We start from the raw sequence: 57,671 nt of genomic DNA on the forward strand, positions 1-57,671 counted from the left end.
TAATGGTCCGAGAACATAACCGGCACTTACCTTGGAAAGCAGGACTTCCTTGTCGTCGATTAGACGCGGGAAGGTCACCTCTTTGGTATAATCCTCAAGATTATAGACTGTCGGGTCCAGTGCAAGGGCAAGATCAGCATATCTGCCAGATTCTTCAAAATTGCGCATCGTCAGGTATACTCTTGACAACAGCGCATAAGCCGCAATCTTGGAGGGATGGTAATTGAAAGTTGGATAATTGGATAAATTCTCCGTTGCCGTGCTCAGGTCTGTAATGATCTGCTCATAAATGCGAGCTAATGACACGCGGCTTAAATTCTGAAAGAGATCAGCAGTCAGCAGCAAAGGCAGTCCTTGCTGACCTTCGGCTTTTGTGGGATCATATATCGGGGCGTACTGATTGGCCAGCGCATAATAAGCAAATGCGCGGTGGACACGAGCTTCAGCTGCCACAGCCAGCTTTTGCGCGGTAGTTCCATTTTGGCTTTCCATGACTCCGCCGAGAATCTCATTGGCAATATAAATCTGTTTATACAGATTGTTCCAAGCGACGTCCTGCTGATTGTCGACGTAGAAATATGCATTCCAGATATAGGCCCGTTGGTAATTTTCTCCCCAGGCTGATGAAGCTGATAAAGCGACCTCCGGAGCGATATTATCACTTGTGATAAGCGGAAGCACATAAGAACTTTCAAAGTTACTTTTATTGTTGAGTAAGTACAGGTAATCGTCCGTTGTCTTTAGCGTACGTTTATCATATTGATCTACTTCCACAAATTTCCGGCAAGAAGATACGAAAAGCGTACCGGAAGCAATTAAGCTATAGAGGATAATATGTTTGATTTTCATAATTTCACAGATTAAAAGGACAGGTTTAGACTCATAAAATACGTTGGCGAAGGCGGAAGGTTTGAATAATTATTCAATGTCCGGTAGCTCGGATCTATACCGTCTTTATTTTTGCGCCAAATTAAGCCGAGATTACGCACGCTGGCATTTACATTGACCGATTTAAACGGCGTACGTTCCAGCATTTTAAATGGAAAATTATAGCCTAGATCAATCTGCTGTAACCGAATATTACTACCACTGATCACTAAAACATCCGAATTGGCGTAACGGGATAAGCTATTATACTGGTAGCCCGCTTTGCTTAATCCAGGTACATTCGTAAAAGCTTCATCCCCCGGTTGACGCCACCTTTTTGCTAGATCAGACTGGAGTCCAATAGCCCCTGAATAGGGAGCATAGTCCGGATAGTTTTGTACCGAAAGACGTCTGAATACGTGCCCCATTTCATAGGTGATGCGAACCCCCAAAGTAAAGTTGCGATAAGAAAATGTATTGAATAGTCCCCCGAAATAAGGAGGCGTGGTACGGCCCACTTTCACCAGGTCTTCGGGCGTGAGGGCTGTTGCCGGTGCATCGGCACTCACAATTTCGCCGTTTTGTTTATATATCTGCGAACGTCCCTGGTTATCCAGACCCGCCCAACGATAAGCATACATATAGTCAGTAGCATTTCCTACGATCGGAATAGTTCCGGTGATATAATCAAGCACACGGGTAGGGCTTTTAAAACGGGAATCCGTCACCTCATTGGTATTGTAGCCAAAATTGAATAATGTTTTCCATTCCACCTTCGACCGCAACCAGATGGCACTCATTCCCAAATCAATTCCATGCCCCTCCATAGTGGAGCTATTGAATTTCAGGCTTGTCCAGCCATAGGTCGGATTATATGGGAAATCGTAGATAATGTCGGAAGATTTCTTCGTGTAATAATCCAGGTTAAACTGTAGTCTATTATTCCAGATTCCGTAGTCTATCCCTACATTAAATGTTTTCACCTTTTCCCAGCTGATCTGACTGTTGGCAGGTGATGCGATTGTTGCCGTTACTTCATTTGTGATCAGATCGTTGCTTGTGTTGATTACGACAACTCTATTTGCTCCTGTCGGAAGCGTACCATTCACGCCATAGGTCATCCGGATACCTAATGCATCCGCCCATTTTGACTCCTTTAAAAAGTTCTCTTTTTTAGCGTCCCATTTTCCCCCTATTGACCAAAGCGGTTTGCCGCGCTTGCTGCGCGAGGCACCGACTAAGGTAAAATCATCAAACCTTATGCTTCCGGAAAGAACATATTTACCGTTAAATGCCGAAAATGCTCCATTGGAATAATATGAAAGTGCACGATTTCTATTTTTTGCAATGGAAGTATTAGAGCTGAAATAACTGTCCCACCCGTAAATTGTCTTGTAGCTTCCTCTGGGATTGATCACAGCAGAAGAATAGGTATCGGCATTAAAGCCCAAATAGGCATCTGTAGAGGAACGATAGCTATTCTGTTTCCATTCTGCCCCTGCCAGAAAATTCAGATTGTGCTCGCTGGCGGCACCCAGCGGCTTGTTGATATTCAGTTGTGTCCTAAATAAATACTGGGATCCATTGTAATTGCGGATGCCTAATCTCCCCCCCATGGGGTATCCATATACATAATTACCTTTATCGTTGAATGTAGTACCGATGTTGATCATATTCCGCTGACCATAGCTATTGACACCATCGATATTTTCCTGATTTTCCAGTTCGCGCTGCCATTGCCCCATGACCGAAAAGTCCGCCCAGCTCGTCAACTTGGTATTGATATCCATATGCATCCGTAGACGGTGGGACTGGTCATTATAACTCGCCGCATCAAGCTCTTCGATGGGGTTATAAGCCCAATCGAGATAGCCCTTTTTCTCAAAATCTTGCATTATTTCGGGTCTGAATTGAATATAACGACGGATATTATTTCCATTATCATCTTTCAACTGTTCGTAAGGAAGCAGACCACCGGAGCTAATATTTGACGATAACGCATTAATTGCTGCCGAATTACCAATGGAGTTTCCATAGTTATAAGTAATGCCGGTGGCGAGTTTTACCCGGTCGTTGAACAGCATATTGGTCAAATTGGCTGTTGTATTAAAGCTCTCTGCTTTATTGGCCCGGAATACAGGAACATCTTTATTATAATTGGCCGAGACAAAATAGGTATTCTTGTTGGCTCCGCCTGACACGGATAGATTATACTGCTGTGAAGTGGCCTTTTGTAAGAGATAGTCCTTGAGCTGACTCCGATTATCGGCGGCGGCAAGCCTTTCCAGAGCGGCATCACGCTCCTGTTCTGTTGCTGTACCCCGTTTTACACGAAAGATCCATTCGAGTGATTCGGAGTGCGGCTTACTGATATTAAATGGATCCCAGCTATTTTTTACGATATTGTCGGCTATAAAACCTTCTTCTACCAATTGCTTTTCGAGGTCAATATATTGCGCAGAAGACATGCGGTCCATTTTATTAAGGTCAGCCGGAGAAGCTATGCTCAGTGAGGTTCCAAAATTGACCGACGGTGCCGTATTTCTACCTTTTTTTGTTTCAATGACGATGACTCCATTCGCAGCTTTTGCTCCCCAGATGGAGGAGGCCGCGGCATCTTTCAATACCGTAATACTTTCAATATCGTTGGGATTGATGCGGCTTAAAATCGCACCGCCCGAGCTCTGTGTATTTCCTTTATCGGTCAAAGAAAAACGTGCATCCACTGTTTCCGCCATCGGGAATCCGTCAATAACAATCAAAGGATCTTTTGGTGTATCACTACCAAAGGTATTAACACCGCGGATCTTAATGGCATTGGTACGCGGATCTACGTATACGCCGGGGACCAGCCCCTGTATACGTTCCAGTATGTTGATGGACGGTGTTTCCTGAAGCTGTTTGGCAGTGACCCGACCAAAAGCCCCGGTTGCACGCTCTTTGGGCAAACTGGTATAACCCATCGAAACAACCTCCACATCATCCAATACATTGACCACCTGTTCCATCGTCACGTTGATCTGGTCGCTGCTACCGATTACGCGACGTTGTGGCTCCATGCCCATGTAGGAGAAAATAAGGGCATCGGCCGGATTTGTCAGTCGCAGGGTATAGCTACCATCACTACTTGTTGTTACCCCCGTACGCACAGCGTATCCGTCAGACATAACTGTAACACCAACTAATGGCGCTCCTTTACTGTCTTTCACCCTGCCGGAGATAATTTTCCAAAAACGTTCATCACCGTCGTTATCCTTCTTACCACGGCTATCACGAATAATGGTAAAATAATTGTTTTGCACGTACAGAAAGAGATAATTGTTTGGATACAATAATTCTTTCAATACGGATTCAACGGGTAGTCTTTTGTTTTTCGGGATATGTTCACTGTTGACAAAAGCGTCGCGAATAAGCCCTTCTTCATAAGAAAATTTGGTTCCATAGATGCGTGTTACCTCGCTAAGAGCCTGGCTGAGACTAGCCCTTTTTTGTGCAAAGCTACCTGTGGTACTCATCAGGCAGACGATAGGCACAAGAAGTTTAGTTTTCATAGATTTTGATTGATTAATACTTGTTTCTAGTTAGGTTTTATCACGATTTGTTTGTTTTTCACTTCAATGTTCACATTCATGGTATGTTTGATGACAAAGAGAATGTCATCAATTCCTTTTACTGGTATAACACCGGTAAATCTTTTGTGGAGCAGTGCCGAATCCTGAACAATAACCTGATAACCGTAATTATCTTCCAGTACACTGATAATATTGGCCAGGTCACTGTGTTCGATGCTAAGTTCGCCCCGAGTCCAAGATAGTGCCCGATTCACATCACTGTGGACGATTTGGTTTGCTTTTTCATTTTCATCATAGATGAACATCTCCCCAGGTGCCAGCAAACGATCCATCCCGTCCTTTCCCTGAACCCGTAGGCTACCTTCGAACAATGCCACTTCGATACGCCCACGACGGTCTTTTACATTAAACTTAGTCCCCAGCACAGTCAGCGAGAGGTCTCCCACATGCACCACAAAGAAATCATTCTCGCGCAGGCGATTTTTAATTGCGGTATGTTTTACCTCAAACATACCCTCGCCTTCAAACCATACTTCCCGGGGTTTGTCCGTTTTCCAGCCACGTACATAGGACAGGCTGGAATTACTGTTCAGTTTGATAATGGAAGCATCCGGAAGGGCAACTTCGCGTTGCTGGCCAAAGGCGGTGTTTGTCGCTTTAGGACCATACTGACTGATCTCATAGGTCAACATTGCAAAAAGTAACAGCGCAGCGGCTGAAGCAGTCCATCGCAGTATTTTCCGGATAACGCGTGTTTGCCTTTGTTTCTTTTCATATACCGGAATTTGTGCCATGATACCTGCCCAACGCTGATGACTACTCAAACCACTAGGGGCAAGTTCCTGCCCCTTGATCAGCAGTATCCACATCGTTGCGCGTTCCATCTCTGCAATCAAATCAGGAAAATGATCCCCCAGCTCAGACCAAAAATCGTTTTGAGGATCTCCATTTTGGAACGTCGTCTGCACAAAGTCTTCATCCGCAAAAAAGTCTGCTGCCTTAAAATCTTTATATTTAGCTAACCGAGAGTTCATACTGTTTTATATAGGTTACACCTCTCGACAAAATTTTACCCCAATAAATTTTATTTTTTTTAAAAAAATAGGCAATACCAGCTTGATCATCATAAAAACAGCGAAAGCACCATTTATGATCGTCTTATACTGGTTATTATTTATCAGAGAAAACTTGCCTGCAAGTGCGAGATTTAATTGTAACGTAACTGATTGAGTAAATGGAGCAACAGCAATAAACCAAACCTGCCAAAATGCTTCTTCAGGCTATCTAGCGCTCGGTAGTACAGTTTATAGGTATCCTTGGTGGACAACCCCATAATTTCTGCGATCTCCGGATAGGGCAATTCTTCAAAAAAACGGAGGTGGATAATCTCGCGCTGACGGGCAGTCATCTGCTGCAACGCTTGGTCAAGCCTGTCCCGGACCTCCAGGGCACGTTCTTGACGGATCATGCTGAGATCATGAGGAAGCTCAATGGTAAATGGCAAGTAATCGACAGAAGAACTGGTCATATCCGCCCGTCTGAGTGACTGTTCAATTTTCTTCACCAGTGTACGACGGAAGGCTTTATATAGGTAGTTTTTAACGGCGACATCCGAACTTAAATTGTCTTTGTTGCACCACAACTTGACAAATAGTTCCTGAATACTGTCTTCAATGATATCTTCATCCTGCGTAAACTTAAATCCATAATTGAACAACAGGCGATTATACCGTTCAAAAAGTATTTTGAACGAAGGTTCATGCCCTACTTGAAACATTTGCCAAATCTGTTGATCGGAGTTCATTTAGTAATGCGCGGTTTTTTGTTTTTCAGTTTAAGTAGATAAAATATTCATTCAAATCTACTAAAAAAAATTTTTCGACCTACACCACATAAGCGATTCTCCAGAAAACATGTAGCAGCTTACTGTTTCAGCATGCTGTTCATCTTTTTAGGACAAGTTCTATTGTACATTTTTCAGGAGGGGTAGCATCATCGAAACCTTGACCGTAAAATCTTCCTCCTGCGGGTTTTTGTCAATTTCGAGCCAAGCGGAGTTCGGCAATTTTTCGCTATTGATCATCCGCAGCCTATCCTCAACCCCCATTATACCGAAAGAGGCACTTTTAAAAGGATTTAAATTAGGTTTAGGAGCGAAATCAAAACCGACACCGTTGTCCATAATTTCAATACACAAATTATTATCCTTTTTAATGGCTTTTATACTGATCTTGCCCCTACGTCCACTCAGATGTCTGACACCATGATGCACCGCATTTTCGACCAGCGGCTGTATCAGCATCGAGGGGATCCTATAGCTGCTTTTGATCAGATCCTCATCGACATGTATCACATAGTCAAAAGTCTGCCCAAAACGTTCCTGCTCCAGTTCCAGATAGAGCTTCACCAATTGCAGTTCGGAAGCTATGCTAGCCATGGAAAACTGAGAGTTCTCCAATACGAGACGGCTTAACGTCGCAAATTTATGGATCAATTTGCTGGCATGGCGGGCATCATTTTCCACGACATAGGCCTCAATCGAGTTTAATATATTAAAGATAAAATGGGGATTCATCTGTGACCGAATTGCTTTCAGCTCACTTTCATATAGTTTTTGCCTAAACTCAGAAGCCAGTTTCTTTTCCTTTTCCACCTCCAGTACCTCTGCCTGTTCCCGGATCTTGATCTCATTTTGCTTCAACTCCTGTTGTAAGGTCAGACTGAACTCATGCTGCAGCCGATTTATTTTCTTCTGATGCGCAATTCCATAAAGCAGTATCAGGATTACGGCAAGGAAAATACAGGCGATCAAACCTATTTTAAACCAGAGCCCCTGATACCAGAGCAGCTTCACCGAAAGCGGAATAACCAGCTGATGCGTGGACCATTTTCCGTTCTGATCCTCCACCCGGAGAAAAAAGCGGTAATTGCCTCCGGGGACATTACTGTATACGGCCTCATGCCTGTCCTCGGCATCAATCCAGTCCCGATCAATCCCTTCGAGTTTATAGCTGAAGCGCAAATTTTTACCATTCATGATCTCCGCTGCGGAAAAAAGAAAAGAGAATGTATTTTCACGAGGCTGAAGCAAGATTCGCCCTGTCCTTAACCGATATGAATTATCGCGGTTAAGGATCTTGAATGCACTTATTATCGGTTTTATTTCCCGCCGGTTATCATTTAACGCTTTGATCGATCCCTTGATCAGCCCTTTATCCGTAGTCCATACTAAGTTATCGGAATCCAGGTAAAAGTCGTAAATATGGAAACGGTCAGGCGGTACAACCCCCTGCCCCGGATCAAGCTGGTCAAATGTTGAATACCCCGGATCGAAGATCGTCATTCCGTCCGGAGTCCGCATCCAGATCCGTCCTTTGAAATCATCTTTTAAAGCATAAGCATAAATACGGGGAAAACGGTTCCGGTCATTGACCTGTCGAAAACGCACATTGGCGGCCGATCCAGTGATCTGCCCGATCCCCTGCTGACTGCTGCTATACCAAAAATTGCGATCAGCATCCAGCAGAAATGAAAACACGGTATTTACGGCCAGGCTCGTAGGTGATTTTCCATGTTTAAAATGAATAAACTTCATACCGAGCTTGTCTTCAACCTTGACCGCACCAAAGCCGTCCATACCCATCCAGAGGGCGCCCGCGGCATCCTTTGCCAAAGTAATTATTTTATGGTCAATCAAGCCATTTGTTTTGTCATACCGTACGACGCTATTTGCCTGCATATCGTACCGATACAATCCATCGCTCCATGAGCCTATCCACAGTACCGGTCTTCCGCCCACCGTATCGGCGACGATACGATTACAGTCGGCATGTTCCAATCCGAAAGAGCTGCCGACGACCTTTAAAGGCCCGAGCGTCTTTTTTGTTGTATCGAACACGAATATACCTCGATCCAATGTGGAGATATAGATCCTGCCATCCAATGCCATCAGCTGGCTGACGCTCAGTTTAGCCAGGGGAAATACCGATATCCGGGTTCGGAAATCAGCCGAAAGCTGGCCGATCCCCCCCGCTGTCAGGTACCAGATGCTGTCATTGACCTTGATCAATCTATGGATGGGCTGCTGTCCACCGGAAATGAAATCCGTTATCTGATTTATTTCTTTTGAATAATAATAAAGGCCATTGTCGGAGCATATAAAATACCCCCGTCTGACCGGTACTATGCGATTGATCCTGTTCGGCTTTCCTGATCCATCAGGTACGTTTAAGTTCCAGTCCACTTCCTCGATATGCTTATCCTGTAGTCCATAGCGGTATAGTTTTCCATTTCTATGCGCTGCCAGTACGATATTCTCTTCCGGAAAAAAGGCGGCCTCATCGATATTGTTATCATAAAGTGATACATTGGGCCCCAGGCCGAGTACATCTTTTTGTTTAATTTCCCGGAGAGCAGGATCTACATGGATCAGGTTATAGTTATAATAGGATGCAAATATCTTGCCGCCGACATCACATACAGCCGTGACAGCATTTTCACCCAGATTGGCCAAGCCATAATGAACGATCTTCTTCGATCCGGGATCATAAGAAAACAGCCCGTGATAGCGCGTGCCGATCCACAGTAGCCCCTGTCGGTCTTTATGGATACGGAATATGGTCATACAAGCCTTTCTATCCAGTTTTATAACTGTGATATGCCCCGATGCCAAATCCAGCATCTGGAGATCTGTCTCCTGTCCGCCAAAGTAAACTTTGCCCGCTGATTCATGAACGGCATAGAGTTCATGTTTTACGAGTGCCCCCTGATTGACGCTGGCAGCATATTTCGTCCAGGCCAGATCCGATGGTTTGCTTCTGTCGTAGCACAGCAGTCCCCTGTTGTAGCTCGTGACCCATATTTTGTTGCCTTCACCGATACTGATGCTACTCAGGTCATAAGAAAAATCTCCTTTTTGGTCAAAACTGACCGGGTGGAATGTTTTCCCGTCAAAATAACAGAGGCCCCGCGCGGTGGCCATCCAGAGCAGGCCGTCCGGATCCGTTGCCGCATCCCTGATCTTATCGCTGGGCAGGCCTTCCCGGCTTGTGAAATGGCTGAAATTATAGATCCGCTGTGGCAATCGTTCTTGGGCAAATGCGATGAAAGCAGTTAGCAGCAAGTAAATAAAGACCACAATTCTAGCCATAACACAAGATTAAATACCAAACAACCTTCCCATGAGATTGATCATCACATTAAATTTTCATCAACAGGTTGTAAGCGATGACAGCTCCTTATAAATTTACGCTATTTTTTTGATTGCCATACCATTATCACTGTTCCTCTTTCAGGGCTGACTCTATGGCCTGGTTGTTATTTAAGTCAACACCCTTTCTTTTAAGGCTAGCCATAACTCCACCGGGAATTAATACATAGCGATAGTTCAAAAATGGGTTCAGAGTGCTCAAATTGGTTCCATCATGTGTAAAACGATAGATGATGATCTGATTGATCTTTGACACGAATGAAATGGTATTGGGTCTTCCTCCGACGGTAGAAGTGTAAGGCAGGGCAAATACTCCCCCTCCATAATCCATATAAACTAATATAGCACTACTCTTGAGGTAAATTTTTGTCAATCCATTTGCAGGGAGGTGGCCTAACCTGCAGGATGTAGCATCAATTACAGAATCCTTATTAACATCCTTGGCATATTGCCAGCCACTATAGATGACATTTGCCGCACCCGTAGCTCCCTTTAGATTAATCCCCGCTCCCCAGCCGGAAGCTGTTTTGGGTCCAAAAAGCTGATAGGTATCGGTTTTAAAATAGAAATCACCCACGGCACCGAGTGATACCGCAGGTATTGCGGTTCCGCTTAATATTTTCGTTCCTGCGGCACCGTTGGTTCCATTGGTACCATTTGTACCTGCGGCACCTCGAAACGAGGTAGCTGCCCCCCAGCCGGCATCAGTTTTGGGACCGTACATCTCAGAAGTATTTTTTCGGATATAATAGTCACCATTTTTCCAGTGTAGCGCCGGGAACAGTAGTCCCGCTAAAAATTGTTGCTCCGTCGGCACCTTTTTCCCCTTGCATACCGGTAGTGCCCTGATCACCTTTAGGCCCTTGCTGTCCCGGTTGACCGGTATCCCCTTTTTTACAGGAAAATAACATGATCAATCCCAGATTGACCATCGCTAATGTCTTTACTACGTTCATTGGTCTTATTTGTTTATAATTACTGTTCAAATATATTTCCTGTAGGACAAGGAAAAATCAACAATGTGTGAAACAGGTCAACCAATGCGTAGACGGGGCTTTTCATTTAGCCAAGCATCCGATCCGCCTCTTCGGGCACATCCATTCCTCACACTTCTTCCCACTATTTTTGTTGCAAAGAGTGCGATATATCAAGGCGATATATATTGCGTTATGAAAACCGCAACATCCCGATTGTCCCTGAGAAGCGCGGTAACCTATCGGGTCGTAGCCCCGGGCCGATTTCCAACTGTCTCCCGCCCTACAGCACGATTGCCACCGATTACATTCATTAATAATTTATGCATGAAGAATTTTAAGAATTTCAAGGCGAACAATTTCTCCCTTAAATTCCTCATTCAACGCAATCTTCGGTTCAAATGGCACTGGAAGGTCTATCCTACTGCAAGCTCTATTCAGGTAGCGGCCGGAGCTTTCTTTCTAGGTCTTCCAAAAATAGTCAATCGTCGACATATTCAGGAAAACGAAATCCGTTTCTCTATGAATATGATTTCAAAACAAACCGAGTATTTTACGCCCTTAATAGTTGAAGTCACCTCTCCACAAATTGAGAAGTGTACTAAAATAGAAAATTCCGCTGTTTGAAAAGACCGCCCGTAGCTGAACACCTACATTATAAATTTTATTGCCGTTCTGTCGATATTTTCAGCCAAAACTCCACATATTCTTTTGTAACATTGCTAAATATTATTGATTACAAACCGCTTTATAACTAAAATAATCTATTGTCTATTAAACAAATAACAAAACTAAAAACTCGTTTATAGTTCTACATCATAATGTACGACAGCTGAAATGCTAAAGTAATTTTAATATTATTTCTTTTTGTCAAACTTCATCTATCCGTTCAAAAAGAGTACAATATTTTTTAGGTACGATAGCCATATTTCAGTTAATAAGAACGCGATATATTGACTAATTATTTAAATGAAATAGAAATTAACATACAGCAGTAAATTTAGGTTATCACGAAAAGTACTAACAAATAAAATCTATGCTCAAAAAAAACATTTATCAACAGAATACAACGGATTTAATCCATGATTAAACAGGGTATCATGTTTCAGTAAATGTCGAATATAAACCAAATAATAAAAATACACATGAAAAAGAAAACTGAAAAAGAGATCTACGTGACACCCGTAATCGAGCGGTTACAGGTGATGATGGAAGAAGGTGTGGCTGCAGGCTCGGCAGGGTCAGCCCAACCCGGAGGAGGCTCCGGCGTTAGCGAAACAGACTGGAATAACGGCGGATCAGAAACCCAAGATCCGAGTAGCGGTGAATGGTGGAACTAATCAAAAATTATTTAAAACAATTATGAAAAAAATGCATCAGATTATAAAGACAAAACTGGCTTTAATTGTCTTTCTAGCAATTGCCGTTTCCTGTAGCAAGGAGAAAGGTGAGAATACTATTGAAGTGAATAAAGGGATAAAACTGGCTTTAACTGAAGCCCAATTCGGCGGAGATAATATATCCGTGGCGAAAGCTTCGGCAAAGGCCGGCGCAACCGAACCTTTAACGATAACAAAAGAAATTCAGTCGGGACCGTTTAGCATTACCGCAGAACTGACCGAGAATACCCCAAGTAACAGCGGGCTTAAAGCTTCTACCGGTAAAAAGGCCGCAACGAAATTGCTGTCTTTGAGAGGTCCGGTAACCTATCGGGTAGTGGCCTATGAAACAGACGGTACTTATATTGACCAGGCCGTTGGCGATGCTTCGGATTCAACCCAGGTATTCTTTGGGGATAAATTGATCGCGGGTCATAAATATACCTTTGTGATCTATTCATTGGGGTCTACGACTACTGCCCCTCCTGCAGCTCCAACAACAAACCTATATACGGCAGGTCAGGTGAATTTCGCTTTTGCAAACTATACTGAAAATGGAGCGGACTTCATGTATGCCATCGAAAAAGATGTCACCATACTCGGCAACAATACTCCGACTCCGTTGACGACACCATTGCAGCACATGTTTACCCGTGTGACCCTGCTTGTCGACAACAGCGATGCAACAGGTACATTTGGTACTGCAAACTATGTAAAAGGAGGTTACCTTTCGGAGGTTCCGGTACAAGCGGAATGGACTTCACCTTTCGCTAACCCAACTGTTGACCTGAGTACCGGTGAAACCCTATCCGCTACCAATGCGATAAATGTACCCCCTGTTTCAAATCTAAATGCAACAGCACGGACTTTTATCGTCAACCAGAGTCAGTCAACCAATTTTTCAATTGCATTGACGATTCCAAGCGGTCAGATCAAAATCGGTCATGATGTCAATGCGCAAGCGGTAAACTTTAACTTTTCAAATGCGGGTCTAGGCTTAAAACCGGGCTTTTCCTACACCATGAAATTACGTTTCAACAGCGACCGCTTTGTCAATGCGTCCAATGTCACCAGAACCCCTGCTGCTGCTGATGCACGCTATGCTGTCATCGCCGGTTATCGTTGGGACCGCTATAACCTTGGTGTGGTCGATGTAAACCCTGCAACCAATAATCCTGATGCCGTTCCTTCTGTACAGGCACTATATGGTAATTACTACCAATGGGGCCGTCAGGCTGCAGTAGCAAATGCTTACAGTGGCGATGGCGCTATCGCAGGATGGAATACAACATCTGCTCCGGACGGTTCATGGAATAATGGTACCGCAGCTGCTCCTGTGAAAGCAGCATTGGATCCATGTGGTACAGGAGATAGAGTACCTAGTCAAGCTGAATATACCCGTCTAGGAACTTATACCCGCCATACCTCGATTGGAAACTGGACTACTTTTACTGGTAACATTACAGTTGGATTATCTGACTTTACAGCCGCGCATATTATGACCAGTAAAAAAAGCAGTGATATTAAATTAAGCTTTCCTGCAAATGGTCACAGAAACCCGACAACAGGGGCCCAGCTTATCCGCCAAAGCTCCGCAATTTATTGGCTAAACACTGCAGTCGGCGGCAATAATTATGCGTTACAGGGACGTGGATTCCAAAGTTCTTGGGATACATCGAATTATCTTAAAACTGCTGGTTATCCGGTACGTTGTATCCAAGATAAATAAGAGGCTTAAAAATTCTCTTAAGTAGTCATTATATAATCCCTATTTGACTAGAAATTTCCTATTGAAAACAACAGGAATCAAAGCCCGGCTGGTTTATCCAAGCCGGGCTTTCTTTATATTGTAAACAGATTGTCAACGTGCAAAAACCATTGATGTCTCAATTATCTTTTTGTATATTGGTATGATAATTAAAGAACGGAAAGTGCGATTTAGCATGAGAGCAGTGGAATACAACGGTCTTACATAAATCGGTTTTTTCGATACAGATTTTTAACTTTGTCAACTCCCCAATAATGCTAGGAAAATTAAAATTGTTCTATGAAACGGATAATCATATTGACTTGTATTTTAGCGCTCATAATTGGGTGCACCTCAACTGGTGATAAGAACGAATCTATTAATAGATACTGGAAGGAGCTGACAACTGCGCAATCTAATCAAAAGGAATTAAAGATTCTTGAAGAATTTCGCGTATATCTTAGTAATGAGCATATTTCTTACGAAGTATTTGGTGAGCATGGCAAAGATAGCCTCCTAAATTTAATTACCGTTCCCAACAGTTATACCCCCGAAAGCATTACCATGAAATTTTATTACGAAGATAAAATCGATACAAAACATGGGTGGAAACCCAAAGATCCGAATAATGCATTCTATTTATTTAACGAGTAATTTAGCATTTTCCAAATTAATGACGAGACGAATTATCCCGGGTCACGGAACCATTGATTTAATGTACATTTGAACCAAATGGAACTCATACCTTATCTACTTACGCAAACAAAATTAAATAGGGCTGAATGTGAAGCCATCGACAACGCTTTTACTAGGAAAACTTTTGCGAAAGGTACCATATTGACACAGCCCGATAATCATCACCAAAATGTTTATTTCATTGAAAAAGGACTATTACGTGCTTTTTATAACTTAGATGGAAAAGATATCACCCATTATTTTTTCAATGAGAGTAATTTCTTGGTATCTTTTGAAAGTGTTTTTTTTAACCGCCCCCATCCCTATGGCAAACAGGCTTTGGAAAAAACCGATTTGCGTATCATCCCTTACAGCAAACTCGATGAGCTCTGTAACTGTATCCCTGCTTTTAGAGACTACCGGCTGCAGGTATCGCTGCAAGTAGTCAGTATGTTATCAGATAAGATTCTTGCTTTGCAATTTCAATCTACCGAACAACGCTATAAAAACCTGCTCGACAAATTTCCCGGCATATTGCAAAGAGCTCCCCTGGGACATATTGCATCCTATCTGGGCATTACGCAGCAAACACTAAGCGTCATACGGGCAGGCAAATAAGTGATTCCATTTTTTAAGAAATATTAAAAATACTACTGATTATTTTAATTTGCTTTGCAGTATCACATCATTAAATAATAAAATATGAAGAAAATACTGTCATCCCTTGCCATCATGTTCATGACAATGATCAGCATTGCCCAGTCCGCAAACGATAATTTTGTAGGTAAATGGAAAACTGAGGAAGGATTCATTATCAGCATCTCCAATAAAAACGGAAAATTCGTCGGTACCGATCCCAAAGGTCGTCCTACACTCTATAATGTGCGTTTTGAAAAAAATGAATGGAAAGGGACAGTGGAAAATCACGATACGGGCCAAAAGGGCAACTGTGAAATGTACCTGATGGGAAAAAAGCTAAAAATTGTAGCCCATAAAGGCATTTTTTCAAAAACTTTTTATTGGGTTAAACAATAGACAAGGGAAGTAACATTCCAATAAGAATAATATGTTCGAAAATATGAGTTTTTAAGCGTAAAAGGTTGAAAACAGGTTACCCCATAGCTGGAGAACATATGAATAAATATTAAGCAGTATATGTTGACATAATTTAATTTATGTATTTTGCATTGTAAATTTTAAGATTGCCAAATGGAACAGTTATTAACAGCCGGTGCTGAAGCACTAAGGAAGGCTGCATTGAATGAAGATGCCAAAGCTTATGTTTTGAATAATGAAGCACTCTATAAGCTGATGAAGAAAGCCGCAGATCGCTATATCGGAGGAGAAAACCTTACGGAAACGCTAAAAAAAGTACAGACTTCAAATGATGAAGGCTTTAAATGTTCGATCGAGTACATGGGAGAAAGCACACGATCCGTTCAGGAAGCGATTAAAGCGACAGATGAGTTTTTAAGTATTTGTAACGCAATAAATCAAAAAAAACTCAATTCAACGATTTCACTCGACCTCTCGCACATTGGACTGGAAATCTCTGAAAACCTCTGTTATGAAAACCTTTCCAAAATATGCGAAATAGCGAATGACAAGGAAGTGATCATCAGTGCTGAGGGGACTGAAAGAACTGACCGGATATTAAAACTCTATCAGAAGGGCTCTAAAGAATTCTCAAATCTTTCCATTACGCTGCAGGCTTACCTCCATCGTACCGCAGATGATTTTGAGGCCATGTGCAAGGAAAGGGGACGTATCCGGATCGTTAAAGGGGCTTTTGAAACAGCCAAAGGTTTATCCCTGCCGAGAGGACAGGAACTCAATGAACGGTATCTCTATTATGTCGAACAGTTGTTTTCAAGAGGTCACCTATGTTCCATCGCAACGCATCATCACGAAATTCAGCAGGAAGTTAAAAAACTTATAGACCGACTAGGTCCTAAAAAGGAATCGTATGAATTTGAAAGTTTATTTGGTATCCAAACAGAACAGTTGGCCCAATTGAGAAATGAGGGTTATCCCACAAAACTGTATTTCGTGTATGGTCAGGAATGGTACCTATACCTCTGCAACAGATTGGCCGAATATCCGTTAAATTTATTCAGAGCACTACAGGATATTGTTGAAGCAAATTGACGTTTGGCGATAATAATCTAAATCTATAAAACTAAATATTACATATGGTCAGATCTATGAATCCGGGACATTGGATTTTAATCCTATTTATTTTTATCAGTAGTCAATCCAGCTGTTTTGCCCGCGCAGCAACTACTTATTTTCAATTGAAAGTTTATCACTTCCAGACCACAGACCAAGAAGAGGTCATCGATCGTTTTCTTGAAAAAGCCTACCTGCCGGCGATGCACAAATTAGGCTTTAAAGAAATTGGTGTTTTCAAACCGATTGACAATAAGGACAAAGCAGATAAATTGGTTTATGTATTCAGTTCATCGCCAAATCTTGAAAAATATGCAAGTCTTGATGTAGATATCTTAAAAGATAAACGGTATTTAGAGTCGGGAAAGGAGTACTTGGATGCCGCACATAACCACCCGCCATATGCTAGGATTGAAACGATTTTGATGAAAGCCTTTGACGGGATGCCATTGCTTTCTCTTCCAAAATTAAGCACCGATAAAAGTGAACGTGTTTACGAATTGAGGAGCTATGAAGGTCCAACGGAAAAGTTAGCTGCAAATAAAATTTCCATGTTTAATAATGGTGAGATCGATATCTTCAAAAAACTAAATTTTAATGCCGTTTTTTATGGTCAAGTTATTGCAGGGAGTACAATGCCTAATTTAATTTATCTGACGACTTTCGAAAACATGACAGAACGTGAAGCACATTGGAAAGCTTTTGGACCTTTGTATAAACCAATGGCTGAGCTGCCGCAATACCAGAATAATGTTTCTAAAAACGTAACTATCCTTTGTAGGCCAACAGATTATTCAGATATATAACGAAACGAAGGGACTGTCCTTTGAAAAATTGGCCAGTCCTTTCGAACGAATGCTAAGCATAAATAATGACTTAGGCATGGACAAAGGCAACCTAACAAGTGAAGCGGAACTCAGCTGACTCGCTATATCCCAGTAAAGTAGCTTTACTTTTTTAATGGACTTTTTCTTTTAACTGTATGTGCTTCAAAAACTGGTCGATCATGTCGACACAGCGATCTACCCAAGGGTGAAAAAGCCAAAAGGGATGTACATTTACATCAATGCAATGCACTTCATGGGGCGTTCCCCAGCGCTTCAGCATGCCGACGAGTTCATCCTGGCCTGCATGAAACCTCGGAAATCCGCTATTGATAAAAAGCATGGGAACCGGCCGGTCCTCTCTGGCCCAGAATATGGGTGATGCTTCCTTCCAGACAAGCGGCTTTTCGGCGAAGGTTCCACCCAACCAAAAGGCATCCGGGGAGTCGGCCTTTCGTTCCAGATTGAGCGAAAGGGGGGCCAAGAAGTCTACCACACCATCCAGATCCACAATAGCCTGTACATGCGTACTCGCTTTAGATTCGACCCGGGGTTCAAAACGGTCCACTCCTCCTGTCAATCCGACCAAACTTGCCAATTGCCCTCCTGCTGAACTCCCTGCGACAACGATTCTCCTGCTGTCTATACCATATCGTTCAGCATGTTCTTTGACCCATATAATCGCCGATTTGATGTTGAGTACTGCTTGAGGGTACTTTGCTTCCAAAGACAATTGATGCTCCACCGGAATACAAACATAGCCTTTTCTGGCCAACAGTTGAGCTATGGGCATATCCATTTCCTTGTGGCCCGAACGCCAGCCACCACCATGGATCCACAGCACTGCGGCACGCTTTAATTTATCATCGGGTCGAATAATATCCAGGTGCAAATCACGTGGCCCAAAATCTGTGTGGGGTAGATGCGCATATACGACGTTGCGGATCACCCTGAGCTCCGCTCCTGCACTGTCCACCGCAGGTCTCGCTTGTGGGTAGTTTTTCTTAATCTGCCGCCATACACGCATGGTATTATACGTCGTATCCCGTGGAATAGCCTTATGCTGTGCCCACACTGTACCACCGTAAAAAAGAAGTATAAAAATAGAACTAAGCCGCCAGTAATGCCCTCTATTATTTTTCCATTTCATTGAGCATCAATTTAACGTTCCAATCGTCCATAACTTTATCAAGACTATACATACTGCGTTTATTAGCAGACAGCTGATGGGACCAGGTCACCCGCCGGGCGAGATCCGCCGCACCTGCTCCTTTTGACCCCAGTTCAGCATAGAACACGGTCTTATCCTTATCAGGAAACATCTTGTCGCCCTTCCATTCATTCCAGCCCTCAGGCACAATATGGCCCCCCAAATGGCAATCGACAAGTACCGTCTTGGCATAAGGTCGCCATGGTCGCCCCAAAAACACCTTATTGACAGATTCGTCAGCGGCCACAAAATCACAGCGATCAAATACATAACCATAACGTTGTCCCTGTGCTGTGGAAGCTGCGGTGACATACGAATTTCGCAATGAGATCAGCTTACATACAGCAAAAAAACCGGTCCCGGGACCAAAAATAAAATCTGTTGTCCCGCTGATGTTACAATTGGAAAAATAACTCCTACCACTGCTCTTTCCAAGGTACAAAGTGTCCTGAAAGCCCATTAGATGACAGTTTACTAAGGCGATCTGGTCACCTTCCAAGTGCAGGGCCACAGCCTGGCCTACAGGTCCGGCAGCATTTTCAATGGTCAAATCCTTAATGAGTACCCTGTTGGCACGCACCAGCAGGGTATAACTGCTGAACGTTCCAAGCTTCGTCTGCCCTGTCTCATCTGGACAGCTGGCGACCTTACCAGCATAATCATCAAAGACAATCTTCGTACTGACAGCATCCTCACCCACCAGCTGAATATTTTCCAGGTAAGCGGGAATGACCACTTTCTCATGGTAGGTCCCTTTACGGATCCAAATCCGGACAGCATAATGCCCCCGAAAAGCTCGAACGGCATTAACTGCAGCCTGTATGCTTGTAAAGTCTCCTTTCCCTTGTTGGTCTACAGTAATCACTTCCGGACTGGCCGCCCGTAATTCCGAACCCAATAACAGCAGGCTGACAAGTAGGTAGGCTGCCAAGACTTTTATCATATCTATTCTTTTCATAAGCAGTAAATAATTATATTATTTAACTCGTTTAGTTACATAAAAAACGTAGTTCATAAATCAACGTTACAGTAATTTCATGACTTTTTAATCGTAACAGCATGGTCCAAACTGTTTTATTTCTCTATGCGAAACCAATCCACTTCTGCATAGCCACTATCATTGATATGCTTCTCGCGGCTGGCATAAAGTCCTAATGTGGCGCCGATCCATTTGCCCGGTTTTGCCTGGAAGCCATTTTCCACGACTGTATATTTTTTACCATCCAAGCTATAAGCCCAACTGCAGGTCTTTCCATTTTTGACTTGTACACGAAGGTAGACAAAATCTTCCGGCAGCGTACCTATGAGCCTGACCTGCTCTTCGGTCCCAGAATAGGCCCCTGTACAGCTGCCATAATAAAGTTGGAAACTGCCCTTTTCCTTGCGGATAAACAATTGGCTATAAGCTTCTCCCACCACCACAAGACCGGCTTTTTCACCTAGATCCTTTTCATTGGGGCATAGCCGTATTTTTGTTGTCGCAGTGAAATCATCGCCCGGAAATTTCTGCGTGAGTATATTGGGGGCTGCCATCAGATTCTTACTTCCTTCAGGGAGCTGTTGGCTATAAAGCCGAAGCTTTCCGTCTTGGGAGGGCATAAGCCAAGTACCGTCCGGATTGGCCTGCCATTGCCACTGTAATCCCAGGTGTGGTGTATCAAACTCGTCTGACTCCTGCGGGTTGGTCGGGGGATGTACCGAGGTTCCCACATTCGGTTTTTCATAACTCATCACGGGTGTTCCTATTCCATCCCCATCTTTGTCCTCTCCGATGACAGGCCAGTCAGCGTTCCAAACCATAGGTTGTAAATGGACGACACGTCCCATGGCTTCCTTATCCTGAAAGTGGAAGAACCAATCCTCACCAGTAGGTGTATCCACCCAGGCCCCCTGATGGGGTCCATTGACGGTAGACTTATTCTGGGCCATGGCGACCTTGCGTTCATATGGGCCATAGATATTTTTCGAGCGTAGAATCAATTGCCAGCCTGTTGCGACACCACCTGCCGGAGCAAACAAATAATAATACCCATTTCGCTTATATACCTTGGGCCCTTCAATCGTAGGATCCAGTTCATGCCCGTCATAGACAATGGTTCCCCGGTCCAATACACTGTTGCCCTCGGCATTCATCCTGGCTATACCAATCACGCTCTTTAGCCCTGCGCGGCTACCAGCATAGGCATAGGCCAGATATGCACGCCCATCCTCATCCCAAAAAGGACAGGGATCGATCAGGCCTTTTCCCTCGAATACCAACGTAGGTGCAGACCATGATCCACGGATATCCTTCGTTCTGATCTGATAGATCCCATAATCCGGATCTGGATAATAAATGTAGAACTCATTGTTATGATACCGTATCGAAGGTGCCCATACCCCACCACCGTGCTGCACTTTGCTAAACACGGATTCAGGGATCTGCCTCGGCAATGCATGACCAATAATCGTCCAGTTGATCATATCTTTCGAATGTAAAATCGGTAATCCCGGACTGTGGTTAAAGCTCGATGCGGTCATATAATAATCTTCACCAACACGGATCGCATCCGGGTCAGAATAATCGGCATTGATGATCGGGTTTTTGAATTTTCCATTTCCCAGGTCAGGATTCCACACCTGAGAATGATAATTTTGTCCAAATGTCGATGATGATTCGCCGCAGGCGAGATAAACCACCAATGCGGAATATTTCCAGACATTTCTCCATGTATTTGACATAAATTTTATATATAGAGTTTACTTCAATTGGTTATTCTATTGCAAAAGGAAGTGAAGCAACCGCTTGCATTAACACTGAAATTAGCATATTTTATTTCTATTGTAAACAATTTTTCACGCAATCGTTCCCGACACAAAAATTCTAGCAAGTGTATTCTTACAAAGTTGATTCCCCATCACATTGTCCATCAATGATTTTCTGTGTGAATTTCATGAAACATCGCGCGGTTAACATACCTCGTTATTGCACGGCAAATTCATAGGCCCCACCTTTGCTAGTCGAGATATCATACAGCACCGTCCGAGGAATCTCTAACATCCCTTTTTTTGTTTTTATCAATGGCTTTTTGATTTCATCGACTGCAAAAAAGGCATTTGTATTTTCTCCATTGGCTTTTTGCAGCGGTTTTCCCTGCCAAGAAAGTTGGGTGTTATGACTAACACGGATCCGGCAATTCCCACCTAGGGTTGAGAGCACCTTTAATGCGGTCAACTTTCCCTCTTTCCAACTCATATCGATGATAAATCCACCCCGGGCCGCCAAGCCTTTTACCTCCCCACTCGGTAATTCATCAGGCCATGCGGGCAACAAAAATATACTTCCATCATAGGATTGCAACAACATTTCGGCAATGCCTGATGTACAGCCAAAATTGCCATCAATCTGAAAAGGAGGATGAGCATCCAAGAGATTGGGGTATGTTCCCCCGTTTTGTCCCTGCTGTTCTTCAGGAGCTGGACTTAATTGATCTTTGATCAATTTATATGACTGATTACCGTCCAATAATCGAGCCCACCAATTCACTTTCCAGCCCATTGACCAACCTGTTGACTTGTCGCCACGATAGATCAATGAATTTTTGGCTGCCTGGGCGAGATCAGGATTACGAAAAGGTGATATTTGCCCTGACGGAAACAGTCCATACAAATGGGATATATGACGGTGATGATCATTTGTTCTATCCAGATCTTTGAGCCACTCCTGCAGCTGGCCATGCTGCCCTATTTGCATTGGCGGCAACTGCTCCAAGCACCGTCTCACCGAGTCACGTAAAACGGCATCGTCCTCCAGAAAGGTGGATGCATGAATAAAATTGTTAAAGACATCAAATAGTAGCTGGTTATCCATTGTCGTACCTGCCGAGACCCCTACACTCCCCGGTTCATAACTATTTTCCGGACTGATCGAAGGGCTCACAACCAACCATTTTCCAGAAGGATCCTTCGTTAAAACATCCAGGTAAAATAAGGCTGCCCCCTTCAGCACATCGTAGTAATCTCTCAAAAACTGCTTATCACCATGATACAGGTAGTGTTGCCAGATGTGTTGACTCAGCCAAGCTCCCCCCAGAGGCCACATTCCGTAGAAACCGCCGTCTACGACTCCTGTGATACGCCATAGATCGGTGTTATGGTGGGCATTCCATCCTCGGGCCCGGTACATTTCCCGAGCGCTCTCCTGTCCGGTAATTGACAGGTCCTTTAACATGCTAAAAAGTGGTTCATGCATTTCGCTCAGATTCCCTACCTCCGCAGGCCAATAGTTCATCTCAGTATTAATATTTATAGTATATTTACTATCCCAGGGCGGAGAAAGTTTAGCATTCCAAATTCCCTGTAAGTTGGCGGGTTGCCCTCCGGGTTGTGAAGATGAAATAAGCAAATAACGGCCAAACTGAAAATAAAGAGCAACCAGCTGCGGATCAAAGTTTGTCGCAAACTCGCGGATACGTACATCTGTTGTTTTTTTGGCCTGCGCATTGTTTCCGAGATCCAATTTAACCCGATTAAAGTACTTTTGGTATTTCCCCACATGATTTTCTACTGCTTTTGCATAACTGATTCTCTTGGCTTGTTCAAAAACCCGGGTCGCTTTTTGTTCAGGGTTGATGGAGAGATCATGGTAATTTTTAAAATTTGTCCCAATAGATACGTAAAGTATTACTTCGTCTGCATCTTTAATGATAATTTGTCGGTCAAGATGGTTAATTTGGCCACCTTTAACCTGCGGATAAACAAATCCATAGAAAACTACCTGCCCTTCTTTGGCATCAACTTGCCCTCCTTTTCCACGCAGGAAAAGCGCACCATTTTTTTTGCCTATATGAACATCGCGATGCGGGCTCTTCCAGTTTAGATCCATCGAAATACTTTTCTCCTTATCGGCAGTGATACGGATTAATAGCACACTATCAACTAGCGAGGTAAACATTTCTCTACGGTAGTTGACACCATCGACATTATAAGAAACAGTCGCTATTGCTTTATTCAAATTCAGCTCCCGTTGATAATGGACCGGGCTATGATGTGCCGGAAATCCCAAATGCAGGCTCCCGAAAGTCTGATAGGGCATCCCATAATCAAGTCCTTCGGGTGCTGCCCGGGGAAATGCCAGATTTGACAGATCTTGTGCTTCTTTATTCTTCCCCTCGACTAAAAGTTGACGTATCTTCACAATATCATTGTATTTGCCTTTAGGTACATTATTTCCAGGTCGCCCGGCCCAGATCGTCTCCTCATTCAGCTGGATCTCCTCTTTGTCAACTCCACCATATACCATGGCGCCGATGCGACCATTTCCCAAAGGTAATGCTTCATTCCAGTTTGCAGCTGCTTTATCGTAAGTCAATTTCAATTCTTGGGATGCCCCGAACTGCCAGGACAAGAATAGGACAATAGAAAAAATAAGGTGTTTTATCTTCATATTGCTAGATTATGGTTTGATCATTTGAATTTCTTGTAGCCAAGCCACACATATCTCGGGCCAAATAGCGGTAGATCCCGGATTGTTGACGAGTGCAATGGCATGCCCTCCCTGTGGAAAGATGTGTAGTGTGGCTGGTATATGATGAGCTTGTAAAGCCTGATAATAAAGTAAGCTATTTTGCACCGAAACGGTCTTATCATTTTGGGCGTGAACCAAAAATGTCGGCGGTGTTGTGCCGGTCACCTGCTTCTGTATGCTGAACAGTTCTTTTTTAGATGGATCGTCAACTGTTCCCAAGAGATTTTCCACACTCCCGCGATGTGCAAAATCGCCCTCCATCGTAATGACCGGCGACACCAATATACTGAAATTGGGTTTACTGCTTAACTGATCTATACTATCGCGCAAAGACTGGACAGGCTGTTCGATGCTTGCTAAGGATGCTGCCAGATGCCCGCCCGCCGAACTACCCATTACCCCAACACGATCGGGATCCAAATGCCAGTCAGCGGCTTTAGCGCGGATTAACCGGATGGCCCGTTGTGCATCCTGCAGGGGTGCCAGTGACCTATTGATCAAATCAGGTGAGTGTGGCAAGCGATGGATCAGTACAAAGGCATTAATACCAATGGTATTGAACCATTTGGCCAACTGTGTTCCACTGATGATATAAGCCAGTCGGGCATAACCACCACCGGGAATAATCAATACGGAACTTCCTGAATTTTCTTCCTTGGAAACAAGAAAAGGAATAATTCGTGGTTCACCGACCTGATAAACACGTTCGTTCGTTATACTATCCGACAGCTTTTGCCCCTTGCTATTGGGCTTTACTTTCCCATACAATGGTATCGGCTCTTGAGCAGATGCCAGGAAAAATACCAAAGACAATAAAATCGTCAGCAACTTTTTCATATGTATTCAGATTTAAGTCTACAGCCCAATGATAAGTGCTCCCATTCACTGTGCCAACTGTTTAACATTTTCATACGTCAATTGATTTTAACAGCATTCGTCTTTGCGCCGTGGTTAAAGTTCAACTTTCTTTTATCGATGTTCGATTGATTAAAAACAATATTGGAAGCATGCGGCCCATTTACCTCCACTTGGGGAGACTGGTTTCCGTCAAAACGCAAATCCTCAAATCGTAGGTCAGCGGCGTTTTCAATATAAATGATTGCACTTTCATCATTTTTTGAATGTAGAAACGCATTTTTCAGCGTAATATCTGCTGCGTCTTTCAACTCAACTACCTTGTTGGCCGTTATATTTAAATTCACCATGCTTATCTGCCGTACCGGCATCTCTGGCAAACCCCGAACAAAGATTCCTACTTGAGCTCCCCTGCACGTAATCCCATCGATAGCAATATTCCGAAATTGGGGTGTTTCGACAGTTACCGGCGGAACTTGTTGTACTTCATTTGCCTGAGGCGGTTTTGTCCAATAGTACATATCAAAATATATAGCTTCCTGTACAATATTATTCATATTGATATTGCGGATATGGATATTCTCCACAATCCCGCCACGGCCCCGTGTGGTCTTGAAACGAAGTCCTTTGTCCGTCCCCATAAAGGTGCAGTTCTCGACAAAAATATCCCGTGCACCGCCAGACATCTCACTACCTACCACAAAACCACCATGCCCCTTGTACACTTTATTATGTCGTATAATTACCCGCTCGGTTGCTATTCCCCGTTTGCGACCTTCTTCATCTTTACCTGATTTTATGCAGATCGCATCGTCACCTACGTCCAAAATACAATGCTCAATCAGCACATTGGCACAGGATTCAACGTCAATACCATCACCGTTCTGGGCATAATCCGGATTTTTGATTTTCACACCCCGTATGGTGAGATGCTGTGTCATGACCGGATGCAAATTCCAGGCTGGCGAATTTTGAAAGGTAACACCCTCAAGCAGCACTTTTTTACACTTAGTCAAAACAAGCAAATTAGGCCTTAAATAGTCTTTGATCGCTTCAAAATCAGCCAATGTTTTGCCATCTGCCAACAGGACGGACCGTTTTTCCTCATGTGCAAGCCTAGTCTTTGCACTTGGGTACCAAGTTTTACCGTCTGCACTGACCAATCCGCCAGACGCAACTTTGGCTTTCCATTCGCTTTCAGTCAATGCACCTTTACCGACCATTCGCCAGGCATCTCCATTGCCATCTATGATCCCCTTTCCTGTTATGCCGACATTCTCAAGCTCCGTACCACTTATCGGAGATTGATTCCGTGCCGAAGCTTTCCCTTCGTAATTACCTGCTACGATTTTATACTCGTCAAAATCAGCTGTAAACTGTAGAAACGCATTTTCATCCAAATGCAAGTTTACATTGCTTTTTAGTGTTATCGGTCCCGAGAGCCAATAGCCTGCTGGCACCACAACGACACCACCACCACTTTTGCTACTGGCAGAAATTGCTTCGTTTATACTCTTTGTATTTAAAGTATAACCGTCCCCTTTTGCGCCAAATTTCTCGATATTGAGTGTGTCTTTTCGAAATTGAGGCAGTTCCACTTCGGGGAGGTTATTCCAATGATATGGGCTTTCTATTGACTGAGCCTGTATCTGACTGCATATTCCGAGCATCATGCATAAACTCACTATCACCAAGCCATTTTTTTCGATTTTCTTAACCATCTATTTTTATTTTATTAATTCTATTACACGATTGTCCCATAAAGCATTTAGATCTGCCCTTCCGTAATGGGAAGCACCAGTTCATTGAGATATTCTTCTAAATAAGTATAGCCTGCTTCATTCAGGTCCTTGGCTTTTTTGCCCGGATAATGCCTCTCAAGCCAACCATCTGGTATACCGTCCCGGTCACTATCCTGAACGGCAACGCCGGCTGACAAAATTGGCCATGCGCCATACGAATTAGCTGGATATGGATTTGTATCCTGCTGTGAGTCCAACAAACCTTTGCGCGGGTACTGTAAACTTTTCCATTTTCCTCCTTCGCCGTTATGAATGCTCTTGCCCCGAAAAGTAGCGGTCCCTTTACGTGTTTCGGTGATGATCCGCTGATCTACGGCATCACGTACATAGCAGTTTCCGCCGTAGGTCAATACTTTCTCATAGGCGGTCTGTGCATCATGGGTACGAATAGTTCCCTGCACAGGTATCTCCTTGTCCAATCTGATTCCCGCTTGTGTTTGCTCGCCCACGATACGCACCCCTTGCCAATTATCTGAAGAAATCCTGGGGTTGTGAGCCAGTAGATTTCCATTTACAAAGTATTTCCCCCATACATCTTTGATGCTCGGGAAGGGTTGTTCTTCTGTTTTCGCATTAATAGCTATAATCCTATCCTTTATATTTTTGCCCGTGGCAGGTCCAGGTTTATAAAAGTTATTAACAATGTTAACACACATGGCTTCGCCACCATACGCTCCGTTCCCGTTCCAATTGTATATTACATTATTACGTATATCGGTCGTATCCTGTCCAGCATAGCGTGCACCGGGGCCCAATCGAGGGGTCCTACTATCATGATGCGCTAAGAGATTATGATGAAAGGTAGCTTGTACCCCACCCCATATCGCGCCATAGCCATGCGGCCCCTTGGAATGCCCCGAGAGACGGAGACTTTCCGAAACAATACACCATTGCATCGTGAAATTTTTATTGTCATAGAAGGAAGCACATTCATCAGTACTCCAACTGATCGAACAATGGTCAACTATGATATGCTGCCTTTGACGGCCTCCAAGGGCATCTGCACCATCAGATTCCCGGCCAACGAGTTGCAGGTCTCCCATTCGGAAGCGGATGAAACGGATGATCAAATTATCAGCATCGACGGATACAGGATTACCGGCCAACGTGATCCCGCCGCCGGGAGCTGATTGCCCTGCTATAGTCAAATTCCCCTTGTCTATTGACAATCGCTGCTGAAGCCATATTGTCCCACCTACCTTAAATAAAATCGTTTTCGCTCCATCTTGCCGAAGACACCAGCGTAACGAACCTTCTTTCGTTTTGGCATCGCCACGATCTTCGTCAACCAAAGTGTTAACATAATAGACCGCACCGGCACGACCTCCCGTTGTATACATACCACCACCTTCAGCACCAGGAAAGGCTGCAATATGCTGCGCATAGAGTATTGGCCAAGTCATTAGACACAACATCCCACTCCATATTAATTTCTTCATATTCTTTTTTGCATCTATTTGTCCATGACATATATCCGATAGCATCCAGTTTCGGATTCCATGACATATATGTCATGGACTATTGTTTACCTATTCAAACCAACGTGGATCTCCGGCGGTACCGCGTCCACCAAACCCGTTGCCCGCTTTAATGCGGAAGTCTTTATTGGTCGGATCCACAAACAGGTCATCCGCGCTGCCGCTGAAGACGGTGATCTCCGAGAAATCTCTTGATGCTCTTTCTATCTGCAATTCATTTGTCCGATAGCTTCCGGCAAATGAAATTTTGAGACCAAAACTAGCATGATCATAGCTGGTTGCATTTAAACGACCGCCGCCGTTCATCCCTGAAATAATGTTGTTGCTACCGACAAAGGCCAAAGGCAATCGTGCTGTATCAAAGCGTAGCAATTGAGACATGGCCGAATTTTGATTGTAGAAGGTGCAATTTCCAACTACAATTTTTCCAACAGCAACACGGACGTCCATCAACTGCGTCGTCAAATCGGTAAAGGTACTGTTGGTTATGGAGATGGAATCGACACTTGCGGTACTGCCTCCGATATTGACTACACCATATCCGCCAATTTTATCAACCACACAATTGTCAAAATTTATTCCTGCTACAGTAACGGCGTTATTAAGACGAACTACTCCGCTACCAAACCTTTCGATATAACAATTTTTAAAAGTGTAAGCAATTACGCTCGCGCCATTTTTATCCTGAGATATTAGAAAAGGGCTTCCGTTGGCATGAATTGAGAGGTTTTCAAACAGCACCTCGCCCAAGATCAAGTCAGTGAACTGTAGTCCCATAAGATTTAATTTGGGCTTATTGCCATTGGCATCTGAGATACCCGTTAGATTTAGGTTACTGATCCCCGCAGGAATCACTACATTAGCCAAATCATACGTTTTGCCCCCGGCAAATACCAACACAATATTGGTTTTTCCACGGGCAATTGCTGAACTGACCAATGTTGGAATATCATCTCCCGGATTTACTGTTATCATTTCACCACCAGCCAGTCCCAAGGTTTTTAATAGCTTCGCACCTCGCTCATTTTGCTCATTAAAAATTGCCACTCGATAGTTTGTACCCGCTTGTAACCCTTCAATTTTGATGCGACCTTCTGCTTTATTGGCCGCGGATAAGGGTATTTTCTGCAATTCAGTATTTTTCTCCGCATCAAAAACACTGACATGGGTGACGCGATCTGTCGCAGGCCAGTAGAGTTCAATTTCAGTTACTCCAAGGGTCCATTTGTTGAATAGCTGTTCCGCAGCTGTCTTAAAATACAATTGCAAATAGTTGGATTCATCACCGGTTTCAGTATTTAGTCCCTTCATTCTGACCGAGTAACCCGTCAGTCCCTCCAGATCGTCAAATAAGGTACGGTATTCGACCCGGGCCGGAATAGTGGATGGCGCAAATGGAGTTAATGTATCGGCCAATATTTCCACTGTTTTAACAATTTCAGAAAATTGCAGACTGTCTTTACTGAATTCAAAAATATATTTTTGCGCGGCAACTGTCTGGGTGTAGGCAATCTCCACCGAAGTTGCGCCAACGATACTAGTAGCAAACTTTAAGGACTTAAAGAGCCGTTGATGTGAAACATCGACTTCCCAATCGTTGGCCTTCTTGCAGCTGAATAGGTTGAAAACCAATGCCAGCGGCATGATGATATTTAAAATTATCTTTTTCATAAAACCATATGTTTGATGTTAGTACCCATAGGCATTACTCAGATAGCCTCTTGCTTCCCGGATATCATCGATATAGATCGGATAAACGTATCGATAATTGCAGACACTATTGCCCATTTTATACTGATTGAGCTGAGCTTGAATTTCGGCACCATATTTCAATGTGGACAGAAATGCTGAATAGTTGTATGTAGCCATCAATCCAGTTCCTGCCAATAGGGCTCTAATCGGCCATATCGTATAATTGTATACTTTGCCTGATTCTGTTTTTTCTGGCTTGGCAGCATCCTGTGGAAACCATCGGACTGATTGATAATCGCCTCCCGGAGCAGCGGGTAAATCACCATAATAATTCAAGGAAGTCCTGTCAATATATTCACCGTCTTTATAACGGAAATATACCGTAGACGGAAATTGAGCAGGCTGATAGCTTTTATCAAATATCTTCACTGGTTTACTATGGTCGTACATGAGGCAAAGCGCCATTTTCATATCTTCAATTTTTTTGTACAGCAATCCCCAACGGATCAGATCTTGTTTGCGGACAGACTCGCCACCAAACTCCCAGGCCCGCTCATTAATCACTGCGTCCAAAAAATTAGCATCATATGATTGTATTTTTGATGATCCTGTACCAAATGCCCTTTCCCTTACCTTTTCCAAGGCCTGTCTTGGTGATATCCCGGCGGCTTGATGTACGGCATTCGGATTTTCCAGCTGACTTTGTGCTTCAGCGTACATGAGATAGACATCTGCATATCGCATCAAGATCCAATTTACTCCAGTAGCAATACGTCCTGTAGCGGTCTTATGCATGGCGAGGTATGCGTTAGACATCCAGTATATCCTCCATTTGCCAAATTTTACATCATTCGGGTTGCTGCTGACTTTCTCTTTATTATCTGCGCCATAGCCGATCCAGGTGAGCGTCACGTCACGCCGTTTATCTTCCCTGTCAAAGGAATAAAAATAATAAGCGGTCGAGGTCACATAGCTCCCCCCGAAGCCCCTTGAACCATACTTTGAGTTTCCATCTACACCGTAGCCCATCAGCGAACCTATATCACCATTGTTCCCCATACCAAAGGCTACTTCAAATAAGTTCTCATTTGCCACATTTGAACGATTGCCACATACTGAGGACCATATATTCTCAAAATCCGGATCCAAACGATGCGGATTATCCGCAGATCCAATCAATTCAGCAGTCTGTTGGGCTGCAATACGATAATACGCCTTCCAGTTCTGCGGACGTCCCACATAGTAGCCGTTGATCTCAGGTATAGTAGGATGCTTTTCAGCAGTGGAGTTGGGAAAAGTTTTGCTATCCCGGAGCGACCAACCGCCGGCGAATAATGCTACACGTGCCAACAAACCTTTTGCAAAACCTTTTGTCACACGTTCTACGGTACCATATTCGCTATTTCCACCTTTATAAGGGAGGTATGACTGCGCTTCTTCTAGATCCTTCACCAAATAATGGTATATTGTATCCTTATCCGATTTTGGTAAATACACATTCGACAGATCAGACTTGGACGCTTCTTTTTTGTAAGGAACATCTCCCCAATAACGGGCCAACTCAAAAAAAGCCAGGGATTTTAATGTCAATGCTTCTCCCAACAGGGGATTCATGGTATTGGCTTCACTGATTAAAATTGGTGATTTGCGTATGCCATCGACTACAGCTGTCGCCATTTCGGCAAACTCAAACAAACGTTGCCATCTTGTTGTAGAATTATTGGCGTGTCCAAAATAATTGCCGGCACCAAAATCATCTGTCTGTGAAATATAGCCGGTCTCACTGAATTGACCGTTAGATTCCGTATCTGAAACTCCTTGCCAGTTAACCGAAAGCTTTTGGCCATAGATATAAGTATCGGTCATTTTCCCATACAACCCCATGACTGCTGCCTTGGTCATCGAACTCGTCTTAAATACAGTTTCTCCGCTCAATGAAGAAGGAGAACTAGTGTCGAGATATTTTTTGCAGGAACTCATACACGCCAGTACGACGACAGCAATAAAGATTATCTTTTTCATTTTCTTTTATTTAAAATGTAACATTTAATCCAAATAACACCTTTCGCGCTTTCGGATAGGCAGAATATCCTACTCCGGGCGTCAAGGGATTACGTTGGGTATCGACCTCGGGATCCTGTCCGCTATATTTTGTCCAGACATGCAGGTTATAGCCTGCGATATAAATACGTAAATTCTGCATCAACAAGCGTTTAGCGATATGGGTAGGTAATGTATAACCAAGTGTAAGATTACTCAGTCTAAGGAACGAACCGTCTTCGATAGCCCAGTCGGTCAGGATACGACCATTTGCCGCCATAGGGTTCCACATTGTCTTCCCTTCATTGAGTGACCGAAAGAGTTCGGGGTTAGCATCATTCCCAAACATGATATTCGCACCTGTCGCCGGGTCAATTGTCGTAAAACGCTGGGAAAGACGCATTTCGTCACTGATATTTTGATACCGCTTAGACCCTTCATAAGCCATAAAATCGATCTTATCCGCATTATATATATCATTGCCGTAAGACCAGTTAAACATCGCGGCCAGGTCAAAACTTTTGTATTGCATGTTCAGCATCAATCCGCCTGTATGCTTGGGCTGTGCATGCCCAATGACCATCCTGTCATCCTCCAAGGTGATCGTCTGACCTTCTCCATCCAACTTTTTAAGCTTGATATGGCCAGGTCCAAAATAATTACCGCTCCTTGACATCACCTTCGAAACATCCGCTACCCCTTTATTCAATAGCCATCTATTTTGCGTTTCGTCAAATGTAAAATCATTGAAGGAATAGAATCCGTCTTGTTTGAAACCATACATCAATCCCAGTGGTTGCCCAACAATAGCCCGGTAATCGTCGCGTCCAAAATCCAACCAGGCTGAGGCTGGCGTTGTCATTTCATTCAAACCATCGATCAGCTTACGAATCTTGTTACGGTTAAAGGCTATGTTAAAATCTGCTGTTAGGCGAAAATCTTTTTTTTCTATCAGTACTGCAGAGGCTGAAAATTCAATCCCACGGTTGGCTGTACTTCCCACGTTTTGATATTGATTGGCATAACCTGAGCTCGAAGGCAAGGGCACCTGCAGGATTAGATCATTTGTAATATTATTATAGGCATCGACAGTTAGATTCAATCGATTTTTAAACAAGGAAAGATCCAAACCTATATTACTGGACACCGTGCTTTCCCAAGTTAAATTTTCATTCTTCAATGTAGTCTTCGTCCGCAATGCACTCTGTGGAGTTTCCCCAATATAATACAATTGATTGGCGGCATTAATAAAATCATAATCCTGTCGCCAGTAAGACCCTACACGCGCATTACCGACAGAGCCATGGCTTACACGCAATTTTGCGTCAGCAAGCCATGCTTTGGTCCCTGCCATGAACGACTCATCCGAAAATCGCCATGCAAAAGCAGCACCCGGAAAAAATCCCCATCGGTTGCCCGGAGCAAATACATTTTTACCGTCCGCCCTACCTGTCAATGTCAGGATGTAACGGTCATTGAACGTATAGTTAATCCGTGAAAAGAAGGAGGTGGTCCGTGATGGTTCACGGATGGTCGTATAGGTGGGCGAAGGAGTGCCATAATTCCACATCGCAAGCACATCGTCTGCCGAAAAGTCCTTCGGATAAAACTTAGATTCCAGCAACATATCATTTTGTTCGTTGTTTGTCATCTCCTGTCCTCCGACGATCGTAAAACGATGCTTATTTTCCTGCAATTTGAAATCGTAAGTCAGCACATTTTGGAAAGACCACAATGCTCCTTTTTGATCTTCACGCCGTGCGACGGGCTGACCACCGTTGGCACTGGACTGTCCAGTGCCCTTTATCCAGATATTATCCGTAAAATTTTTATTGAAACCATAAGAACCTTTGGCGTTAAAGCTCAATCCTCTGGCAATCTTCCAGTTCAGCCCCGCGTTGAAGATTAAATTAAAGCGATGCTGATCTTTATACTCATTCACGACATTTACGACGGGGTCGTTGAGTGAGCTCAGCGCTTCAGCTGACGTGATGTCCTCTGCTCCACCAAGAGCACCTTCGGTCAGGGACGCCAGACTGCGAACAGGAGCATATTTAACAGCTTCCCGCAGTTTGCGTCCATCAGATATACTCGGGCCCGTGATCTTAGTATTGGACATCCGTGAGTTAAACTCAAATGAAAGCTTGGGACTGATTTTCTTATTGAGCTTCGCACTTACATAATCACGCTGATAGGCTGAGTTTAACATGATATAATCCTCGTCATCGCGTGTATAGTTCAGATTATAGGTCAGGCTTCCATCCTTATCACCGCCTGTCATCCCTAAGCTATAATTTTGCTGCAGCCCTGTATTTCCATATAATTTATCCTGCCAATTGAGACTAGCCTTGGATTTGTAAATATCCACATCCTCCCATAATCCGTACATCGAATTAAAACTGTTATTCGCTGCCATGGAAGGATCAAGCTCGCGCTGCCAGTATACATATTCATAGGGCGACAGTACCTCAGTGAGGTTGTACACTTTACTTGCGGCCAGATAAGAGTTGAACGTAATCTTTGGGCTCCCTCCTTTCCCAGACTTGGTCGTAATTAAGATTACTCCATTGGCTCCTTCCGAGCCATAGATCGCTGTAGAGGCGGCATCCTTAAGAACATCAATATTCTCAATGTCTGCCATCGGGATATCGTTGATATTTGCCACCCTAAACCCGTCAACGATATACAGGGGTGAATTATCCTGTGTAATGGAACTTCCCCCGCGCACACGTACTTTTATCTCAGCATCAGGTGAACCTTCTGTTATAGTGACGTTCACGCCGGGCAGACGACCGGATATAGCCTGAAGTACAGATACTGTAGGCAGGTCTTTCAATTGCTCCGCATTGATTGAAGCCACCGAGCCTGTCAGGTCTTTCCGTTTTGTAGTCCCGTATCCGATGGCGACGACTTCATCCATCATCAGTGTATTATCCACCAGAACGACATCTATTTTAGTTCGCCCACTTACCTGAATTTCCTGACTCTTTTTTCCAACATAAGCAAATACCAGAATAGCATTCTCGGGAATCTCTTTAATAGTATAGCTTCCAGATTGATCAGTGGACGTCACCTGACCACTAGATTTTAAACGTACAGTCACCCCTGTTATCGGTGCTCCTTGCTCGTCCAATACCTTACCTGTAACAGCGATAGACCGCTGAGCTATCCATTGCGTATGCCTATCCGGATTATCCTTTAGCACCATCGTCGCCGCATAAACGTCCTTGATCTGAATGGTAGTCGAGAGAAAGACCAGTAGGAAGCCAATATTCGCCCGGCTCGGCCTGTGGTAATAAGGCACATTCCTAATTCCATCAGAATGCAACAAATTTTTCCGCCGCTGCATTGCATGAAACAAAGGAAACTTCATTCCATCAAATGGCGTTAATTGATTATTTCTCATAAGATTTGATTTATAATTTCTTGGCTATTTTAACTTCTGCGATGTCACTTCCATATTTTAGCGTTAGAAGAGATAAATTTACGGGGGTCCCACCGGTCATTACCCATAATCACCTTCTCATATGTGTAGCTTGCGGCTTCCGAATCGGTCAATGCTGCTTTTGAGATTCCCGTCTCATTATTTCTGTTTGTAAAATGTGTCTTACGATTTTCGGGACCAATCGCCTTCCCTGTTGAATCTACACTCTTGTACTCAGCAAATATCTCAGGGATTCCGCCCATATCTGCCCAGCCTTCTGAGGACACTTGGATATTCATTCGGGTGTAAAGAAATACGGCCTTGGGCCGATCGTGCCATGGGCGACCCAACTTTAGTTTTCCATCTGCAGCCGCACTATTTCCGTCGATCGTACAATGCTTAAATACGTACCCCCATCTAGTTTCCTCCGTATGGCTTGGTGCTACAATGACCGATCCGCTACGTAGATTATACAATGTGCTTTGCTCAACATACGCATTTCCTCCCCCATAAAAATAATCCACAGCTCCTTCTACCCAACAATTGTACACATAGACCCGATCATTGGGCTTACGCGTGCTGGTCATCCAGGTATCTTGAAAAGAGCGGAAAATGCAATTATTAAATGCAGCTCTGTCAGCCTGGATACACAGTGCCAAGGCCTGTGGACCACTTCGCTGCTCGAAGCCCCAATCGTTTATAAAACTGATGTTTTCAGCATAAAAATCATCGCTGTTTACCAATACCACTGCTCCCGGAAAGCGATATACTGCTGCCTGTGGATTGTGGACAGAAAATCTCCACGCCGCGGTGTCCGTTTTATACGATTTCGAATCGAGTTTGGGAGCAGACTGTACGTTTAATTTAAAATGAATACGTGTTTTCTCCTTATCCTGTCCAATTAAATGGATAAAACTTTTTTCCCTTGGTATCAAGACGACTTCGTTGTAGTCGCCATTTTTCACAAGGACGCGATAAGGGGCACGGCAGTATTGAGGTGCATTGTCAATCGCCTCCTGGATGGACGTATAGTCGCCGGTCTGATCTGCAGCTACCACCGCATGATATAGGCTATCGGTTCTTTTCGCCTTAAATGTGTCTGCATAAGTTAAAAAAGGAGAGAAGAATTGCACATACGTCAATAAAATAGATACAAGAGTTTGTCTAATCATTTGAAGTCTATAATTGGTTCTAGTAACATTAATTGTCAGGCCTGTCGCCAGCAATATTCAAAGCTACCGGAGCATAACAAATTATAGGTTCAATAATTGATAAAAAAGGTCAGATTTTTATAAAGACCTCATTACAAACACATTTAAAGTAAAAAAACGCGATAAAACACACCTCAAATCAGTTATACTGTCTTATCTTTTTTTTGCATGGCATACTCTTTTGGAGAGATGCCAAACATTTCCTTGAAACTCGTGCTAAAATATTTGGGGTTATTAAATCCTACACGATAAGCTACATCGGATACATTTTCCATACCAGCATCAAAATATAGTTTTGCTTTTTGCAAACGTAGTTCACGTACGAATTCTACCGGAGCCATATTCGTCAGGCTCTTGAATTTTTTGTAAAAGGTATTTCGGGACAAATTCAACTGTTCGGCGATTAAATCAATATTAAAATCCGATTGATTCATATACCGTTCCACCACCTCAACAACTGTCTCCAGAAATTTTTTATCCTTATCATCAATCTGTACATCGGATGCTTGTACTACAGCTTTTTTTCGTCCGCTCATCTGTTCAAAATAGGTCCTTCTTTTCTGCAGTAAAGTGGCAATGGCTGTCAGTAAAAAAGCGGGATCGAAGGGCTTCGTAATATAATAATCGGCGCCATAACTCAATCCCTCTATTTGAGTCTCAACAGCATGTTTAGCACTCAGCAATACAAACGGGATATGGCAAATCCGCACATCTTGACGAACCTCTTTCAACAATCCAATGCCATCCATCTGTGGCATCATCAGATCACTTAATATAAAATCAGGTACCATGGAGCGAATCTGTTCCAGGGCTTCACTACCGTTTGTAGCTACTTCCACATGATAATAGGATGATAGCTGCTCCTTTAAAAACAGGCGCAGATCAGCATTGTCTTCAACTACCAACAATGTTTCCTTTCGTTCTGCCCTGCTCTCCTGTAAACCACTATCGGCATACCCACGGACTTCGAGTTTTACATCGCCAAAGGCAAAGCTTCCGGAATGGCTCCCCGGCAGGCCTGAGGCATTCGGAATGGGGATTTCGACAGTAACCTGAAGACCATGAGGCGGTCTGTTTACTGCATAGATATGCCCTTGGTGCAGCATAGTAAACTCCTTGGCCAGAGCAAGACCTATCCCGGTGCTTTTTCTTTTATAAGCTCCGTTGCTATTTTCGGTGTAAAATAAATCAAAAATATAAGGAAGTGTGCCGCTAGGCACCCCTGGCCCCTCATCAGCGATGTCGATGTACATTATTTGCTGCCTCAGGTTTAGCTGGATCTCAATTGTACTCCCTTCAGGGGCATATTTTAGCGCATTTGACAGCAAATTATACAGGATTATCTCCATTTTCTCCTGATCCAGGTGCACCCATAATTCTTTAAAAGCCATCTCAACTTTAAAATACACCTGTTTTGCCTCGGCCGATGCCATAAATGTGAGCAGCACATCCGAGAGCATTACGACCATGTCAAACTGCGTTTTCTGCAATTGATGCTTGCTTTCCTGTACTTTGCGTAAATCAAGCAACTGGTTGACGAAAAGCTCCATTCGAAGTGCATTTCGATGAATGATATCCATATACACCTGTTTTCTCCCTTCCGTTTCCTCACCCATCAATTTCTTGACGGGACTCAGGATGAGGGTCAACGGTGTGCGCAATTCATGCGAAATATTGGTAAAAAATTCCATCTTAAGCGCACTTAGATGTTGTTCAATCAGCACCTTCTGTCTTAACCGCAACAACTGTAATATAAGCCTAAAAGTTGCGTAAGAGATTACAAGGAGCAAGAATGCGTAGGCTAAATAAGCCCATCCCGTCTTCCACCAGGGCGAGTTGATCGTAAAATAGACCTTTCGATAAGGAACCCCATCGTAGAGATCATCTTCCCCTTTAATTTCCAGGGTATAATCGCCCGGATTAAGGTTGGTATAAGTAATACGTGCTATCTGATTGTTCAGGTGCCAAGTGGTGTCAACCTCCATGATGCGGTATTGAAAATTAGGGTGCATATGACGAGGATCCGAAACCGACACATCGAAAGAAAGATTATTTTGATTATGATCTAAAATAAGCCGATCGGTATATTGTATACCTTTCTCTTGTCCTTTCTTTTGAAGACTCGGTACAAATTCTTTGTTATTGATCAAAAGCCCCGTCATCAGAAGTTGTGGCCTACTACTTTTCTGCTGGAAATATTTGGTATCTACCCAGAGCATTCCCTTTGTTGTGCCCCAGACCATGCGTCCATCCTTCTGCTGCGCTACTGTCTTTTCAGAAAATCGCATATTACCAAAGCCATCACTTGCGTTGAAATTCACGAATTTCTTTTTTTGGAGATCAAACTTAGATAGCCCCCCTTCCGTTCCCAACCAAAGGTTATGGTCCGCATCTTCGATACAACTCAATACATAATCATTAAAAAGGCCATCCTTAACGGTATAATGTTCAAATTGAAGCCCTTTGAATGGGTCACCATAAGATTTTGACAACCCACCTCCTGAGGTGCAGATCCACATTGTTCCGTTATGGTCCTTGTACAGATACTGCACATCATTGTCAGCGACCTGATCACCACCGTAATGCACAAAATAAAAATGATCCTTCTTTCTGTTGGGATCCACCACAAGCACCCCATATGTAGTAGCGACCCATACCATCCCTTTTTCATCCAGAGACAACTGACGGATTCTGCTGAAGGCATCCTTCTGCAATCCTGCTTTGCGAATCGCTATTCGTTCGAAGACCAGCTTACCATTGACCTCCGTCGCCCGCAAAAGCCCCTGCCCATATGTCCCAATCCATATAGCTCCCTGTTTATCTTCCAACAAAGAGTACACCTGATTACTTCCCAGTTTTTTGTTTGTTGTACTGAACTGTTCCAGCTTATAAGAGGTTCGTTCCTTATTTTGGGGCACAGCCTTTAATAGGCCATGTTTCTTGGTGCCCATCCACATCGTTCCCTTACGGTCTTCCAACAAACAATAGACAGAAGACAGCGCTTCGGGATCAACACCGATAAAAGAAACCGGCAGCTGTTTCCCCCAATCATGTACTGATATACTTCCAAATTTTTTTCCTACCCATAGCCTTCCTTTCCGGTCAAACAACAGGCTACGAACCTCTGGATCAGCTATTTCGCTCTGTTCATTGGCGAAAGACTGAAAGGACATGCCATTATTTTGTAACACCACACTGCCCATCCCTTCACCTTCAACCGCAAACCATATTACACCAGCAGGATCATATACAATATCATGAACAAAGCGAGGAAATTCAATCCTCTTCCCATTGATCGACTTGAAAGAAAAATTGATGGCAGCCCGCTGTTCATCAAAGAAGCCAAATCCACCGCCACGCATATTGATCCAGACTCTATGTTCGGCATCTTCAAAACACTTAAAATTTGCCGTCGAACTTTTTTTGAAGAAAGGTGAGCTAAAATAGGTGCTATTTAGATGTTTTAAATCCAGCATGACAACACCATTTCTCTCAGATTCAAGCCACAAACGATGCTTACTATCCTCAAACATTCCGGCCAGACCAGTCCGAAAATGCAATATTGTCTGTAGTACCTGCTTTGCAACATCAAATGCAATGAGCTCACCCGCCGAAGTTGAAATAAAAAGCTTTTTTTTATCTCGTGACATCCGCATTTCATTGATGCGACCTTGAGTTAGCGTCAGTTGTTGCAAATCTTTTTTCTGTTTATTAAACACCAGCAACTTATTTCTCAAGGTAGAAAAATAAATAAAATCCGGAGCCTCGGCAATCTTAAAGATACCATCAGATTTTAAGTCAAATGATTGGACCACCCGGAATGAATATCGTTCTTTAGAGTCCATTTGAAGCATATGCAACCCTTCTTTCGTTCCTATCCATAGCTGCTTTTGGGCATCCTGATGGAAATAGGTTAACTTATTTGATGATAAATGATGGCTGGGCTTCTTATTCTCTGCGCTAAAAATGGAATAGTTATATGGTTTACCAAGAGCATTTATGCAAAACAAACCATTGTCTGTACTTCCTACCCATACCGACTGTGTGTCGATTGCTAAAATCTTATTGAACTGTACCGGTTTGTTTTGTGTTGACTCCACGACTTCCGATACAGAAAAAAAATCTTCTGAAGCCTTATCAAAATGATAAAGTTTCATGTCATAGGTTAAAAACCAGATGTCGTTGTTTATACCGTCAATCATTTGGATGATGCGACGGCTTGCTACTGCATGTCCTTTTTGCTCAGTAGAATTATATGTTTTGAAACGCTGCCCATCGTAGCGGTTGATGCCATTCCAGGTACTGATCCAAAGAAAACCATCCCTATCCTTCAGTAATCCTGTAAGATTACCATGAGACAGGCCTTTCTCCCCACCAAAATAATCCAATTTAAAATTTTCCTGCCCTTTCACTATCCCAGCATAAGCTAGTGCAAATACAAATAAAAACAGCCACGAACTACTAGATTTTGCCATAATTACAGATTAGGATCCCCATGCAGATCATAGGAATTTGGTTATAACACGAAGTTAGTTTATTATTTGTACCCTAGGTTGAAATTTCTACGCAATCGATCTCAATATACGTTTGTGCGCTATTGCTTCTTGGGCTATCCTTCCATTTTTTATAAAACACTAGATTTCAACCAAATAAACCTTATCTATATTTAAAATCCCGCTAGCTAAGAATGTCTCAAAAAGAGATAATCTCATCCTTCTTTTTATTCCATTTTTCTAAATGGAACCTTCGATTCGCACCTTATATTTTCCAACTCGACATCGAATATGTCCAATTGAACCAGTTTCCCATTTAATTCGTTCCGTACCCGCAATACATTTGCTGCAACAAAAAGAAAGATATTGTAAAATCTAAATCAAACAGCAATGAAAACAAAAATGACAACCATCCTTATGTTAGCAACGTTCGCACTAAGCATTCCGACAACTACGCATGCGCAGGATACAAAAACGAAATCCTCAAAATCTGATGCAGCCATCAGGCCTTTCAAGATCAATATTCCACAGTCTAAACTTGATGAACTCAAAAGACGTATCGCAGAAACCCGCTTCCCGGACAAAGAAACAGTTAACGACGAATCCCAGGGTATCCAGCTTGCACAGTTAAAAGGACTGATCGACTATTGGAGTAATGGCTATGACTGGCGCAAAGCGGAAAATAAGCTGAACGCCCTTCCGCAATTTGTCACCAAGATTGATGGACTTGATATCCAGTTTATCCATGTACGCTCAAAAGAAAAGAATGCCCTCCCTATTATCTTGACCCATGGCTGGCCCGGTTCACCATTGGAGTTCATTGATGCCATAGGTCCGTTGACCGATCCTGTTAAATATGGCGGAAAGGCAGAGGATACATTTGACGTCATCATACCTGCTATCCCGGGATATGGCTTTTCCGAGATTCCAAAAGAATTGGGCTGGAACCCTGAACGTGTTGCCAGAGCCTGGGATACGCTTGTTAAACGCCTTGGCTATACAAAATACGTTTCTCAGGGCGGTGACCATGGCTCCGTGATTTCCGATGCACTGGCAAGACAGGCTCCTTCAGGACTTTTGGGTATTCACATAAACATGCCCGCAACCATCCCGGCGGAACTCGTGAAACCGATCAATGCAGGTGATCCTGCACCGGCAGGCCTTTCGGAATCCGAAACCAAAGCTTATAATTCCATGAGTGCCTTCTTTGGCAGAAACGCCGCCTATGGAGGGATGATGGTAACGCGTCCACAAACCACCGGGTATCTGCTTTCCGATTCACCAACTGCATTGGCGGCATTCCTTTATGAAAAAATTGCGGAATGGTCTGAGAGTGACCTCACACCTGAAAAAGTAATCAGCCGCGATGCTATCCTTGATGACATCACACTGTACTGGCTCACCAATACAGGAGCTTCATCATCGCGTTTCTACTGGGAAAACAATAACAATAATTTCAGCTCGGAACATCAGAAAACCAAGGATATTAAAGTTCCGGTGGCCATATCAGTATTCCCGCATGAAATATACCAAGCCCCTGAAAGCTGGTCAAAAGCAGCATATCCTTCTTTATATTATTATCATAAAGCACCGAAAGGCGGTCACTTTGCAGCCTGGGAACAGCCGGAAATCTTTGTATCAGAGATGAGGAATGCTTTTAAAACCTTACGGAAAAATCTGTAAGATCCAATAAACACTAATTCAAAAATCAGAGAAAAATTTTATTGTACTCATTTGATTGCAAGGCTGTCCAACTAAGCGGGCAGCCTTTTCAGTTCGTGTTTTCCACCTCTTTTGAGCAGGCCATCTTTTTTTAAAAGGTACTCAGTCCATTTCATGCACTAAAATGTCTATTACAGCTATTTATAACTGGTTTTAAAATCATATTTCCTGTCTATTTGTATGACAAAACTTAAGGTTTAACAGTTAAAAAACAAGGAAATGAACAGATTAGCAATTTTAGTAATGACAGTCTTTATGATGTTTTGCGGACATGCTAAAGGACAGACTTCAACAGGTCAGATAACGTGGGAATGTACGCTTAAACGGAAATCTCCCGATGAAGGAGAAATTCTCATGAAAGCCAGGATAGCTCCGGGATGGCACATGTATGCGCTGGGCAACAGTCCCAACAGCCCCATTAAAACAAACTTTAAATTCAAACCCGACAGTTCATATCAGCTTTTGGGAACTGTTACTCAACCCACTCCGCTCAGCAAATTTGAAAAGCTACTTGGAATGCCGGTTACCTATTTTGAAAATGAGGTTGAATTCGGACAGCGGATCAAATTAAAAGGTAAAAACGGGACAATCAGAGGAACCATCCAATTCATGCAGTGCAGTGACCAGGTCTGCGTACCACCACAGGACTTTGGTTTCGCCCTAAAAATATTCAATTAATTATCTAACGTGAAATAAATATCAAAAATTCAGATCATGAAATCAATAAAAGAAATTCTATACTGTCTGAGCCTACCGCTCTCCATTTTGCTGATCATGGCCTTCAAAGGATTTGCAGATGACAAAAAACTGGTAAATATCAAAAGCCACAATGCGGACAAAAGTTTTGCCTTAGTCGAGCTCTTCACCTCGGAAGGATGCTGGAGCTGTCCTCCGGCAGATGAACTGATCGCAAAACTCGAAAAAAACAATCAGAACAAAAAACTTTTCATCATGGCTTTTCATGTCGATTATTGGGACCATCAAGGATGGAAGGACCGCTTCAGCCAGAGTAAATTTACCGAAAGACAAAAACAGTATGCGACATGGATGAACCTCAGTACATGCTATACTCCACAGATGGTCATCAACGGCAAGACAGAAATGGTAGGTTCAGAAACGGGCAAAGTACTCCAGGGTATCCAGTCCGCACTACTGGAAACACACCCCGAAAACCTGAGGTTAAAAGTGGAGCAGAAAGAAGGGAAAAATATACAGGTAAGCTATACATCAACTTCGAATGCAAAAAATACAGACATCCTTGTAGCACTGGTCCAAAAACACGCTTCTTCACAGGTATCAGCCGGAGAAAATGCAGGTAAATCCCTCTTGCATGTTCAGGTTGTACATGAACTGCAGAGCCACAGGATAAAAGCACAGGATAGTTTTTCTTTTAAGCTGCCCGACACGAAAAATCAATGGGAAATTATTGCATTCGAGCAGAACCAGAAGTCAGGGGAAATCATTGATGCCACAAGTATTAGTTTATCGCATCAATAGCTCTACTCGTACTTTTAAGAGGTCCGGATTCAACAGTTTCCAGTTGCCAGGCATATTTGCCGGCGCATGTTCAGGGCATGCTTGTAGATCTGCCATAGCACGACAAAGCGGCAATCTAACCTTTATTCCTCCAAAATATTTTGGGGGAATATTTATGCTATGTCAACGCTCATGCATTCGGTCAAGAAAGAAATACGATTACCATCAAATTAGAACCACCAAGGTTGAGGCATGTAATCCATGCTGATATTAAGTGAGATCATGTCCATTTCAACATTTCAAAAGCTGGCCTCAACAAGTTATATGTCCAATTCAACCGTTTTGAACTTTCTATAGGCGGTGGTTAAAAGTAATTTTACTTTACAAACGAGCAAATACAATGAAGCAAATAAAACGAATCAAATTGATAAACATCCTATTCCTCTGCATTGTTGCAGGTTTTACATCGTTGCAATTTTTCAATAAACCGATAGAACAGAAACCTGTTACCGGCCACATGCGCAACGTACCCAAACAGGTCGAACATATTCTGGAACGGTCCTGTTATAACTGCCACTCTAATGAACAGCAGCTTTCTTTCTTTGATAAAGTAGCACCTATTTCGTGGACCGTGAACAAAGATATTGCCCGTGCAAGGGAAGTGATGAATTTTTCCGAATGGGATAAACTCTCAGATGCGGAACAAAAAGGGAAATTTTATGCCATCTTCAATATGGTCAACGCCGGCAAAATGCCGCTCCCCTCTTATTCCCTTACACATCCCGGATCTAAATTATCAGCAAGCGAGGTGGATATCATAAAACAGTATGCACTTTCCCTGTCGGCAAAAGATGGTTTCATACCTACTGTAGCTGCTGAACAGCAAAAAGAAACGAGGGCTACGCCAACGTTCAAAACTGCCCCCATTTCACCGAATGGCATAGCCTATAATGGTGAATTCAGGAACTGGAAAGTTATCGGAATGAGTTCTCTCATTGACAATACAATCCGCATAATCTATGGAAACGATATTGCAGTAAAAGCTATTGAGCAAGAAAACTTTCATCCCTGGCCCAATGGGAGCGCTGTGGCAAAAGCTGTGTTCAAGCAAGTACGAAAATCTAATGGCGACATTATACCCGGCGATTTTGTCAACATGCAGTATATGGTCAAAGACGGGAGAGAATTTAAAGATACAGAGGGCTGGGGGTTTGCAAAATTTAATGGCCCAGCGTTAAAACCAACGGGAAAGACTGCTCTTTTTGCCCAACAGTCATGCATCAGCTGTCACAGACAGCTCGCCGAATCAACAGGCTTCCTGTTCAATGTACCGCCAAAAGTGAATTCCAAAAAACTGATCGAACACTATTTAAAAACCGTCCAAAATGAAAAAGATATTATCTATAGTGCTGTTAAGTAGCCTAATCTTTGGTTCATGTAGCCAAAGTCCTGAAAGAGAGACCGAGAAAATACGGTTTATGTTCAAGCCGGGAACGCTGAAATTTATCACATCGTCTTTCAATACAGATAAGCAGACCATGTCGGCATTGTACGGAAATCCACCGGCGCTATCGCTATTGTCAGATCCGGGGCATCCACTGGAGCAGCCGGCTTCCCTCAAACTCGTCACCTACCGGATGCAGGATGATCCGCATTATTTTGGAAGTAAGGTCAACGGTGAGCTTATCCTTGTAGAGAAGATACAATCCCGAAAGGACGGTCAATGGGAATATGAAACTGAATATGGGGAAATACCCCCGGATCAGTCCCGAAAACAGCGCATTGCGCTTATATTGGACAGCCAGCCTGTGAAGTTTCCCCAATAGCAGATTAACTAATAATTTTTGTCCATTTAACAACTCACATAATGAATACAATATTAAAGCTTAACAAAAAAGTGCTTATTACATATCTGGTAATCGCACTTACTGGAATGGAGATATCATTTCTTAAGGCGCAGCAAATTTCCGAAAGCAAACAGGCTAAGGTCAATATTTCAACCAGTTCAGCTTTCAAGAATACGGAAAAGATCAGGGCAGGGGTGCTCGATGTGGGCTATGCCGAGCTGGGGCCAAAGACCGGAAAACCTGTCATACTGCTTCATGGATGGCCATATGATATCCACAGTTTCGAAAAATCTTCGGAAATTCTCGCCGGAAAAGGTTACCATGTGCTGATCCCTTACCTCAGAGGGTATGGAACAACAACCTTTGTTTCTCCACAGACCGCACGTAATGCCCAGCAGTCGGCAGTAGCTGTGGATATCATTGCATTCATGGATGCCCTGAAGATCGATAAAGCCATCGTTGGTGGCTTTGACTGGGGGGCGAGAACGGCAGACATTATGGCGGCTCTTTGGCCGGAACGCGTTTCAGCATTGGTAGCCGTAAGCGGATATCTGATCGGGAGTCCAAAAGCAAACGAGAATCCGCTTCCGCCAAACGCTGAATTATTATGGTGGTACCAATTTTACTTTGCAAGCGAAAGAGGATACAAAGGTTATAAAATGAACACCAAAGCCTTCAATAAGCTGATCTGGAAAACAGCCTCTCCAAAATGGACTTTTGATGACGGCACATATGAACAATCAGCCAGTGCTTTTGACAATCCTGATCATGTCGAGATTGTTATTCATAATTATCGCTGGCGACTGGGACTGGCCTCGGGAGAAAAGCAGTACGATGAATTAGAGGCTCAACTCGCTAAGTCCCCGAACATTACAGTACCAACAGTAACTTTGGAAGGTGATGCCAATGGCGCTGCATTTCCCCTTCCCGAAAATTATGCATCCAAATATACCGGCAAGTATGTGCACCACACGTTGACCGGCGGCATCGGGCACAACTTGCCCCAGGAAGCCCCAAAAGAATTTGCAGACGCTATCATTGAAGCAAATTCGTTATCCAAATAATTTAAAAATCAAAAAGTCAATCTTGACCGCTATCTCATAACTTATATACTGTTTAATATCATGAAAAATTCAACGTACAAAAAGATTTATCTCTCAGGAAGCATCCTTATCTCATTATGGTTTGGCCTAAGCGGATTCTTTGAACTAACCCGCAATCCTGCTGTCTGGGATATCACCCGTAAATTGGGCTATCCGGAACATTTCATTTATATTCTCGGCGTTTTCAAAATCGTGGGCGTAATCATATTACTCACCCCAAACAGATTTAACAGGCTCAAGGAATGGGTTTTTGCCGGCATGCTTTTCGACATCATCTTTGCCTTCTTTTCTAAAGTTGCCGTTCTGGGTCCATCGTCAGTAGCCGATACACTGATTGCGCTTATCCTACTTTTGGTAACCTATTTTTCATTTAACCGCATATACCACATCGTTTACGCCAGCAAGGATTTGAACAGATAGGATTTCGGTTCATCGTTATCAAAACTTTTTTCAGTAATTTGCGTGCTGCTCCCTAACAACGTTTAGCACGCAAAATATATACAATTAAGAACTTTTGCCACCATAAAAATATGAAAACCCCATTTCGCATATCCCATAAGCTGATATGGATCAGTTCTATTTCTCTTGGAATATTGACCTCTATTCCCAAGATTGCGGACCATCATTTTGTTCTTGCAGAAGGGATAGCCGATTTTGTTGTGACCACTGGATTTGCCTTACTGATCTGGTATTATAATATCTATTCCATACCGGCCTACACAAAGAAAACTGGAAGCAAAAATGTGATATCGGCACAGCTTTTCAGGGGATTGGGTGTCGGACTGCTGCTTATGTTTTTGCTTTCTTCGGTTCAGTACTATATCCTTTCCCACATTAATTTTGGCCCAAAAATGCTGATGTACGAAGTAAGGGGCATCTTGATCAACCTCACGTTCTATATGTTCATCCATCTGCTCTATCAGACCTATCTGAACCAGCAGGTCGTCCGGGAACTGGAACGTTCGATGTCCGCAAATCTTGCAGCCCAGTACGAATTGCTCAAGCAGCAGGTCAACCCGCATTTTCTTTTCAATAGCCTCAATACTTTAAAATACATGGTAGAGAGCCAAGATGGCCAATCAACGGAGTTTATCATCAAACTTGCTGACTTTTATAGGTTCACCCTAGGAAGTCTTAAATTAAACCTGCTGCCACTTAAAGAAGAGCTGGAAATCATGGAATCCTATGTCTATCTGCTGAAAGCACGATTTGAGGATGGACTACAAGTCTCCCAGAATATCCCCAGGGAAATCTACGGCACTTTCATTCCACCATTTACGCTGCAGCTGCTTGTGGAAAATTGTATTAAGCATAATATCGTTGCGCTGGATAAGCCGCTTCATATCTGTATTGATAGAGAAGGGGATTACCTGATTGTCAAAAACAATATTCAACCCCGAAAAATTCCAGAGCCCTCTACAGGACTAGGTCTTGAAAATATTAATCAGCGTTATCTTCATCTTTCTGAACGGGAGATACAGATAATCACGGACAATGAAACATTTATTATAAAACTTCCCATTATATATGAACATCCTAATAATTGAGGACGAGATCAAAGCTGCGCGTTCCCTTGAAAACCTGATACTGAAACTGCGTCCCGAAACGAAGATCATTGCTAAAATACAGAGCGTGGAAGCAGCCATAGACTATCTCTCCAACAGTCTCTCCCCTGATATTATCTTTATGGATATCCAACTATCAGATGGTATAAGCTTTGATATTTTTAAATCGGTTAAAATTGTATGTCCAGTTATTTTCTGTACCGCATTTGGAGAATACGCAATGGATGCGATCAAAGAAAACGGGATCGACTATCTTCTTAAACCTTTTTCTGAAACTGATCTTAAAAATGCATTTGAAAAAGTCGATAATTTTAAAAATTTCTTCCAAAAGACATCTGAAAACAACCTTATTCAGCTTATCCAGAAAATCAGTGGCGAAGAGACTACAAAAAAAAGCTTTCTGGTGTTTAAGAACAACAAGTACCTGACGGTAAAAACTGCGGATATTGCTTATATATACATCAATTATACTTCACCCACAATAGTCACTTTCAAAGGTGAGCATTTTGATGTCAACCAGTCTCTGGATCAATTGGCCGCCCAATTATCCGATAAGGATTTTTTTCGTTTAAACAGACAGTACCTGATCAGTTTTTCGGCGGTAAAGGAAGTTGAGCATTACTTTGCAAGAAAACTTTATATTAAACTCACCGTACCGACTGACGAAAAATTACTGATCGGAAAAGAGAAAACGACAATATTCCTCAATTGGCTTGAAGACAGGTAAGCACTGAACCCATCCATAACACAGGGGTTTAGAAATAAAGACAGAGCGTCCGGCCATACGAAAAGCTTTACGTTTTGCTTTAGTAGTATATGGGCGTTTATTAAGGTTATTAATCAGATGATTATCGATGGTTGAAATGGAATAACGACTTGTGCCATTTTAAAAGCTTATGCATTTAAAGCTTTTATTATTTCTTTGGCAGAATGTCATCCTGTGTAAATTTAACAAACGATATTCATTTGATATACGTCCAGGCCGACGCTTTTCAAGGCGTCTTTGTCCTGAGTCTTAAAATTTTCATTAAATCAAAAATTATGAAACGATCTGAGGCTATATACTGTTATTCAGTAAATCGCTATTCATAATAACGCCAATACTTAAACTTTGGGTACTGGCGCATTTTCCGCAATTAGCTTTTCATATTTTAATTCTTCCCAAAAACCTGCGGGTATTTTGGCCTTGAAAGACAATGCATTTTGTACCGCCTGTTCGGCAGTATGTGCCCCGGGAATAACGCCTGAAACTTCGTCTGGCGCAGCAGCAAATTGTAAAGCCGCGGTACGTAGGTCCACCGCATGATTTTCTGCTACACGCTGTAGAGCATTCAGTTTTTCCTTAACTCCAGCAGGAAACTTACCATCATACAAATAACGGTCTTTGCCTGACAGAAATCCAGCACATAAAGGTGCACCTACCACTATGGATATATCTCTTTCAGCTACTTTCGGAAAAACCTTATTGAGATCATCATCATGCTTAATCAATGAATATTGGCAGGCAGACAGAAAGATATCGGGATCTGCAACATCCAATGTCTGCAGTATAGGTTCAATGGTATTGACACCTAGCCCCCAGCCTTTGATAATCCCCTCCTCTCTCATTTTAGTCAGCTCTGGCATCGCTCCTTTCGCTGCTTCCTCAAAATAGCGCGCATAACTATCTTTCATATCGCCGTTATCTGGCGAAAGATCATGGATAAAAACAATATCAATGGACGATAAGCCCAAGCGCTGCAAGCTATCCTCCACACTCCTTCTGACACCGGCCGCACTGTAGTCATACGTATAGCCAAAATTTAGTTTTCCCTTCCATAATATTTGTTCCATCGTAAAGTCTTCTTTCGGTTCCATCAGACGCCCTACTTTGGTCGAAAGTGTGAAACTATCACGCGGTTGGTCTTTTAAAAACAGGCCCATTCTACGCTCGCTGATCCCTAGACCATACCACGGAGAGGTATCAAATAATCGTATTCCTGAGTTCCATGCCGCCTCCACCGCTTGCAGACATTCAAGATCTGTGTTGTGTTGGAATCCATTACCCAATGCGACTCCACCAAATCCAGCTTTATCAGCGGGACGGAATCGTTTCTTTTCTGTTAAATTTTGAGGTGTTGCCATTTTATGTTCTTTTAATGTCGTCAATAAAATATCTGGTATTGCTGCACTCAATGCAAAAGCTGCCCCCACAAGGGCTGTATCTGTTAAAAATTCACTTCTTTTCATATGCTCGGTCCTATAAGTCTCATTTCTTCTCGATTGCCAGTCTAGCTGAAAGTTCATCATGTGCAGTCAGATCCAAACGTAAAGGCGTAATGGATACCAAATTATTTTGTATCGCCCAGCGATCTGTTCCTTCCTCCGCCGGTTCAAGTGGTATTACTGTTATCCAATAGTTTTTTCTTCCCATGGGATCTTGGCTAGGTACTACATTCCCATCATAAAGCCGCACCGATTGCCTTGTCCATAAGACTCCTTCTGGTTTTGGAGGAAGATTCACATTATATAGCGCAGAGCCTTTATCATTGAGCAAAATCTTGAGTACATCGCTTGTCCATTGAGACAGTCCTTCAAAATCCGGTTCTGTTTTTCCGACTGGTGTACTCAGAGCAATACCGGTAATACCGAGGAGCATGGCCTGTTTTGCGGCGGCAAGGGTACCTGAATGCCACATGGAATTGCCTAAGTTGGGTCCCATGTTGATGCCTGAAAGAACAATCTGCGTATCGGGAAACATGTGTAAGCCCAGCGCGACACAGTCTGCAGGTGTCCCATTCACTCGAAAGGCATCAATTCCTTCAAAGGTAATAGGGGCACTCCGATAGCTTAGGGGGCGAGAATGCGTAATAGCATGTCCCATCGACGACTGTTCAACATCTGGTGCAACGATCCTAACGGTACCAAACTGCCTAGCCGTCTTTGCTAGCGCTGCTATACCCGGCGAATAGATACCATCGTCATTGGTGATAAGTATGTTCATAGTTGTGTCTTTTCTAAGAAAACCAATCTCAAGCGGGGTTTGTTCAGCTGATATGAAAGAACAGAGCAAAAAAGTGCGATTAGTACACAATCCAGCTGCTGGGGATGAAGACAATGACGGTAAAGACGAACTTTGTCAGCTGATTGAAGACCTCGGACACCGTTGCACGGTGGTCGCTAAAAAAGATGTAGTCAAAAAGATAGATCCGGACACCGATCTCATTGCCTTGGCTGGCGGGGATGGAACCATAAAAATGACTATTATGGCGCTATTGGAAAAAAAACTACGATTTAAAAGACCGATAGCCATCTTGCCCCAAGGTACGGCAAACAACATAGCCATTTCTCTTGGTATTCCATTGGACTGTAAACAGGCCATGAGCCTGTGGAAATATTTCAAGCTCAAAAATTTCGACGTAGGGATGGTGACTGGCCTGAGCGGAAAGCCTTTGCATTTTATTGAATCGATTGGTTTTGGAGTATTCCCTATACTGATGGAAAAAATGGATAAAAAAAATAGGCAAGACAATAGTGCTGACGATGAGATTAGGATCGCGCTTGAGCAACTTCGAAAACTAGCACTGACATTTCCCGCCAAAACGCTCAAACTGGTCACTGCTACTGGTAGCATTGAAAAAGAGTGTATTATGGTTGAAGTGATGAACATTTCGAGCATAGGCCCCAGATTGGTCCTCGCCGCAGATGCTGATCCGGGAGATGGTCAGTTTGATATCATAGTCGTAACCGCCGATCAGCGCCAGGAACTAGTTGCTTATATAGATGGGCTATTGAATAAAAAGAATGTGATATTTAATATAGAGCCTATCAGAGCAAGCCGCTTAACTATGGAATGGCAGGGAAAAGAATTGCACATTGATGATGAGTGCAAAGTTTATTCTGGACAGCAACTCAAAATTTCATTGCTCGATAGCTTGATCGAAGTTATTGTGAAAGGGAATTGATATTTTTATTTAAAATAGGGGTTTGACATACCGAAAGCCAGTAGCAGATCAGCGAAAACAAATAACCCAGAAATAAACGCTATCTTAACTGGAGAATTGCTATCCTCTGTTATGTCCAAAAAGAACATAGAAAAGTTTATTTCTTTAATATCCAAATTTGATTCTTTTGATCATATTGACCAATGATATCATTCTGTTTAATTTCTTGAAGTTTATAATCCTTACAGGGATCATTCGCATCGATTTTAGCTGTATAGGTAATTTTGTCCTGCACATTGGACTTCAGTTGAATATAGAATGTGCCATTCTCAACTTTGTCTAAATTGATCGAAATAAATTTTAATTCTTTATTTACTGTAAATGATAAAGGGGTCTCCCGGTCATTAATATCTATCTTATAAATTTTGATGTCAGCTGCCGGATAGAGTGGATTATCAGCAAAGATAAGCTCCTTTCCGTTTGAATCTTTATAATTTATGTTACTTACCATGGGATGATATATATCGAGACAAGCCACCAAAGGTTCGTTTTTCTCTTTACATGATGTAATGAAAATCACAATAGACAGAATAAACATTTTTAGACAACTTTTCATAATTTATTTGTGTGTTTAGTAGATATTCAAACGTAACGCATTTTCAATTCGCGACATGAATAGGTATATTACTTTATAAAAAAAGATTCTTACACGTTCATAAGCAATCTTTTCCCGAAAAAAATGCTATTTATAAAAATTTCTGTAATTTCATTTCTAAGCATGGGATACCCTTAGCTAGGTTTTGTATACTTTTCTATTCCCAACTCACGTTAATAAAAATTCGAATGAAATTAAAAACGATTGATGTGTCATCAGCTACACCGACAGAAATACAAGGTTATCTGCACTCGGCCATTGCGCCCCGACCGATATGTTTTGCATCTACAATTGATAAAAACGGCGCGGTAAATTTAAGCCCGTTTAGCTTTTTCAATGTGGTCAGTGTCAACCCACCGATCTGCGTTTTTTCACCAACAACCAGGGCGCGGGACAATAGCACCAAGCATACGCTTGAAAACATTTTGGAAATACCGGAATGTGTGATCAATATTGTTAACTATAAGATGGTTCAGCAGACTTATTTAACGAGTGCAGATTATCCAAAAGACGTGAATGAGTTTTCGAAAGCGGGGTTTACTGAATTGGCTTCGAAAACGATAAAGCCACCTAGGGTAGCGGAATCGAACGTTCAATTAGAATGTGTCGTGAATGATGTGATAGCATTAGGAAAAACCGGTGGAGCTGGGAATCTAATTATTGCGGCCGTGAAACTGATCCATATCAATGAAGCTATCTTGGATACCAACGACAAAATAGACCCGCATAAAATGGATTTGGTAGCTCGTTTGGGTGGTGATTGGTATTGTAGGGTAACCAGCGATAACTTATTCAAAATTGCCAAACCAACAGATCATACCGGGATAGGTATCGGTGTAGATTCCTTTCCCAAAGAGGTTAAAAACTCCACCATATTAACGGGGAATAATCTGGGATTATTGGCTCTTGTCAGCGCGCTCCCATCCAATGAGGAAGTAGAAGCCTTTCGCAAAACCGACGAAATAAAAAAACTGCTGGCGGCCGGCACCGACAACCGCACAGCAAGTCTGCATTCAAAAGCCAAGCTTTTGTTAGATAATGGCCGTGTAATGGATGCATGGAAAGTGTTGTTGATGTAGCCTGCCTTTTCCGGCGGAGGGGGCCGATTACATCAAGTAAATATAAATATGATAAAGGATTAAAATCTTATCTGATAATACCGCATCAAGCGTATATACAGAAGCACATTTAGCCCTGATCGTTACTCATTTGCGAAAGACACCCAAAAAAGTTTCTGTTCCATTGAAGATTGGACCTCAAAAAGAATTTGCTTTATCCGCTGAATGGTCTGGATCCTCTGGAGTCAACTCCGTTAATTCAGCAATGTAATACTGTAAATCGACTAGCATATCCTGATGGGGCTTGGCAAATTTCTTAAAAGAGTACCTGTGCAAAAAATAAAAAATAAATCCGAAAACAGCTAACCTAAAAAGTACAGTAGTATCGAATATAGATCCTACATTAAAAGTGTGGGTATTCTTTAATGAAAGTGCTATTGTGAGTAGGAAACAGAGCGTTATTCCCATTAAATTATAGAACCTCAAATAAGCGGAGATAAGCCCCTGAATATTCTTGAAACGATCACTCAAAGGCAGATCTGCCAAATAAACTTGATGAATATTTTTTCGCAGTTTATAGGCATTGTACATCATTCCGGCTTCCGCCAATGTACCAACAATGAAATAGTATCCCCAAAATGCACTGTCATAGAAATACAGGAAAACCCCGATGCAGAAGATAACAAGCACTGAGCGATACTGCATATTCTTTTTTAAATTCTGGTCTATTAAATCAAGCAGACCGGCAGATTTTTGCAGTTTAATTTTTTCAATGGTATTTTCGGACAAGAGTGTTTCCTCCATCTGACCTCCAATACTAATTTTTTGCATTTTATATTTGAGCTGATCTAGTTCCATCACGATAGTTGTTTGCTTAATTCCTTCAATTTTGTTTTGATCCGCGATATTTTTACGGCTACGTGGTTGGGGGTCATCCCCATGGTCATGGCGATATCGTTGTAGCTATAGTCTTCGAGATAAAGCGCCACCAGCGCCTTTTCCACCTTGTTCAATTTACTTATGGCCTGATACATCAAAAGAATATCTTTGTCTTCCTCATAGATGATATCACAATAGCTTTGCTGGCTAAATTGCAATTCAGCAAGACTGTGCCTACGGTCGCGCTTGATATATGTAATAGCAGTATTCAATCCTACACGATACAACCAAGTCTGAAATTTGGCATCCCCCCTAAAACTTTTGATTGATTTCCATGCCTGTAATACGATTTCCTGAAATAAATCTTCCCTATCGACTTTATTGTCCACATACATGCAGCAGATACGATGTATTATAGCCTGATTAGATGTTATTAACGCAATAAAGTCTTTTTCGATGTCCATACCTTACGAGGATGCTTATTTGATATTGTTTTACTTATTAGTCTCCATAAAGAGAAAAATATTACAACAACTTGTAAAAAAAGAAAGTTATGCAGGCAGATAAAAACAATCTTAGCGAAGTGTATCACATCAATACGTTATTCAGGTCAAGATGAATACCTCATTCTTTTGACTTCAACATCCGCTCACGTAAAATCTTTTCACGGTCGGCATCCCAGTATTTACAATCCAGTTCAATAAAAACTGAACTATACGGTATAAGTGATTCCGTTTTCACCACAATGACCTGGAACAGATCCGCCGCTTTATCCATTTTCCCAAAAACATCTTCGTGCAAAAGAGACTGTTTTTTTATATGAGGCAGAAGTTTGGTTAAGCTTGTTTTGTATTCTTTTAATCCCGGTGCGAGTGCATCGTCCAAATAGTCAATTTCTTTATCCAGATAAAAAACAGGCCGTACATGCTTCTGTAAGCTGAGCAGTTGCAATATACGGTCAAGTACCTCGGACATCTGCTTTTCGGAATTAAGGACAAGGATGTTTGCACCCGCTGGTGCAGGATAGGCCTTATCAACGATCAATATCCAATTACGATGTCCAAGCAAGGGCATTTTTTGTGAAAGCACTTCCTCCCAGCCGGATTTCTGTTCAGATCTTTCCTTTTGGTCAGCTGATGACATACATCCCATAACCAGGAAAAGACTTATTATCGCAAAAAGCGTATTTACCATTTTTTTCATGACCATTGAATATGTAGCGTATCGCCTTTTTTTAGCCCTATGCTGTCTTTAAAATTGAGCACCAGCCGCCCGTCCCGACGTTTCACTTTATGAAGTAATATCGGTCTGTTATTTTGCAGGACAGTAATCTGCTTGTGATCGAGCGACAGCTGCCCAGCGTCCCCCAGGTGAAATTCTCTCAGATCTAGTTCACCATAATTCAATGTCAACTGACAAACACATTTTCCTGCGCTTTGTTGCTTTTGAATATAGGTCCCCCACCCCATTGCCGTAGTAAAAGGTGCTTTAAAATCTGAAGCACCTATTTTAGGAGCAAAACCGATCTGCCCCTTTGGGCCATGGTAAATAAAGCCACAGGCATTGATAAAGGTTCCGTAACTCGCCATCGCACGCGCATAGTGGTCACTGCATTCAATCTCATTAAAGGGATTTCTTTTTGCAGCATGATACCGGTCATGAATTACCCTGGTCATAATCAAGCTTTCATCGATCATCCCCTCCGCCATCATGTGCGCTGCCACTTGATGTTCAAATCCACTCATACATTCATGAAAATAGCCCAGTTGCCAGGTCGTATTATCGCCATAAGCTTTTTCCTCATTTTTTGGATTGGTATTCATGACCATCCCTCCCTCGCCAGCCAGTGCATAAGGTCTTCCCCCGAGATGTGTCTTAATATAAGGCCCCACATCCAGCGCAAAATTATATTTCCAGAGTGCCTTCAGGGCGGATAATGTATTCTCTCGGTTATTAATCCGTGGCATATCCACCTGAAAACACCAGGCCTGCCCATAAACCTGATCTATATGGCAGGTATTGTAGGAGCCCAGCTTCTTCCGCCCCTGTGCCGCATCTGGTCGATGGATATAATATTCACCATTAAAAAGATATTTATCCATGTTTACAGTCCCTTTCCTGACGTAGTCCATACAGACCTGCTGGAATTTCTTATCACCGACCTCTTCGGCCATACATGCCGCAGCCTGTACGGCGGCAAGGCAAAGTCCTACAATCCAGCCGATCTCTCCTTCCCATATCGCGTCCAATGTGTTTTCCATAGGTGTATCGGTCATACCGTCTCCATTTTTATCCTGATCGAGGACAAATTGAATC

45 protein-coding genes (2 of these 45 cut by a window edge) are annotated in these 57,671 nt (G+C 42.8%); 19 read left to right on the top strand and 26 right to left on the bottom strand.

Annotated features, from left to right (window positions below; genetic code table 11):
- From DCO56_RS05645 to DCO56_RS05675, 7 genes are all read right to left on the bottom strand, one after another.
- A protein-coding gene (locus DCO56_RS05645) for a RagB/SusD family nutrient uptake outer membrane protein (protein WP_108632719.1) crosses the window boundary here: on the bottom strand, positions 1–849 show its 5' portion. 522 nt of this gene lie to the left of the window's left edge; 849 of the gene's 1,371 nt are visible here — the first part of the coding sequence; the start codon lies at positions 847–849; its stop codon lies beyond the left edge, outside the window.
- 11 nt (positions 850–860) lie between these two features.
- Positions 861–4,418 (bottom strand): SusC/RagA family TonB-linked outer membrane protein, encoded by a 3,558-nt coding sequence (locus tag DCO56_RS05650; protein ID WP_108632720.1) that lies wholly within the window; start codon positions 4,416–4,418, stop codon positions 861–863.
- Positions 4,419–4,444: 26 nt separating this feature from the next.
- On the bottom strand, positions 4,445–5,473 hold the full coding sequence (locus tag DCO56_RS05655) for a FecR family protein (protein WP_108632721.1): 1,029 nt from the start codon (positions 5,471–5,473) through the stop codon (positions 4,445–4,447).
- 173 nt (positions 5,474–5,646) lie between these two features.
- A complete protein-coding gene (locus DCO56_RS05660; RefSeq protein ID WP_108632722.1) occupies positions 5,647–6,243 on the bottom strand; it encodes an RNA polymerase sigma factor in 597 nt (198 codons plus the stop codon).
- A 159-nt stretch (positions 6,244–6,402) separates the two neighbouring features.
- Positions 6,403–9,588: a sensor histidine kinase gene (locus DCO56_RS05665; RefSeq protein WP_108632723.1), complete on the bottom strand. Its 3,186-nt coding sequence runs from the start codon at positions 9,586–9,588 to the stop codon at positions 6,403–6,405.
- A 127-nt stretch (positions 9,589–9,715) separates the two neighbouring features.
- Positions 9,716–10,372, bottom strand: a complete 657-nt coding sequence (locus DCO56_RS05670; RefSeq protein ID WP_108632724.1) for a hypothetical protein — start codon at positions 10,370–10,372, stop codon at positions 9,716–9,718.
- Between the two features lie 28 nt (positions 10,373–10,400).
- Positions 10,401–10,604 carry a hypothetical protein gene (locus tag DCO56_RS05675; protein ID WP_108632725.1) on the bottom strand — a complete coding sequence of 68 codons (204 nt, stop codon included), beginning with the start codon at positions 10,602–10,604 and terminating at the stop codon, positions 10,401–10,403.
- A gap of 213 nt (positions 10,605–10,817) precedes the next feature.
- On the opposite strand from DCO56_RS05675, the gene DCO56_RS05680 reads away from it, so the two are divergent.
- From DCO56_RS05680 to DCO56_RS05715, 8 genes are all read left to right on the top strand, one after another.
- On the top strand, positions 10,818–11,249 hold the full coding sequence (locus tag DCO56_RS05680) for a hypothetical protein (protein ID WP_146190985.1): 432 nt from the start codon (positions 10,818–10,820) through the stop codon (positions 11,247–11,249).
- 485 nt (positions 11,250–11,734) lie between these two features.
- The gene (locus DCO56_RS05685; RefSeq protein ID WP_108632727.1) at positions 11,735–11,962 is read left to right on the top strand and encodes a hypothetical protein; all 228 of its coding nucleotides are present in this window, start codon (positions 11,735–11,737) and stop codon (positions 11,960–11,962) included.
- 22 nt (positions 11,963–11,984) lie between these two features.
- The gene (locus DCO56_RS05690) at positions 11,985–13,730 is read left to right on the top strand and encodes a hypothetical protein (protein ID WP_108632728.1); all 1,746 of its coding nucleotides are present in this window, start codon (positions 11,985–11,987) and stop codon (positions 13,728–13,730) included.
- 318 nt (positions 13,731–14,048) lie between these two features.
- On the top strand, positions 14,049–14,402 hold the full coding sequence (locus DCO56_RS05695; protein ID WP_108632729.1) for a hypothetical protein: 354 nt from the start codon (positions 14,049–14,051) through the stop codon (positions 14,400–14,402).
- Between the two features lie 78 nt (positions 14,403–14,480).
- The gene (locus DCO56_RS05700; protein ID WP_108632730.1) at positions 14,481–15,041 is read left to right on the top strand and encodes a Crp/Fnr family transcriptional regulator; all 561 of its coding nucleotides are present in this window, start codon (positions 14,481–14,483) and stop codon (positions 15,039–15,041) included.
- Between the two features lie 84 nt (positions 15,042–15,125).
- Entirely contained in the window at positions 15,126–15,458 is a 333-nt protein-coding gene (locus DCO56_RS05705) for a DUF2147 domain-containing protein (protein WP_108632731.1), read from the top strand.
- A gap of 174 nt (positions 15,459–15,632) precedes the next feature.
- Positions 15,633–16,571 carry a proline dehydrogenase family protein gene (locus DCO56_RS05710; RefSeq protein ID WP_108632732.1) on the top strand — a complete coding sequence of 313 codons (939 nt, stop codon included), beginning with the start codon at positions 15,633–15,635 and terminating at the stop codon, positions 16,569–16,571.
- 44 nt (positions 16,572–16,615) lie between these two features.
- A complete protein-coding gene (locus tag DCO56_RS05715; protein ID WP_108632733.1) occupies positions 16,616–17,398 on the top strand; it encodes an NIPSNAP family protein in 783 nt (260 codons plus the stop codon).
- Positions 17,399–17,549: 151 nt separating this feature from the next.
- Here the strand turns inward: DCO56_RS05715 and DCO56_RS05720 are convergent, their stop codons facing one another.
- From DCO56_RS05720 to DCO56_RS05775, 12 genes are all read right to left on the bottom strand, one after another.
- On the bottom strand, positions 17,550–18,566 hold the full coding sequence (locus tag DCO56_RS05720; protein WP_108632734.1) for an alpha/beta hydrolase: 1,017 nt from the start codon (positions 18,564–18,566) through the stop codon (positions 17,550–17,552).
- Complete coding sequence (locus tag DCO56_RS05725) at positions 18,550–19,584, bottom strand: pectinesterase family protein (protein ID WP_219929323.1); 1,035 nt, start codon at positions 19,582–19,584, stop codon at positions 18,550–18,552. Before DCO56_RS05725 ends, DCO56_RS05720 begins: the two co-directional genes overlap by 17 nt.
- A 116-nt stretch (positions 19,585–19,700) precedes the next feature.
- Positions 19,701–21,347 (bottom strand): glycoside hydrolase family 43 protein, encoded by a 1,647-nt coding sequence (locus DCO56_RS05730; RefSeq protein WP_108632735.1) that lies wholly within the window; start codon positions 21,345–21,347, stop codon positions 19,701–19,703.
- Positions 21,348–21,588: 241 nt separating this feature from the next.
- Positions 21,589–24,051 (bottom strand): glycoside hydrolase family 95 protein, encoded by a 2,463-nt coding sequence (locus DCO56_RS05735; RefSeq protein WP_108632736.1) that lies wholly within the window; start codon positions 24,049–24,051, stop codon positions 21,589–21,591.
- A 9-nt stretch (positions 24,052–24,060) separates the two neighbouring features.
- Positions 24,061–24,969: an alpha/beta hydrolase gene (locus tag DCO56_RS05740; RefSeq protein WP_108632737.1), complete on the bottom strand. Its 909-nt coding sequence runs from the start codon at positions 24,967–24,969 to the stop codon at positions 24,061–24,063.
- A gap of 77 nt (positions 24,970–25,046) precedes the next feature.
- Entirely contained in the window at positions 25,047–26,708 is a 1,662-nt protein-coding gene (locus tag DCO56_RS05745; RefSeq protein WP_108632738.1) for a glycoside hydrolase family 28 protein, read from the bottom strand.
- A gap of 47 nt (positions 26,709–26,755) precedes the next feature.
- On the bottom strand, positions 26,756–28,228 hold the full coding sequence (locus DCO56_RS05750) for a pectate lyase family protein (protein WP_108632961.1): 1,473 nt from the start codon (positions 28,226–28,228) through the stop codon (positions 26,756–26,758).
- A 90-nt stretch (positions 28,229–28,318) separates the two neighbouring features.
- Positions 28,319–29,938, bottom strand: coding sequence for a DUF5123 domain-containing protein (locus DCO56_RS05755; protein ID WP_108632739.1), 1,620 nt, complete (start codon positions 29,936–29,938; stop codon positions 28,319–28,321).
- An 18-nt stretch (positions 29,939–29,956) separates the two neighbouring features.
- Positions 29,957–31,981 (bottom strand): RagB/SusD family nutrient uptake outer membrane protein, encoded by a 2,025-nt coding sequence (locus tag DCO56_RS05760; protein ID WP_108632740.1) that lies wholly within the window; start codon positions 31,979–31,981, stop codon positions 29,957–29,959.
- 10 nt (positions 31,982–31,991) lie between these two features.
- Complete coding sequence (locus tag DCO56_RS05765) at positions 31,992–35,405, bottom strand: SusC/RagA family TonB-linked outer membrane protein (protein WP_108632741.1); 3,414 nt, start codon at positions 35,403–35,405, stop codon at positions 31,992–31,994.
- Between the two features lie 44 nt (positions 35,406–35,449).
- Complete coding sequence (locus DCO56_RS05770) at positions 35,450–36,595, bottom strand: pectinesterase family protein (protein ID WP_108632742.1); 1,146 nt, start codon at positions 36,593–36,595, stop codon at positions 35,450–35,452.
- Between the two features lie 182 nt (positions 36,596–36,777).
- Positions 36,778–41,109, bottom strand: a complete 4,332-nt coding sequence (locus DCO56_RS05775; protein ID WP_108632743.1) for a hybrid sensor histidine kinase/response regulator transcription factor — start codon at positions 41,107–41,109, stop codon at positions 36,778–36,780.
- A gap of 408 nt (positions 41,110–41,517) precedes the next feature.
- Between DCO56_RS05775 and DCO56_RS05780 the strand changes: the two genes are divergently transcribed.
- The 9 genes from DCO56_RS05780 (at position 41,518) to DCO56_RS05820 (ending at position 49,567) form a co-directional block, all read left to right on the top strand.
- Entirely contained in the window at positions 41,518–42,810 is a 1,293-nt protein-coding gene (locus DCO56_RS05780) for an epoxide hydrolase family protein (protein ID WP_108632744.1), read from the top strand.
- Between the two features lie 258 nt (positions 42,811–43,068).
- Positions 43,069–43,527, top strand: a complete 459-nt coding sequence (locus DCO56_RS05785) for a protein-disulfide reductase DsbD N-terminal domain-containing protein (protein ID WP_108632745.1) — start codon at positions 43,069–43,071, stop codon at positions 43,525–43,527.
- A 36-nt stretch (positions 43,528–43,563) separates the two neighbouring features.
- A complete protein-coding gene (locus DCO56_RS05790; RefSeq protein WP_108632746.1) occupies positions 43,564–44,346 on the top strand; it encodes a DUF1223 domain-containing protein in 783 nt (260 codons plus the stop codon).
- A gap of 379 nt (positions 44,347–44,725) precedes the next feature.
- Positions 44,726–45,745: a heme-binding domain-containing protein gene (locus DCO56_RS05795; protein ID WP_108632747.1), complete on the top strand. Its 1,020-nt coding sequence runs from the start codon at positions 44,726–44,728 to the stop codon at positions 45,743–45,745.
- On the top strand, positions 45,711–46,151 hold the full coding sequence (locus DCO56_RS05800) for a hypothetical protein (protein ID WP_108632748.1): 441 nt from the start codon (positions 45,711–45,713) through the stop codon (positions 46,149–46,151). Before DCO56_RS05795 ends, DCO56_RS05800 begins: the two co-directional genes overlap by 35 nt.
- A 41-nt stretch (positions 46,152–46,192) precedes the next feature.
- Positions 46,193–47,236 (top strand): alpha/beta fold hydrolase, encoded by a 1,044-nt coding sequence (locus DCO56_RS05805; protein WP_108632749.1) that lies wholly within the window; start codon positions 46,193–46,195, stop codon positions 47,234–47,236.
- Positions 47,237–47,296: 60 nt separating this feature from the next.
- Positions 47,297–47,695 carry a DoxX family protein gene (locus tag DCO56_RS05810; protein ID WP_108632750.1) on the top strand — a complete coding sequence of 133 codons (399 nt, stop codon included), beginning with the start codon at positions 47,297–47,299 and terminating at the stop codon, positions 47,693–47,695.
- A gap of 110 nt (positions 47,696–47,805) precedes the next feature.
- Positions 47,806–48,822 carry a sensor histidine kinase gene (locus tag DCO56_RS05815; protein WP_108632751.1) on the top strand — a complete coding sequence of 339 codons (1,017 nt, stop codon included), beginning with the start codon at positions 47,806–47,808 and terminating at the stop codon, positions 48,820–48,822.
- Positions 48,803–49,567: a LytR/AlgR family response regulator transcription factor gene (locus DCO56_RS05820; RefSeq protein WP_108632752.1), complete on the top strand. Its 765-nt coding sequence runs from the start codon at positions 48,803–48,805 to the stop codon at positions 49,565–49,567. Before DCO56_RS05815 ends, DCO56_RS05820 begins: the two co-directional genes overlap by 20 nt.
- Positions 49,568–49,944: 377 nt before the next feature.
- Here DCO56_RS05820 and DCO56_RS05825 read toward each other — a convergent pair whose 3' ends face one another.
- Together DCO56_RS05825 and surE are read right to left on the bottom strand one after the other, a co-directional pair.
- Positions 49,945–51,069, bottom strand: a complete 1,125-nt coding sequence (locus DCO56_RS05825) for an aldo/keto reductase (RefSeq protein ID WP_108632962.1) — start codon at positions 51,067–51,069, stop codon at positions 49,945–49,947.
- 19 nt (positions 51,070–51,088) lie between these two features.
- On the bottom strand, positions 51,089–51,823 hold the full coding sequence (gene surE, locus DCO56_RS05830) for a 5'/3'-nucleotidase SurE (RefSeq protein ID WP_108632753.1): 735 nt from the start codon (positions 51,821–51,823) through the stop codon (positions 51,089–51,091).
- A gap of 52 nt (positions 51,824–51,875) precedes the next feature.
- On the opposite strand from surE, the gene DCO56_RS05835 reads away from it, so the two are divergent.
- Positions 51,876–52,784, top strand: coding sequence for a diacylglycerol/lipid kinase family protein (locus DCO56_RS05835; RefSeq protein ID WP_181390468.1), 909 nt, complete (start codon positions 51,876–51,878; stop codon positions 52,782–52,784).
- A 136-nt stretch (positions 52,785–52,920) separates the two neighbouring features.
- On the opposite strand, the gene DCO56_RS05840 is transcribed toward DCO56_RS05835, so the two are convergent.
- Complete coding sequence (locus tag DCO56_RS05840) at positions 52,921–53,274, bottom strand: hypothetical protein (protein ID WP_146190986.1); 354 nt, start codon at positions 53,272–53,274, stop codon at positions 52,921–52,923.
- Positions 53,275–53,606: 332 nt separating this feature from the next.
- Between DCO56_RS05840 and DCO56_RS05845 the strand changes: the two genes are divergently transcribed.
- Entirely contained in the window at positions 53,607–54,497 is an 891-nt protein-coding gene (locus DCO56_RS05845; RefSeq protein WP_108632756.1) for a flavin reductase family protein, read from the top strand.
- Positions 54,498–54,674: 177 nt separating this feature from the next.
- Here the strand turns inward: DCO56_RS05845 and DCO56_RS05850 are convergent, their stop codons facing one another.
- The 4 genes from DCO56_RS05850 to DCO56_RS05865 form a co-directional block, all read right to left on the bottom strand.
- Positions 54,675–55,334: a hypothetical protein gene (locus DCO56_RS05850; protein WP_108632757.1), complete on the bottom strand. Its 660-nt coding sequence runs from the start codon at positions 55,332–55,334 to the stop codon at positions 54,675–54,677.
- Positions 55,334–55,819 carry an RNA polymerase sigma factor gene (locus DCO56_RS05855; RefSeq protein WP_108632758.1) on the bottom strand — a complete coding sequence of 162 codons (486 nt, stop codon included), beginning with the start codon at positions 55,817–55,819 and terminating at the stop codon, positions 55,334–55,336. The genes DCO56_RS05850 and DCO56_RS05855 overlap by 1 nt, the downstream gene beginning before the upstream one ends.
- 160 nt (positions 55,820–55,979) lie before the next feature.
- Positions 55,980–56,558, bottom strand: a complete 579-nt coding sequence (locus DCO56_RS05860) for an RbsD/FucU domain-containing protein (protein WP_181390469.1) — start codon at positions 56,556–56,558, stop codon at positions 55,980–55,982.
- Positions 56,555–57,671, bottom strand: the end of a protein-coding gene (locus tag DCO56_RS05865; protein ID WP_108632760.1) for a GH116 family glycosyl hydrolase. The gene runs 1,598 nt beyond the window's last position; the window shows 1,117 of its 2,715 coding nt (coding positions 1,599–2,715); its start codon lies off the right edge, out of view; its stop codon occupies positions 56,555–56,557. The genes DCO56_RS05860 and DCO56_RS05865 overlap by 4 nt, the downstream gene beginning before the upstream one ends.

It is taken from the genome of Sphingobacterium athyrii (genome assembly GCF_003071065.1).
In the GTDB taxonomy this organism is placed as follows: Bacteria; Bacteroidota; Bacteroidia; order Sphingobacteriales; family Sphingobacteriaceae; genus Sphingobacterium; species Sphingobacterium athyrii.

What these genes read in the sequence shown, in the direction of transcription:
- DCO56_RS05650 (WP_108632720.1), bottom strand. Translation starts at nt 4,418, where the DNA reads ATGAAAACTAAACTTCTTGTGCCTATCGTCTGCCTGATGAGTACCACA.
- DCO56_RS05655 (WP_108632721.1), bottom strand. Translation starts at nt 5,473, where the DNA reads ATGAACTCTCGGTTAGCTAAATATAAAGATTTTAAGGCAGCAGACTTT.
- DCO56_RS05660 (WP_108632722.1), bottom strand. Translation starts at nt 6,243, where the DNA reads ATGAACTCCGATCAACAGATTTGGCAAATGTTTCAAGTAGGGCATGAA.
- DCO56_RS05665 (WP_108632723.1), bottom strand. Translation starts at nt 9,588, where the DNA reads ATGGCTAGAATTGTGGTCTTTATTTACTTGCTGCTAACTGCTTTCATC.
- DCO56_RS05670 (WP_108632724.1), bottom strand. Translation starts at nt 10,372, where the DNA reads ATGTACGGTCCCAAAACTGATGCCGGCTGGGGGGCAGCTACCTCGTTT.
- DCO56_RS05675 (WP_108632725.1), bottom strand. Translation starts at nt 10,604, where the DNA reads ATGAACGTAGTAAAGACATTAGCGATGGTCAATCTGGGATTGATCATG.
- DCO56_RS05680 (WP_146190985.1), top strand. Translation starts at nt 10,818, where the DNA reads ATGAAAACCGCAACATCCCGATTGTCCCTGAGAAGCGCGGTAACCTAT.
- DCO56_RS05685 (WP_108632727.1), top strand. Translation starts at nt 11,735, where the DNA reads ATGTCGAATATAAACCAAATAATAAAAATACACATGAAAAAGAAAACT.
- DCO56_RS05690 (WP_108632728.1), top strand. Translation starts at nt 11,985, where the DNA reads ATGAAAAAAATGCATCAGATTATAAAGACAAAACTGGCTTTAATTGTC.
- DCO56_RS05695 (WP_108632729.1), top strand. Translation starts at nt 14,049, where the DNA reads ATGAAACGGATAATCATATTGACTTGTATTTTAGCGCTCATAATTGGG.
- DCO56_RS05700 (WP_108632730.1), top strand. Translation starts at nt 14,481, where the DNA reads ATGGAACTCATACCTTATCTACTTACGCAAACAAAATTAAATAGGGCT.
- DCO56_RS05705 (WP_108632731.1), top strand. Translation starts at nt 15,126, where the DNA reads ATGAAGAAAATACTGTCATCCCTTGCCATCATGTTCATGACAATGATC.
- DCO56_RS05710 (WP_108632732.1), top strand. Translation starts at nt 15,633, where the DNA reads ATGGAACAGTTATTAACAGCCGGTGCTGAAGCACTAAGGAAGGCTGCA.
- DCO56_RS05715 (WP_108632733.1), top strand. Translation starts at nt 16,616, where the DNA reads ATGGTCAGATCTATGAATCCGGGACATTGGATTTTAATCCTATTTATT.
- DCO56_RS05720 (WP_108632734.1), bottom strand. Translation starts at nt 18,566, where the DNA reads ATGAAATGGAAAAATAATAGAGGGCATTACTGGCGGCTTAGTTCTATT.
- DCO56_RS05725 (WP_219929323.1), bottom strand. Translation starts at nt 19,584, where the DNA reads ATGAAAAGAATAGATATGATAAAAGTCTTGGCAGCCTACCTACTTGTC.
- DCO56_RS05730 (WP_108632735.1), bottom strand. Translation starts at nt 21,347, where the DNA reads ATGTCAAATACATGGAGAAATGTCTGGAAATATTCCGCATTGGTGGTT.
- DCO56_RS05735 (WP_108632736.1), bottom strand. Translation starts at nt 24,051, where the DNA reads ATGAAGATAAAACACCTTATTTTTTCTATTGTCCTATTCTTGTCCTGG.
- DCO56_RS05740 (WP_108632737.1), bottom strand. Translation starts at nt 24,969, where the DNA reads ATGAAAAAGTTGCTGACGATTTTATTGTCTTTGGTATTTTTCCTGGCA.
- DCO56_RS05745 (WP_108632738.1), bottom strand. Translation starts at nt 26,708, where the DNA reads ATGGTTAAGAAAATCGAAAAAAATGGCTTGGTGATAGTGAGTTTATGC.
- DCO56_RS05750 (WP_108632961.1), bottom strand. Translation starts at nt 28,228, where the DNA reads ATGAAGAAATTAATATGGAGTGGGATGTTGTGTCTAATGACTTGGCCA.
- DCO56_RS05755 (WP_108632739.1), bottom strand. Translation starts at nt 29,938, where the DNA reads ATGAAAAAGATAATTTTAAATATCATCATGCCGCTGGCATTGGTTTTC.
- DCO56_RS05760 (WP_108632740.1), bottom strand. Translation starts at nt 31,981, where the DNA reads ATGAAAAAGATAATCTTTATTGCTGTCGTCGTACTGGCGTGTATGAGT.
- DCO56_RS05765 (WP_108632741.1), bottom strand. Translation starts at nt 35,405, where the DNA reads ATGAGAAATAATCAATTAACGCCATTTGATGGAATGAAGTTTCCTTTG.
- DCO56_RS05770 (WP_108632742.1), bottom strand. Translation starts at nt 36,595, where the DNA reads ATGATTAGACAAACTCTTGTATCTATTTTATTGACGTATGTGCAATTC.
- DCO56_RS05775 (WP_108632743.1), bottom strand. Translation starts at nt 41,109, where the DNA reads ATGGCAAAATCTAGTAGTTCGTGGCTGTTTTTATTTGTATTTGCACTA.
- DCO56_RS05780 (WP_108632744.1), top strand. Translation starts at nt 41,518, where the DNA reads ATGAAAACAAAAATGACAACCATCCTTATGTTAGCAACGTTCGCACTA.
- DCO56_RS05785 (WP_108632745.1), top strand. Translation starts at nt 43,069, where the DNA reads ATGAACAGATTAGCAATTTTAGTAATGACAGTCTTTATGATGTTTTGC.
- DCO56_RS05790 (WP_108632746.1), top strand. Translation starts at nt 43,564, where the DNA reads ATGAAATCAATAAAAGAAATTCTATACTGTCTGAGCCTACCGCTCTCC.
- DCO56_RS05795 (WP_108632747.1), top strand. Translation starts at nt 44,726, where the DNA reads ATGAAGCAAATAAAACGAATCAAATTGATAAACATCCTATTCCTCTGC.
- DCO56_RS05800 (WP_108632748.1), top strand. Translation starts at nt 45,711, where the DNA reads ATGAAAAAGATATTATCTATAGTGCTGTTAAGTAGCCTAATCTTTGGT.
- DCO56_RS05805 (WP_108632749.1), top strand. Translation starts at nt 46,193, where the DNA reads ATGAATACAATATTAAAGCTTAACAAAAAAGTGCTTATTACATATCTG.
- DCO56_RS05810 (WP_108632750.1), top strand. Translation starts at nt 47,297, where the DNA reads ATGAAAAATTCAACGTACAAAAAGATTTATCTCTCAGGAAGCATCCTT.
- DCO56_RS05815 (WP_108632751.1), top strand. Translation starts at nt 47,806, where the DNA reads ATGAAAACCCCATTTCGCATATCCCATAAGCTGATATGGATCAGTTCT.
- DCO56_RS05820 (WP_108632752.1), top strand. Translation starts at nt 48,803, where the DNA reads ATGAACATCCTAATAATTGAGGACGAGATCAAAGCTGCGCGTTCCCTT.
- DCO56_RS05825 (WP_108632962.1), bottom strand. Translation starts at nt 51,069, where the DNA reads ATGAAAAGAAGTGAATTTTTAACAGATACAGCCCTTGTGGGGGCAGCT.
- surE (WP_108632753.1), bottom strand. Translation starts at nt 51,823, where the DNA reads ATGAACATACTTATCACCAATGACGATGGTATCTATTCGCCGGGTATA.
- DCO56_RS05835 (WP_181390468.1), top strand. Translation starts at nt 51,876, where the DNA reads ATGAAAGAACAGAGCAAAAAAGTGCGATTAGTACACAATCCAGCTGCT.
- DCO56_RS05840 (WP_146190986.1), bottom strand. Translation starts at nt 53,274, where the DNA reads ATGGTAAGTAACATAAATTATAAAGATTCAAACGGAAAGGAGCTTATC.
- DCO56_RS05845 (WP_108632756.1), top strand. Translation starts at nt 53,607, where the DNA reads ATGAAATTAAAAACGATTGATGTGTCATCAGCTACACCGACAGAAATA.
- DCO56_RS05850 (WP_108632757.1), bottom strand. Translation starts at nt 55,334, where the DNA reads ATGGAACTAGATCAGCTCAAATATAAAATGCAAAAAATTAGTATTGGA.
- DCO56_RS05855 (WP_108632758.1), bottom strand. Translation starts at nt 55,819, where the DNA reads ATGGACATCGAAAAAGACTTTATTGCGTTAATAACATCTAATCAGGCT.
- DCO56_RS05860 (WP_181390469.1), bottom strand. Translation starts at nt 56,558, where the DNA reads ATGAAAAAAATGGTAAATACGCTTTTTGCGATAATAAGTCTTTTCCTG.